This window comes from Halopseudomonas sp. T1L2, assembly GCF_055397385.1.
The window spans coordinates 57,672-111,458 of sequence record NZ_AP040865.1; the positions used below are offsets into that span (position 1 = coordinate 57,672).

A 53,787-nucleotide genomic window follows, 5' to 3' on the forward strand; every position below is an offset into this window, starting at 1 on the left:
GCAGGTGGCCGGCGGCGACATGACAGTGCAGGTCGAGGTCGACAGCAAGGATGAGCTCGGTGCCCTGGCTGCCGACTTCAACAACACCGTGCAGCGAGTGCGCGAGCTTATCCGGCAGGTCAGCGATACCTCCGGTCAGGTGCAGGAACAATCCAGTCAGGTTGAGCACATCGCCAGCGAAAGCAGTCAGGCGGTAGCATCGCAGCGTAGCCAGATCGAGCAGGTCGCCACGGCCATGAATGAAATGGCGGCGACTTCGCAGGAGGTGGCGCGCAGTGCCGCTCTGGCGGTCAACAATGCCGAGCAGGTCAATACGGAAACCCTGAATGGGCGCCGCATGGTCGAATCATCGGTCGACGGTATTGAAAAGCTGGCAGGGGAAATCGAAAACTCGGTACGGGTCATCAATCAACTGGCAGACGACAGTTCCTCGATCAGCCGGGTGCTCGACGTGATCAAGGGCGTCGCCGAACAGACCAATCTGCTGGCGCTGAACGCGGCTATCGAGGCGGCCAGGGCCGGGGAGCAGGGTCGCGGTTTTGCTGTCGTAGCCGATGAGGTGCGGACCCTGGCCCGCCGGACCCAGCAGTCCACCGAAGAGATCGAGCAGATGATCGCCCGATTGCAGGAAGGGGTTGCAGCCGCGGTCAAGGCCATGGGCAGCAGTCATGGCATGACGGCTGCCACTGTGGAATCTTCGCTGCAGGTGCAGCAGGGGCTCGACAGCATCCTCAAGGCGGTGACCCAGATCGTCGATCAAAGCCAGCAGATCGCCGCCGCCGCCGAGCAGCAGACAGTGGTCAGCCATGATATTGACCAGAACATCGTGCAGATCAATCAGGCAGGTGAGCGGACAGCGCAGGGTGCACAGCGAGCCGAGGAAGCCAGTGGCCGCCTCGGTCACCTGGTGCAGTCGCTGCAGAGCATTATCAGCGCCTTCAAGGTGTGATGAGTCTGGGCGATTGAGCAGTGCGCCTGCTCAATCGTCCGGCGCCGCCGATCAAGCCTCCGGCTTGGGTTTGGCAGCCCAAAGCACCTCTGCGGTTCCTTCAAGCAGCGCGATGGTTCGTGCAGCCACAAACAGCAGATCGGACAGACGATTGAGGTAGATCGCCGACTGGTTGTTGACCTCTTCTTCCATGGCCAGTGTCAGATAGTGACGCTCGGCACGCCGGCAAACGCTGCGTGTCAGGTGAGCCTGGGCAACCAGCACCGAGCCACCCGGCAAAATGAAATTTTTCAGTGGTTCCAACTCAGCATTGAATTGATCGATCAATTGCTCCAGCGCGGTTACGTCGGCGGCTTCGATCAGGTCGTGTCCGGGGATGGCCAGCTCCCCGCCGAGGTCAAACAGACGATGCTGGATCGGGCTCAGGGCCTGTTTCAGTGGCGCGAGGCGGTCGCTGTCCATCTGGCAGAGCAGCAGTCCAAGCTGGCTGTTCAGCTCGTCTACGTCACCCATTGCCTCAACGCGTGGATGATCCTTGCGGATACGTTGACCGTTGGCAAGTCCGGTATCGCCGGCATCACCGGTGCGGGTATAGAGTTTGCTCAGGCGGTAGCCCATGAGGTGCTGTCTCCTTTGAAAGCTGGCGCCTAGTCTAGCGGCAGACGGCGTGTCAGTCAGCCGGCAGTTGATGCCGGCGCAGGGCGTCCTGAGCGCTCAGCAGCAACCGCTCGAGGGCGGGCGTCGACAGCCCGGCACTCTGCGCGGCGCGGCATGCATAACCGAGGAAGTAACTCAGCTCCGTGCGTCGACGTGCGTGCAGGTCCTGGCGTGTGGACGAGCTGTTGTTGGCCGTGGCCAGAATGACCGCATGCACCTGCTCGGCGAGGTTGGCGTCGACGCCGTGAGAGGCAAGCACCTGCTGCAATTCGGCGATGCATTGCCCAAGCCACTCGCCTGCGCGCTCGGGCACTTCGCCATTGCGGCAGTCGTAAATCAGGGTAAAGGGATTGATGGCGCAGTTCACCGCCAGCTTGCGCCACAGCACCGGTAGAATGTCATGCTGCCAGGTGGTCGAGATGCTGGATGGGAGGTCGTTCAGCCAGTCAGGGGGAGCTGTTCCAGGGCGAAGCGGGCCGACGGTGTTATGGCCGCGACCGGCCCAGATCAACTCATGCTCACTTGGTCGCCAGGCGCCATCTGTGACGCTGACACAGTAAATTCGGCAGTCCGTAAAGGCATCGGCGATTGCCTGTTGGGAGCCCAGGCCGTTTTGCAGCAGAAAAAGCGCGGCACCCGGCTGCAGGCGCGGGCGCAGCGATTCGACTGCAGCCAAAGCGGCATGCGCCTTGGTTGCCACAATCAGATTCTCGATCGGTGCCGGGGTGTCGGGCGTCTCGGTGGCAAGTGACAAGGTGTGCTTTGCAGCGCCATCATCAAACACCAGCCGGTTACCGTTGCTGTTCCACTGTCTTAGCTGGCTTTCGTTCCGCACAATCAGGCGGTAGTCGATACCTGCCTGCTGCAGGCGGGCCGCCCACAGCAACCCCAGGCTTCCGGCGCCGAGAATATGCAGCATCCGAGTACGTCAGCCGAGTTTGGCTTCGGTGATCAGATTGGTTTCGTAGGCTTCGCCCAGATGGCTTTCCACCTGCTCAAGCAGCGCCTCGGCGTCCGGCAGCGCCTGACGGTTGGTGAGCGTACATAGCACCATCCCGGCACGGATCGACAGGTAACCCTCGCTGGTTTTGAACGCCTTCAGATTCAGGCCGTCGTGCAGACGGCGGAAACTGGCCGGCTTGAGGTCTGCGGCCTCATCGGCAATGGTGACAATGGCGAAGGCGTTTTCATCAACCCGTGCAACGACGTCCGTAGGCCGCACCAGTTGCTGCAGGCGGCGCGCGGTTCCACGCAGCACTTCCTGTTGTACGGCAGGGCCGAAGCGCTCGGTAAGGGTTGGCAGGTTCTGGACACCGAGCAGAACCAGGCAGCAGGCACCACCGCGCGAATCCACGTTGCGCAATACGTCGGCCAGGCGCTGGATCAGGTACCGACGGTTGCCGATCGCGGTCAGCCGGTCTACCAGGTTGTGTTCCTCGAGCTGGGCGTTGTTGGTAGCCAGCAGTCGGTTCTCGTCCAGCAGGCGGTTGATCAGCTGCGATGTGCGATCGGCAGCGTAGATGCGTGGCAGCAGCTGTTCGTTCATGGATGATTTGCTGATGAAGTCATCGACACCGCGATCGAAGGCCTCCCCCAGCACATTATCGCCCTCGCGTGCTGTCAGCAGTACCACATAGGTGTAGTGATCGGATTGCTCGTCTGTCTGACGAATGCGGGTGGTCAGCTCAAGGCCGTCCATTTCCGGCATCAGCCAGTCGGCGACCATCACGCTGGCTGGCTGTTCCTCGTGCATGCGCAGGGCATCCATCGCGGAGCTGGCAAAGCGAATATTGGAGTAGCCGGCCTGACTCAGTGTGTGACCGATGACAGCACTGCTGAACTTGGTGTCATCGACTACCAGAATGCTGAGTTGCGGATTCGGCATGTAGGTGCTCCCTGCTGGACGTGGGCCGGTCTGGGTATAATGCCATGAGGTTATACCGTCGTTTTGTAATGAACATCATAATTTTGGGTTTTTCTGTGAGGTAGCACAATGCCATCTTTTGATGTCGTGTCCGAACTGGACAAGCATGAAGTAACCAATGCGGTCGATAACGCCAAGAAAGAGCTGGAGCGGCGTTACGATCTTCGCGGCAAGTGCGAGATCGATTTCAACGACAAGCAGAAGACGATCGCCCTGAGTGCCGATTCCGAGTTCCAGCTGGAGCAGGTGATCGGCATTCTCGAGCTCAGTCTGACCAAGCGCAAGATCGATATTCGCTGTCTGGATGCGGGTGAGCCATTTGCGTCCGGCAAGCTGGTCAAGCAGGATGTCACCTTCAAAGAGGGTATCGACAAGGAACTTGCCAAAAAAATTGTTGCCCTGATCAAGGATTCCAAGCTCAAGGTGCAGGCCGCGATTCAGGGCGATCAGGTACGGGTAACAGGCAAGAAACGTGACGATTTGCAGGATGTCATGGCGCTGTTGCGCGGGGCTGAACTGGAGATGCCGCTGCAGTACAACAACTTCCGCGACTGACCGAGGTCGTGAATTTATCGCCGAGAAAAGGAGGCAGGAATGGATGAGGTCATGAACACGCTGCGAGGGCTTGAGGAGGCCTGGTTACCGCTGTTGATCGAATACGGCAGCAAGCTAGCGCTGGCGCTGTTGACGCTGCTGGTTGGCTGGTGGCTGATTGGTCGTCTGATGAAGGCGATGAACGGGGTCATGCGCAAGCGCAACGTCGAGCCAACACTGCACGGGTTCATCGGCTCGCTGGCCTCTATCGCGCTCAAGGTACTGCTGCTGATCAGCGTCGCCGGCATGGTGGGTATCGAGACAACGTCGTTTATCGCGGTGCTGGGTGCAGCCGGTCTGGCGGTAGGTCTGGCCCTGCAGGGCAGTCTGGCCAATTTCGCCGGCGGTGCCCTTATTCTGTTTCTGCGCCCGTTCCGTGCCGGTGAATACATTGAGGCGCAGGGCGTCTCGGGCACGGTTGATAGCATCCAGATCTTCAATACGGTGCTGAAAACGCCCGACAACAAGACCGTGATCGTGCCCAATGGCAGCCTGTCCAACGGCAATATCATCAACTATTCCCGTCAGGCGACCCGCCGTGTCGATCTGAATATCGGTATTGATTACAGCGATGACCTCAAGTTGGCCAAGGACATCCTGATGGGCCTGGCCCAGGGTGACAGCCGTGTGCTGAAGGATCCGGAGCCGGTGGTCTGGCTGGTGTCGCTCGGCGACAACTCGGTCAACCTGTCACTGCGCATGTGGACCAAGACCGACGACTACTGGGGCGTGTTTTTCGAGCTGCAGGAAAAGGCCAAGCTGGAGTTTGATGCGGCCGGTATCAGCATTCCGTTCCCGCAGCGCACGGTGCATCTGGTTCAGCAGTCAACCTGAACCGCTGCAGGTTTATGTGAGTTCATCAAACCCGGCGCAAGCCGGGTTTTTTGTGCCCTTCAATCGATACCGGGGCGGCGCAGGCGGTCCGGGTGGGCAAACCGCAGCAGCGCAATGGCCAAGATGATGGCGGGCAGGCCGGTCATTGCGGTGACCATGAAGAAGCTCACCCAGCCCAGATTGGCTGCCAGTACCCCGGTGAAACCGGCAGCAAACTGGCCCGGCAGGGTCATCAGGGAGCTGAACAGGGCGTACTGGGTGGCGGTATAGGCGGTGTTGGTCAGGCTCGACAGATAGGCAATAAACACCGAGATGGCGAGCCCACCGGTGATGTTGTCGGCAATAATGGCGACGATCAGCCCATCGGGCTGCGGCCCGATGAAGGCCAGCCAGGCAAAGATCAGGTTGGTCGCTGGCGCCATGAACGCGGTCAGAATGAGGATCGGAGCAATGCCGAAACGGGCCACCATCAGGCCGCCCAGCGCAGCCCCGGCCAAGGTCATGGCCAATCCGAAGGCGGCGGCGATATTGGCGATCTGCTCCTTGCTGAAGCCGATGTCGAGATAGAAGGGATTGGCCATGGTGCCCATGAAAATGTCGCTGATCCGGAAGGTTGCGATAAACAGCAGAATGATGAAGGCAACCCGGCCGTAACGCTCAAAGAACTCGGTGAATGGGGCAATAAAGGCGTTGAAGACCCAGCCGGACAGCTGCAGTCGCCAGCCACTGTGCACCGACTGGCTCAGGTGCTGGGTCAGGCGGGCTTCCTGCGCTCGGGTCGCATCGGTTATTTCTACGCTTGGTTCGGCAATGACAAGCGTGGTCACTACGCCAATCAGCATCATGCCGGCCATCAGGCCGTAGGCCAGGCTCCAGTCCTGCAGGGCGGCGATGTGCAGGGCTCCGGCGCCGGCGGCGAGGATGGCTACCCGGTAACCGGTGACGTAGGTGGCAGCCATGGCGGCCTGGCGGTGCTTGGCTTCGGCTTCGACCCGGTAGGCGTCGATGGCGACATCCTGGGTGGCCGAACCAAAAGCGGCCAGTACCGCCCAGAGCGCGACCCATTCCAGATGCTCCAGCGGATTACTCATCGACATGCCAAGCAATGCGCCGGCAATCACCAGTTGTGCGAGCAGCATCCAGCTGCGCCTGCGTCCGAGCAGTCGGGTGAGTATCGGGACCGGCAATCGGTCGATCAGTGGCGCCCACAGGACCTTGATCGAGTGCGCCATACCTACCCAGCTGAGAAAGCCAATGGACGCCAGTTCGACGCCGATATCGCGCAGCCAGGCGCTGAACGTACCACCCACCAGCAGCAGGGGAAGGCCGGCAGAAAACCCCAGAAACAGCATGCCGATGACACGTGGCTTGAGGTAAACGCGCAGGCCTTCGGCTGGCAGGGGAGTGGTACTGGAGTCGGAGGGGCTGGAACTCATGCTTGTCCTTGTGATGGCGCGGGGGGCTCTGGCCAGCCATAGTGTCGCAGATTCACGCGACCATTGCGTACCAGTATGCCTTCGGCAGCCAGCCGTTCGCGTTGTTCCCGGCCGCTTGGAGTGTCCGCTCCGAGTGACAGCTTTCCTTGGCTGTTGAGAACGCGGTGCCAGGGCAGGTGGGTGCCTTCTGGCAGCTGTCCAAGCCAGCGCCCGACCAGGCGCGCGCCTCGGCCGAGTCCGGCCAGCTCGGCAATACGGCCGTAGCTGGTAACGCGGCCAGGCGGAATACTGGCCAGTACCTGAAAAAAGGCGGCCTTGCGCTCGTCGTCGGCTGGCGTGTTGAACGCTGGCGCTATTCGCCGGTCTTTCATGGATAATTGCCCGTTTAACCTGATGTCTGCCGGATGCTGATCGATGCCGTTGTTCCGTGTTGTCCTGTTGTGCTGTCTTAGCGTGCTGTCCTGGCGCAGTGTCGCCGATACCTTGTGGCTCGACAATGGTGATCGTCTGACTGGCAAGGTCGCCTTTCTGGAGGGCGGCAAGCTGGTGCTGGAGACTGATTTTGCCGGCACGCTGTCGATCGATGTAGCGCGTATCACTACCTTCAACAGTGACGAGCCGGTGCTGGTCAAACTGCGCGACGGCATTCAGCACACCGTGCAGCTGGCAGAGTCTGAGCGCGACGGTCAGGTGCTGTTGCGGGTGCCGAATCGGCGGCCCATCGCGACCGATATCCGTGCCATTCGTCAGCTCCTGGTGCCCCGGCCTCTGGTGCAGGATTCGGTATGGGAAGGCGACGCCAGCGCTGCGCTCGACATCAAGGATACGTCGGGTAACGAGAAACGAGACATCGATATTGATGTCACCTCCCGCCTGCGCCATGGACGCTGGCGTCATGACTGGGCGCTGGACTACGACCGCGATTACAGCAACGACGTCAAAACCAGTCACACCCTTGACGCCTCCTACGATCTCAACCGCTTCATTACCGATCAATGGTTCTGGGCCAACAGCGTGCAGTACAAGCGCGACCATATCAACGAGATAGCCAGGCAGCGCCAGTTCGGTATGGGCCCTGGTTATGAGTGGTGGAACACGGCGCTGGGGCGGTTTGAAACGTCCGTGCGCCTGGACCGGGCGTGGCTCAAGGAGCGCGATGGCAGTCGTGCACGCTATGACGCTCTTGGTCTGCAGTGGGATTATCGGCGGTTTCTGCTGGGCAAGCGGTTTGAGCTGTTCCATTCGGCGGAAACGCAGGTTCCGGACGACCCCAAGGTGCGTTACCTGATGGATGCTGATCTGGGCATACGCTATCGGCTGACCAGCTGGGCGTCACTGAGCCTGAAGGGTGAGTTGGACTATCTCAATACAACCGACGACAGCGGCTATCGGGATACCCGCTATACCTTGGGGCTGGGTGTGGGTTGGTAGCGCAGGAGGGCGGTTCAAGCATGAACTGGCGGTGCGTGGCCGCCAGTTCGCAGGCGACGGTTAGATGCGCAGACCGCCGTCCAGCTCGAGGATGCGACCGGTGAAGTAGTCGTTCTCGAACAGGTAGGCCGCCGAGTGAGCGATTTCCGCCGGCTTGCCCATGCGCTTGAGCGGAATGCCGGAAGTCATTTTCTCCAGCGCTTCCGGCTTCATGCTGCCGGTCATCTCGGTTTCGATAAAGCCCGGAGCAATACCGGCAACGCGGATACCGTAACGTGACAGCTCTTTCGCCCAGGTAACGGTCATGGCAGCCACACCGGCCTTGGCGGCCGAGTAGTTGGACTGACCAATGTTGCCGGCGCGGGAGATGGACGAGATATTGATGATCAGGCCCTTGGTGCCCAGTTCGATCATCTTGGCGGCCACTTCGCGGGTACCCAGGAACACGCCGGTCAGGTTGACGTCGATAACCGACTGCCACTGCGCCAGACTCATTTTCTGAATCTGACCGTCTTTGGCTTTCAGCAGCAGACCGTCGCGCAGAATGCCGGCGTTGTTGATCAGGCCGTGGATGGCACCGAAGTCGTCCGCTACCTGGTTGACCATGTGGCTGACTTGTTCTTCGTTGGCCACGTTGCAGATGTACGAGCGGGCATCGCCGCCGGCTGCCTTGCACGCGGCAACGGCAGCGTCCAGCGCTTCCTGGTTGAGGTCAACCAGTGCCAGTTTGGCGCCCTTGGCTGCCAGGAACTCGCCCATGGCACGGCCCAGGCCCTGTCCGCCGCCGGTGATGATGATAACGCTGTCTTGCAATTGCATCGGGCTCTCCTCGCAAAAGGGGTGATAGATTTGAGGTGCGCAAGCATGCACCAGATTGCCGATATTTTGAATACCCTGCATGGCTCTTCAGTCACTTTCTGACCTTCCTGGCGACATGTTGTTGCCGTTAGTCGCCATCCCGGTTGAAAGCTGCTGTTGTCGTACCCATATATCCCTGACCTGCTCAATACGAGGTGCGTATGCCCCTGTTTCGATTCTTTCTCCTGCTGCTGCCGTTGCTTGAACTGGCCACCCTGATCCTGCTGGGCCAGCGCATCGGTGTCGGCTACACCCTGCTTTGGGTGCTTGGCTCCGGTGTGCTGGGTCTGGTGCTGATCCAGCGCCAGGGCTGGTCCATGCTGCAGCAGCTGCAGATCCGCATGGCCGAAAACCGCTCGCCCTTTGCCGTGTTGAAGACCGGCATGTGGTGGTTGCTTGCGGGGGTACTGTTGATGATCCCTGGCCTGATCACCGATGCGCTGGCGCTGCCTTGCCTGGTGCTGGCATTGGTATCACGCGGCAAGCCGGGTCCGGGCGAACCGGGCGGCCCGAACGTGTGGCGGCGCGGCAGCACCACCATTATCGAAGGGGAATGGCGTCCGGACGATCCAGATCAGGTTTCACCGGATCGCCGCATCGACCGCGAGTAAAAAAATTGTGTACTTGCCTCTTGAAATGGCAATACCAAGCCCCATCTAGGTGACACCGGTTTGGCAGGCTCCGCGCAAGCGCGGAGCCTCGAACAGCGACGAGCCGTCAGGCTCGTCCTTCGGATTCGCATTGCGGGTCCGGATTACAACGTGAAAGCGCCGGGTTTCCGGCATTGAAGATCAATTATTGGGAGACACACAACGATGAAAATTCGTCCGTTACACGATCGCGTAGTCGTTCGTCGCAGCGAAGAAGAAACCAAGACCGCTGGTGGTATCGTTCTGCCCGGCTCGGCTGCCGAGAAGCCGAACACCGGGGTTATCGTTGCTGTAGGTACCGGGCGTCTGCAGGACAACGGCGAAGTGCGTCCGCTGGCCGTCAAAGAAGGCGACAAGGTTGTTTTCGGTCCTTACTCCGGCAACAACACCATCAAGATCGATGGTGAAGACCTGCTGATCATGAGCGAATCCGAAATCTACGGTGTACTGGAAGGCTGATCAGCCACCCTCACACCCCTTAACGAATTCATTTGAAGGAAAGCAAACATGGCTGCAAAAGAAGTTAAATTCGGTATTTCCGGTCGCAACAAGATGCTGGACGGCGTGAACACGCTGGCCAATGCGGTTAAAGCTACCCTGGGTCCGAAGGGCCGTAACGTGCTGATCGAGCGCAGCTTCGGCGCGCCGCTGATCACCAAGGACGGCGTTTCCGTTGCCAAGGAAATCGAGCTGAAAGACAAGTTTGAAAACATGGGCGCGCAACTGGTCAAAGACGTTGCTTCCCGTGCCAACGATGACGCTGGTGACGGTACCACCACTGCTACCGTACTGGCTCAAGCCATCGTTACCGAAGGTCTGAAGGCTGTTGCTGCCGGCATGAACCCGATGGATCTGAAGCGTGGTATCGACAAGGCTACTGCTGCCATCGTTGCCGAGCTGAAGAACCTGGCCAAGCCCTGTGCCGACTCCAAGGCCATCGCCCAGGTAGGCACCATCTCCGCCAACTCTGACGAGTCCGTCGGCAACATCATTGCCGAAGCCATGGACCGCGTTGGTAAAGAAGGCGTCATCACCGTTGAGGAAGGTTCCGGTCTGGAAAACGAACTGTCTGTTGTTGAAGGCATGCAGTTTGACCGCGGCTACCTGTCTCCCTATTTCGTCAACAAGCCGGAAACCATGTCCGCTGATCTGGACAACCCGTACATCCTGCTGGTTGACAAGAAAATCTCCAACATCCGCGAGCTGCTGCCGGTTCTGGAAGCCGTTGCCAAGGCTGGTCGTCCGCTGATGATCGTTGCCGAGGACGTTGAAGGCGAAGCGCTGGCGACTCTGGTTGTCAACAACATGCGCGGGATCGTCAAGGTTGCTGCGGTCAAGGCACCGGGCTTCGGCGATCGTCGCAAGGCCATGCTGCAGGATATCGCTATCCTGACCGGTGGCACCGTGATCAGCGAAGAAGTTGGCCTGAGCCTGGAAACCGCTACTCTGGAGCACCTGGGTCAAGCCAAGAGCGTTCAGATCAACAAGGACAACTCCACCATCGTTGATGGCGCTGGCGCCAAGGCTGATATCGAAGCCCGCGTTAACCAGATCCGCAAGCAGGTCGAGGAAACTACCTCCGATTACGATCGCGAGAAGCTGCAGGAGCGTCTGGCCAAGCTGGCTGGCGGCGTAGCAGTGATCAAGGTTGGTGCTGCGACCGAAGTGGAAATGAAAGAGAAGAAGCACCGCGTTGAAGACGCGCTGCACGCTACCCGCGCTGCTGTTGAAGAAGGTGTGGTACCTGGCGGCGGTGTTGCCCTGGTTCGCACCCTGGCGGCTATCGAGGGTCTGGCTGGCGACAACGAAGACCAGAACGTCGGTATCAAGCTGCTGCGCCGCGCTGTTGAAGCACCGCTGCGCCAGATCGTCACCAACGCTGGTGAAGAAGCTGCTGTTGTTCTGGAGCGCGTCAAGGCCGGCGAAGGTAACTTCGGTTACAACGCTGCGACTGGCGAGTACGGCGACATGATCGACATGGGCATCCTGGACCCGGCCAAGGTAACCCGCAGCGCGCTGCAGGCTGCTTCCTCGGTCGCCAGCCTGATGATCACCACCGAGGCCATGATTGCCGAGCTGCCGGAAGAGAAGCCGGCCATGCCCGACATGAGCGGCATGGGTGGCATGGGTGGTATGGGCGGAATGATGTAATCAGCCTCCCGGCTAATCCGAAACCCGGCTCGAGAGAGCCGGGTTTTTTTATGTCTCAGCGCAGCGCCATGAGTAGTGCGGATCAGGCGCAGCGTATCCGCCGTTGTGCTCACGAACACCCTTGCTTCCGCCTGCTCCGGGCCTGGCGCCGATGGGGTGGAGACGCCGCAGGCTTACTTCACCGCGTTGCAGTAACCTGTTACTCCGTTACCCGGCTGGGCAGGCGCGCTTGCCTTGTAAGAGATTTCCTACAATGTGTGTGAGACTTCGCCGTTACAGGCTGTGGGCGGAACGAGTTTTTATCCGTGCTAAAAACAGTAAATATATGAAATTTAAGGATTTTATTGTTGGTGATATGCCTGTTGTGCTTGCTGGAGGGGGGGTTGCGGGCGATGCCGCATTCGTTAAACTTCACCCAAGCGCAAAGGATGGTGCTACTCGGCAGGGAGCTGAGTCAGGGATTTTCAGGATGATGAAGCCAGGATGGCTGGACACGGAAAGCACATATGGAATAAAGAGTGGGCGGGCTATCCCGCCCCTTTTTTTGCCTGAAATTTGACTCCAAACTCTCAGCCTCACAAGCCGCAAGCCCCACAAGCCTCATAAGCCGCAAGCTGCAAGCTGCAAGCTCCAAGCCTCAAGCCAAACCAGAACCAAAACCCAAGCTAAAGCCTAAGCCGGAAGAACAGGCCCACACTGGTGCGCTTGTAGCTTGTAGCTTGTAGCTTGTAGCTTGTAGCTTGTAGCTTCAGGCTTGCAGCAATAAAAAAACCGGCACATGGCCGGTTTTTTTTGCATAGCAGCTAGCTGCTTAGCGCTCCAGATATTGCAGCTTGTCCGGTACGCCATCCCACTCTTCGGCGTCGGGCAGTGCGTCTTTCTTCTCGGTGATGTTCGGCCACACTTCTGCCAGATCGGCGTTCAGTTCGGTGAACTCCTGCATATCCTCCGGTACTTCGTCTTCCGAGAAGATGGCATTGGCCGGGCATTCGGGCTCGCAGAGGGCGCAGTCGATGCACTCGTCCGGGTGAATGACCAGGAAGTTCGGGCCTTCGTAGAAGCAATCGACCGGGCAGACCTCAACGCAATCGGTGTATTTGCACTTGATGCAGTTGTCGGTAACAACAAAGGTCATGGTGAGGTCTCCATTGAATCAGGCTGGCAAAATCTGGCGCGTAGTCTAGCAGTTTTTTTCCGGCGGTACAGAGCGCCGCCGGGTTTTGCGCAGATTAAAGCGTAGTTCCATCACGTTTGATGCAAATGAATATCATTTGCTGAATTTACGCCCACTCGCGTTTGAGCTTGTACAGCAGGTCCAGCGCCTGGCGCGGGCTGAGATCGTCCGGATCCAGTGCCTTGATCTGTTCGATCAGAGGGTGAGGTGCGCTGGCGAACAGATCGGTCTGGAACGGTTGCTCAGTGTCGCCTGCGGGCTTGCTGCCGTGCTGCTCCAGGCTCTGCTGCTCCAGTTGGGCGAGGTGTTCGCGGGCGCGCAGGATGACCGGACGCGGTACACCGGCAAGCTGGGCGACTTGCAGGCCGTAGCTCTGGCTGGCAGGGCCGGGCTGGACGTTATGCAGGAATACGATGCGTTCATTATGTTCGGTGGCGTTCAGGTGCACGTTGGCCACGCCTTCGTCGGTGTCGGCCATGCCGGTCAGCTCGAAGTAGTGCGTGGCAAACAGGGTGAAGGCGCGAACCTTGGCCAGATACTCGGCAGCAGACCAGGCCAGTGACAGGCCGTCGAAGGTGCTGGTGCCGCGGCCGACTTCGTCCATCAGCACCAGACTGGCGCTGGTGGCGTTGTTGAGGATGTTGGCGGTTTCGCTCATTTCGACCATGAAGGTTGAGCGGCCGCCGGCCAGATCGTCACTGGAACCGATGCGGGTGAAGATGCGGTCGACGCAGGACAGCTCGACGCCTGCCGCCGGTACAAAGCTGCCGATATGGGCCAGCAGCACGATCAGCGCGGTCTGGCGCATGTAGGTGGATTTACCGCCCATGTTGGGGCCGGTAATCACCAGCATGCGGGTGTCGATGTCCAGGTCCAGATCGTTGGCCACGAAGGGCGTTTCCAGCACCTGCTCGACGACCGGATGACGGCCCTGACTGATCTTCAACTGGCTGCCCTCGATAAAGCGCGGGCGACTGTAATCGAGACTGCCGGCCCGTTCGGCGAGGGTGCAGAGCACATCAATTTCGGCCAGGCTGGCGGCAGTGGTCTGCAGTGCGGCAAGGTCCTCGTTGAGACGGTCGATCAGCTCGTCGTACAGTTGCTTTTCACGAGCCAGCGCGCGGCTGCGGGCCGACAGCGCCTTGTCTTCAAAGGCTTTCAGTTCCGGGGTAATGAAGCGCTCGGCGCCCTTCAGGGTCTGGCGGCGAATGTAATCTGCCGGCGCCTGATCGGCCTGGCTGCGCGACAGTTCGATAAAGTAGCCGTGTACCCGGTTGTAGCCGACCTTGAGGGTGCTCAGCCCGGTACGCTCGCGCTCGCGGGTTTCCAGATCAATCAGATACTGGCCTGCGTTCTCGCTGATGTTCTGCAGCTCATCCAGCTCGGCGTCGAAACCGGGCTTGATCACGCCGCCGTCGCGCAGCACCGCGGGCGGGTTGTCGATCACGGCGCGTTCCAGCAGCTCGGCCAGCTCCGGGTAGGTGCGTACCTGCTCGGCCAGATTGCGCAGATGCGGTGTTTCCAGCGCCTGCATGCAATCCTGCAGTGCGGGCAGGGCGGCCAGCGCGTCGCGCAGGCGTGCCAGATCGCGCGGCCGCGCAGAGCGCAGGGCAACCCGGGCAAGGATGCGCTCGATGTCGCCGATGCCCTTGAGCTGCGGCTGAAGGTCGAGGTAGAACTGCTGGTCGAGCAGGGCGCTGATGCTGTCCTGGCGCGCACCCAGGACCTTGAGGTCCCGCAGGGGGCGATTCAGCCACCGCGCCATCAGGCGGCTGCCCATGGCCGTTGCAGTATGGTCGAGTACGTCGAGCAGGGTGTTGTCGCGGCCACCGGACAGGTTCTGGTCGATTTCCAGATTACGGCGGCTGGCGCTGTCGATAATCACGCTGTCTTCAAAACGCTCCTGAGCGATGCTGCGGATGTGCGGCAGGGCGGTGCGCTGGGTTTCCTTGGCATAGCTCAGCAGCGCACCGGCAGCGCCGAGGCCGAGGGTCAGGTCCTGACAGTCGAAGCCGACCAGATCCTTGGTGCCGAATTGCTGGGTGAGGGCCTTGAAGGCGCTGTCCTGATCGAACTCCCAGGGGGCGCGACGACGCACGGCGCGGCGGCGCTCGATTGGCGTGTTGCTTTCCCAGTCATCGGGAATCAACAGCTCGGCCGGTGCCAGACGTTCCAGCTCCCCGAGCAGAGTTTCCCAGCCGCGCAGTTCCATGACCACAAAGCGGCCACTGTTGATGTCGAGCGTAGCCAGGCCAAAGCCGCGCTCGGCGCCCACCAGCGCGGCCAGCAGGTTGTCGCGACGCTCATCGAGCAGCGCTTCATCGCTGACCGTGCCGGGGGTAATGATGCGGGCAACCTGGCGCTCGACCGGGCCCTTGCTGGTGGCCGGATCGCCAACCTGCTCACAGATGACAACCGACTCGCCCAGCTTGACCAGCTTGGCCAGATAGCCCTCGGCGGCATGGAACGGGATGCCGGCCATCGGAATCGGTTGGCCGCCGGACTGGCCCCGTGCGGTCAGGGTGATATCGAGCAGACGGGCGGCTTTTTTCGCGTCGTCGTAGAACAGTTCGTAAAAGTCACCCATGCGGTAGAACAGGAGCTGTTCGGGATGCTGCTGCTTGATGCTGAAGTACTGCTGCATCATCGGCGTGTGGGCGGAGGATTCGGTTTTGCTCTTTTTCATCAATGACTCGAAATATGCGGCAAAGGCGGTGTCACCGGGCGCGATGGATGCGCTGAGGGCGGTGGCTGAGACGCCGTTTCAGGTTGGCGCAAAGGGTATCACGTCGCTGGTGGCTGCTGCAGTGCTGCCGGCGACTCCGGCAGCAGGAACCCGAGGCGGCTGAATGTGGTCGCAGGGTATTCGCAGGCAGCGCGCCAACTGGCATGCTGTTGCCTGATATCCGTTCGTACAGGAGTGAACCATGTCGCATTATGACCCGCTGATCGACTCTGCCGCTGCGAGGCTTGGCAAAGTGTTGGAACAGCAGGGGCTGCAGGTCAGCACCGCTGAGTCCTGCACGGGCGGAGGGATTGCCGAGGCAATAACCCGGGTGGCTGGCAGTTCGCGCTGGTTCGAGACCGGCTTCGTCACCTACGCCAACGCCAGCAAAAGCCGTTGGCTTGGGGTGAACGCAGAGGTTATCGAGGCTCATGGCGCGGTCAGCGAGCCGGTGGTCAGAGCGATGGCGTCCGGAGCCAGGGAGGCTGCCGGGGCGGCAATGGCGGTTGCGGTCAGCGGTATTGCCGGCCCTGATGGCGGCAGTGCAGAGAAGCCGGTCGGGACCGTCTGGTTTGGCTGGGCCCTGGCCGACGGCAGCGTCGTCAGCGAGTGCAAGCGCTTCCAGGGCGGACGCCGAGAGGTGCGCGCCCAGACGGTGCTGCACGCTCTGGAACGGCTGGTCAAAGAGGCGCACAAGCAGCCTGCGAACCGGTTGTCAGTCTGAGTGAAATCGGGGGTAGGCGGGCCATTTTTTCTGTGGAATAATACTGACCAAATATACAGTAGTTGATCGGTCGGTCGCCGCGGTGCCCGCCCCAAGCCAAGAGGATGCGAAATGGACGAGAACAAAAAGAAGGCGCTGTCGGCTGCCTTGAGCCAGATTGAACGTCAGTTTGGCAAGGGCGCGGTAATGCGCATGGGTGATCACGAGCGCCAGGCCATTCCGGCCATCTCTACCGGCTCGCTCGGTCTGGATATCGCCCTCGGTATCGGCGGCCTGCCCAAGGGCCGTATTGTTGAAATCTACGGGCCGGAGTCCTCCGGTAAAACCACGCTGACCCTGTCGGTTATTGCCCAGGCGCAGAAGCACGGTGCAACCTGCGCCTTCGTTGATGCCGAGCACGCGCTGGACCCGGAGTATGCCGGCAAGCTGGGTGTCAACGTGGATGACCTGCTGGTGTCGCAGCCCGATACCGGTGAGCAGGCACTGGAAATCACCGACATGCTGGTGCGTTCCAATGCGGTGGACGTGATCATCGTCGACTCGGTGGCAGCGCTGGTGCCCAAGGCCGAAATCGAAGGCGAAATGGGTGATCACCACGTCGGTGTGCAGGCCCGTCTGATGTCCCAGGCGCTGCGCAAGATCACCGGTAACATCAAGAACGCCAACTGCCTGGTGATCTTCATCAACCAGATCCGCATGAAGATTGGCGTCATGTTCGGCAATCCGGAAACCACCACCGGTGGTAACGCGCTCAAGTTCTACTCTTCTGTGCGTCTGGACATTCGCCGTACCGGCGCGGTCAAGGAAGGCGACGAGGTTGTCGGCAGCGAGACCCGCGTCAAAGTCGTGAAAAACAAGGTGGCTCCGCCGTTCCGTCAGGCTGAATTCCAGATTCTGTACGGTACCGGCATCTACCACAACGCCGAGATCATCGATCTGGGCGTGCAGATTGGTCTGGTTGAGAAATCCGGCGCCTGGTACAGCTATCAGGGCAACAAGATCGGTCAGGGCAAGGCCAATGCAGCCAAGTTCCTGCAGGATAACCAGCAGATCGCGGATGAAATCGAGAAGGCCATCCGTGACCAGTTGCTGGCCAAGCCGGGCAAGGCCAAGGCGGAGGCTGAAGCCGATGCCGAGCTGGAAGGCTAAGAGCCTGGTTTGATGCGCCCGCGTACCGCGCTGGACAGTCCGGCAGCGATCCGTCGCTCCGCGATGGACCTGCTGGCGCGGCGTGAGCACAGCTACAGCGAGTTGTTGCGCAAGCTGCGCCAGCGAGGTGCGGCAACCGATGCGGCAGAGATTGAGCTGGACCGTCTGGTCGAAGATGGCCTGCTCAGCGATGCGCGTTTCTGTGAAGCCTATCTGTATGCTCGCAGCCAGCGCGGCTACGGGCCTGCTCGTCTGAAAGAAGAGCTGCGCCAGCGCGGTGTGGCCGAGGCGCTGGTTGAACGGACCCTTGCAGAGTTTGATCAGGACTGGACGGCACTGGCTCAGCGGGTGTTTGCCAAGCGCTTTCCGGAAGGCCGGGCGTCAGACCCGGCCGAGCGCAGCAAACAGCTTCGGTTTATGCAGTACCGGGGCTTTGGTAGTTTTCAGGCTGATTGACGAAGTCGATCAGTGTCCTCAGACCTCCCTGGTCTCGTTCGTTGAAGTCAAAGCACAGACGGGTAAGCTCGCCCAGCTCCGGCTCATCGCTCTCCTGATCGCAGACACCCTGCTGCACAAAACCGCCTGATTTGCAGATATGGCCGAACCGGTCGTCCAGTTGGGCGAGTGCCTGCGCGGTCAGTGGTCGGTTCAGGCGCAGCATGTACTGGTCGTCTACACGTCGAGACGAGTGATAGTTGCTGTAGAAGTCGAGCACCACCTGCATTGCCTGTGCGGGGGATGAACAGGGTGTCAGCAGGTTGATGTCGTCAGGCTTGATGTAGTGATTGTCGATCAGCTGGCTGCGAACGAACTGTAAAAAGGCCTGCCAGTACTGCCCGTCAGGCTGGTCCAGCAGGATGATGGGCACCATCGGGCTCTTGCCGGTCTGCACCAGCGTCAGCACCTCGAGCGCTTCATCCAGTGTGCCGAATCCGCCTGGACAGAGAATCAGCGCGTCCGCTTCCTTGACGAAGAACAGCTTGCGCAGGAAGAAGAACCCGAATGACAGGTCGTGGCTGGTACCATGCACTATGTTATTGGAGCGTTGCTCGAAGGGCAGGGTGATATTGAAGCCCAGGCTGTGATCCAGGCCGGCGCCCTCGTGGGTGGCGGTCATGATGCCGCCGCCGGCACCGGTGATGGCCATGTAATCGTTGGCGGCTAGCTCTTCGCCCATGGCTCTGGCAAGCGCATACAGGGGATGATCAATCGGGGTTCGCGCCGAGCCGAAAACGGTTACCTTGCGGCGACGCTTGAAGATTTCCATGCGCGAAAAGGCCTGCTCCATTTCGCGAATGGTGTGCAGCATGATCTTCGCGTCCCAGCGGTTACGATCCGCCTGGGCCATGCGAATCACGTCGAGCAGCATGTCCCGGTAGAGCGGTGCGTTTTCGCTTTCGGCGGCGCAGAGTTGAATGAGTTCGTCGACCTTGGCCGGGATCTCGCTGCTGCCGGTTTGCCAGTGACGGCTGAGATAGTCCGCCGGGTCGTTGTCTTGCATCGGGCGGGGCCTCACAGGGTCTGGCAGTGGTCGGCAATAAAGCTCTGGGTCAGCACCGGTTGGGCACTCTCCTTGAGCACGAAGTGATAGGTCAGCGTTGCGCCCATGTCGAGCAGACGGCGAAAACGCAGGTCTGTGCAGACGCTCGATTGCAGCTGGCTACGGATAAGCAGCGGGTCTTCCTGCATGCGCTGGGCGTATTCCGGGTCTACCGCCAGACGGTTGATCAGTTCATCGCCCTTGGCGCTGAAGCCCAAGTCGGTGATGTTGCTGTTGATTTCTCGCGGGGTGTTTTCGCTGCTCTGGGCGGCAACCTGTTGCAGGGTTTCCGTCAGGCGAATATCACGCAGCGAGGCTGCCTGAATGGGGGCCGCCAGGCTGGTGGCGAGAAGCAGGGGTAACCAGCGCATTATATTTCTCCAGATCAGATCATCTTGGTGCTGCGACTTCCCTTTCAGACCACGACCCCGGCAACTGGTTCGCAGCGGTTAGCGCGCGGCATGTGCGTCCTTCGACGGCAGCGAATCGGGTAGAATGCTGGCATTGTGATGCAGTAGCTGTCCAGCCTGAGGAAATGAGGATGTCGGAAAAGCCCGGCCATGCGGTCAATCGTCTGCGCGATGAGGCGGTGGCGCGATCCACCCGCCCATTCAAGGCCCGCGGGGCTCGGGTGCAGCGTTGCCCAGGCTGCCAGCTGGCGCGCTGGGCATGTATCTGTGCCGAGCGTCCGCAGCTGGATTGCGCCATCAGCTTCTGTCTGATCATGCATGCCTATGAGCCGCTCAAGCCGACCAACACCGGCCGCCTGATTGCGGACTGCCTGCCGGACACCCATGCCTTTGAGTGGGCGCGGACGGAGGTTGATCCCGCGTTGCTGGCCTTGCTGGCCGACCCGCAGTATCAGCCCTATGTGGTCTTCCCCGGCGAATATGCGCAGCCGGGCCAGCAGGTCTGCGCCGCAATTGAGCCTGAGCCTGGCCGTCGCCCGTTGCTGATCATTCTGGATGCGACCTGGACCCAGGCGCGCAAGATGTTTCGCAAGAGCCCTTATTTGGCCGATCTGCCGATACTGAGTCTGCACACTGAGCGGCTGTCGCGCTACCGGCTGCGTCGTTCCAGCCGCGACGATCATCTATGCACCGTCGAAGTAGCTGCCGCCTGTCTGGCGTTGGCCGCAGAGGAGGTTGCCGCCCGTCAGCTCGATGACTATTTCGATCTGTTCAGCCGGGGCTATATGGATTCCTGCCGCCGCCGGCCTCAGTGATGGCCGGCGGGTTCCTGCTGCACCGCCACGGTCGCCTGCCTGCGTCGATCCAGGTAGATCGGCACCAGCTGGGCGGTGAGCATGCCCGCCAGCATCAATGCGCAACCCAGCAGCCCGCGGGGAGTCAGGGTTTCTCCCAAGATCAGCCAGCCGGCGAGGGCGGCGAACACCGCTTCCAGACTCAGGATAATGGCCGCGTGCGAAGTGATCGCATCCTTTTGTGCGACGACTTGCAGGGTAAACGCCACACCAACGGCGAGAATACCGCCATAGAGGATGGCCGGCAGGGCGTCATGGATGGCCGCAAAGCTGATGGGCTCAAAAACCAGCGCCAGGCTCAGGCTGACGACTGCGCAAACCAGAAACTGGATAAACGACACCAGAATGGGGTCGTAGCGGCTGGCCAGAGCGCCGACCAGCAGCACATGCACGGCCCAGAAGCAAGCCCCGACCAGTTGCAGCCAGTCACCGGGGGCAACGGTAAATTCGGCGGTCACGCTCAGCAGCATCATCCCGACCAGAGCCATCACGGCGCCGGCCCAGGTGCCGCGGTGGGTGCGCATGCCGATAAACAGACCAAACACCGGGACCAGAATAACGTACAGTCCGGTGATGAATCCCGAGTTGGTCACGGTGGTGAACATCAGACCAATCTGCTGCAGGTTGATACCCAGCGTCAGTACCGCGCCCAGCGCAATACTGCCCAGCAGCATCGGTTTGCTCAGTCGTTCGGGGGTGTCGGGTTTGGCGGGCTTGCGCAACAGCCAGATCAGCGGCATTACGGTTACGGCACCGAGCAGAAAACGCAGGCCGGTGTAAAGGAAGGGACCAATATGATCCATGCCCAGGCGCTGGGCCACAAAGGTACTACCCCAGATCAGGGCAGTGATCAGCATCAGGACATCGGCACGGTAATGGCGCAGGTTCATGCTATCAAGCTCGGCAGACAAAACCGCCATTATCCCCGCGACCGCGGAACTGCTGCCAGATACAGCTGCCTGCGCAGACTGTACCGGTACAACATGGCATTGACTGAAACGCCTGTGACTGGCAGTCTCAGCGTGCTTGTCTCAGCCAATAACAAAAATGACTGCCAGGACGCCTAGCATGGGTCTCACCTATGACATCTTGATTGCCGATGATCACCCCCTGTTTCGCAGTGCGCTGCGTCAGGCCCTTCGCGATGGGCTGGGCGAGACCGTCAGCCTGAGCGAGGTAGGCAGCATCAGCGAGCTGCAACAGCGTCTGGCCGAACGAGCCGACTGGGATCTTGTACTGCTGGACCTCAACATGCCCGGCGCCTACGGCTTCTCCGGGCTGGCTCAGATGCGTGGCCAGTATCCGCAAATTCCTGTGATCCTCATTTCAGCCCAGGAAGAACCGACGATTGCGCGCCGTGCGCGTGATTTCGGTGCCAGCGGGTTTATCCCCAAGTCCGCCAGTCTCGAAGCCATCCAGGCTGCGGTGCAGTCTGTGCTCGATGGCAGCGTGTGCTGGCCGCCGGGTATCGACAATCCGCCCGGCATGAGCGACGAGCAGCAGCAGATCAGCGAGCGGGTCGCCAGCCTCACCCCGCAACAGTTTCGCGTGCTGACCATGGTCTGTGATGGCCTGCTGAACAAGCAGATCGCCTACGAGCTGGACGTGTCCGAGGCCACCGTCAAGGCCCACGTCACCGCCATCTTCCGCAAACTCAACGTCCGTACCCGCACCCAGGCTGCGCTTGTGCTGCAGCAGATGGAACTGGCCAGCTAGAGCGTCGCCGAATGCCGGCTACGACGGAAGTCGGCTGGGCAAAGCCGTTTGGCACTGTCAGACTGAAGGTTGTGACACTGTTGCGGGTTGAGCGCGCCTCATGATGCTTTCCGGTGGGCTGGTAGCCTTCATATTTCTGCTGTACATGGCCTTGCTGTTCGTCATTGCCTTTTGGGGTGATCGCAACGCGAGTGTGCTCAAGCCGCGCCTGAGGGTCTGGGTCTACAGCCTGTCGCTGGCCGTCTGGTGTACCAGCTGGACCTTTTTTGGTTCGGTCGGCATGGCGACCGACCAGCTCTGGGGCTTTTTGCCCATCTACCTGGGGCCGTTGCTGCTGTTTCTGTTTGGCTGGCGCCTTTATGCGCGCATGATTGCGATCAGCAAGCAGGAAAATATTACCTCCATCGCCGATTTTATCGCCTCGCGCTACGGCAAGTCGCAAAGCCTGGGTGTTGTCGTCTCGCTGCTGTGCCTGGTTGCCGTGCTGCCGTATATCGCGCTGCAACTCAAGGGGATCGTGCTGGGCTACAGCCTGCTTACCGGCGGCGGAACCGAAGCGGCAACGCCATTGAATGCGTTCGGCGCGGAAGATACCGCGCTGGCCGTCACCCTGGTTCTGGCATTGTTTACCGTGCTGTTCGGGACCCGCAGCCTGGATGTGACGGAGCACCACCGAGGCATGATGCTGGCGATTGCCTTTGAGGCGCTGGTCAAGCTGCTGGCGTTTCTGGCGGTCGGGCTGTTTGTGGTGTTCGGGCTGTTCGGCGGCGCAGCAGACCTGATAACTCAGGCGCGCGCCGAGCCGGTGCTGGAGAGCTACTGGCAGCGCGATACGCCGGTCATCGGCATTCTGCTGCAAACCTCCATCGCGATTTTCGCCTTCATCTGCCTGCCCCGACAGTTCCAGGTCGCTGTGGTGGAAAACAGCGAGCCGGGTGATCTGCGTCTGGCACGCTGGGTTTTTCCGGTTTACCTGCTGCTGGCCGGCCTCTTTGTGGTGCCCATCGCTTTGGCTGGTCAGATGCTGCTTGGCGACGGCATGTCGCCCGATTCCTACGTCATCAGTCTGCCGTTACTACAGGGCAATCCGGTGTTGGCCATGGCTGCCTTCCTGGGTGGTGCCTCGGCGGCATCCGGCATGGTGATCGTGGCGGCGATCGCGCTCAGCACCATGGTCTCGAACGATGTGGTATTGCCGATCCTGTTGCGCAACCGCGTCGGCGCCGAGCATTCCTACGAGCGTTTTCGTGGCTGGTTGCTGAACGTCCGGCGCACCAGCATTCTGATTATTCTGCTGCTGGCCTATGTGGTTTACCGCTTGATCGGCAGCGAGACCAGTCTGGCCAGCATCGGCCAGGTCGCGTTTGCCGCTATCGGCCAGTTGGCGCCGGCGATGTTTGGCGCGCTGTTCTGGAAGCAGGCCAACCGCACCGGCGTGCTGGCGGGGCTGCTGGTCGGGATCGTGCTGTGGCTGTATCTGCTGGTGTTGCCGCTGGTTGGGGCCGGCTTGCATTGGCATACCGACCAGCTGCCGATGATCGAAGTGGTGCGGACCGCCGCCGCGAGCTGGGGCGTGGATGCGCTGACGCTGGCCAGCGTGGTGTCACTGGTATGCAACTTCCTGGTCTTCGTTGCCGGCTCGCTGTTTAGCCGGACGCGTGTGCTGGAACACTGGCAGGCCAGCCGCTTTGTCAGCCAGGACAGCGAGCCCTGGATTGACGGGCCCGGCAAGGTGCTGCTGCGGGTGCGGGTCGACGACCTGCTGGAGCTGGCCTCGCGTTTTGTTGGGGAGGAGCGCGCCGAGGCGGCCTTCAATCATTATGCCCAGCGCCAGGGTGGCAGCCTGCATGGCAGCCAGACTGCAGACTCCGGCTGGATTACCCTGACCGAGCGCCTGCTGGCCGGCGTACTGGGCGCTTCGTCGGCGCGGCTGGTGGTGAAGGCAGCGATTGAAGGGCGCGACATGCAGTTTGACGATGTGGTGCGCATCGTTGATGAAGCCTCCGAGGTGCTGCAGTTCAACCGGGGCCTGCTGCAGGGCGCGATCGAGAACATCAGTCAGGGGATCAGCGTGGTTGATAAATCCCTGCGGCTGGTGGCCTGGAATCGCCGTTATCTGGAAATGTTCCAGTATCCGGAAGGGTTGATTGCCATCGGTCGTCCGATTGCCGACATCATTCTGCACAATGCCCGGCGCGGGTTGTGCGGGCCCGGTGACCCGCAACTGCACGTCGACAAGCGCATCGCCTGGATGCAGCAGGGTACGCCGCATCGCTCCGAACGCATGTTCCCTGACGGCAGCGTCATCGAGATCATCGGCAACCCGATGCCCGGTGGCGGCTTCGTCATGAGCTTCACCGACATCTCCGCCTTCCGCGAAGCCGAGCGGGCGTTGCAGGAAGCGAACGAGAGTCTGGAGCGGCGGGTGGACGAGCGCACCCGCGAGCTGTCCCAGCTCAACCAGGCACTGCTGCAGGCGCAGGCCCAGACCGAGCGGGCCAGTCAGTCCAAGAGTCGATTCCTGACCGCCGTCAGCCATGACCTGATGCAGCCGCTCAATGCCGCGCGTCTGTTCTCCGCCTCGCTGGCCCATCAGTCCGACATGCCGCCGGAGGTGGAAGAGCTGGTGCGCCATCTGGACAGCTCGCTGGCGTCCGCCGAGGAGCTGATTTCCGATCTGCTCGATATTTCCCGTCTCGAAGCCGGGCGCATCGTGCCGGAGCTGGGTGATTTTGCCCTCAGTGAGCTGTTTGACCCGCTGCGCATCGAGTTCAGTGCGCTGGCGGTCGAGCAGGGTATTGATCTGCGCATTCACAGCAGCCGGCTGCGGGTGCGCAGCGACATGCGCCTGCTGCGCCGGGTGCTGCAGAACTTCCTGACCAACGCCTTCCGCTATGCCAGTGCTGCGCGGGTGGTGCTGGGTGTGCGCCATCTGCACGGCGCGGTACGGATTGAGGTCTGGGACCAGGGGCCGGGCATTCCGCAGGACAAATTGCAGCTGATCTTTGAAGAGTTTCAGCGACTCGACAGTCACCGTACCCAGGCCGAAAAGGGGCTGGGCCTGGGGTTGGCCATTGCCGACGGTCTGTGCCGGGTACTCGGGCACGAGCTGAGCGTGCGTTCCTGGCCGGGGCACGGCAGTGTGTTCAGCGTTACCGTGCCGCTGGCGAGCATGCCGCGGGCAGTGCGCAGTCGGACGGCCAAGCCCGAGCTGCCACCGCAGTTCGACGGCGCGCCGGTACTGTGTATCGACAATGAGAGCAGCATTCTGGCCGGCATGCAGAGCCTGCTCGGGCGCTGGCAGTGCCGCGTCGCAGTCGCGCGCGACCGGCAGGAAGTTCGGCAATTGCTCGATCAGGGCTTCGTCCCGGAGCTGGTGCTGGTTGATTACCACCTCGATGATGGCGATACCGGCACTCAGCTGATGCTGTGGCTGCGTGACTTGCTTGATGCCGACTTGCCGGGGGTAGTGATCAGTGCCGATGGCCGTCAGGATGTGCTCAGTGAAATCTCGCTGGCAGGCCTGTCGTATCTGCCCAAGCCGGTCAAGCCGGCGGCGCTGCGGGCGCTGATCAGCAGGCACATTGCACTTGCCTAGCATGCGACCGTAACAGTTTGCCGGATGTTGTTTTCTAGCTGTATCTGTCCTGTCGCCCGGCGGCGGGCTAGGCTGCACATCTATATATTCTGATACTGCCCGGCCCGTCTTTACGCCCATGTCTGCCAAAACCAGTGCGCTGCTCTGCGGCGCGCGCGATACCGTTCCCATGCTGATCGGCGCGACGCCGTTCGGTGTCATTTTCGGCACGCTGGCTGTTGCCAGCGGCCTCTCGCTGCCTGCCACCCTGCTGATGTCGGCGCTGGTCTTCGCCGGCTCAGCCCAGTTTATTGCCGTGAGCCTGATCGCCAGCGGCGCCGGGCTGGTTGTGCTGCTGCTGACGACCTTTATCGTCAATCTGCGGCATGCGCTCTACAGCGCCAGCCTGATGAGCCATGTCAGTCACCTGTCCCAGCGCTGGAAGATTCCGCTGGCGTTCTGGTTGACCGACGAGAGTTTTGCCGTGGTCCAGCGGCACTATCTGGATCCGCAGATCCCGCTGGAGAACAAGCACTGGTACTACCTCGGCTCGTGTCTGGCGATGTACGGCAACTGGTTCCTGTGCACGCTGGTGGGGGCTTTGCTGGGCAACGCGCTGCCCGGTATGGCCGGCTGGGGCCTGGACTTTGCCATGGTCGCGACCTTCACCGGGATCGTCGTGCCGCTGCTGCGCACCCGGCCCATGCTGCTGGCCGCCGTCGTGGCAGGGCTGGTGGCGCTGGTTGCCTACGATCTGCCGTGGAAGCTGGGCTTGATGCTGGCAGCGCTTTGCGGCGTCAGCGCCGGCGTGCTGGCCGAACGCTGGAGCGCGGCAGCCTCCGTACGGGAGGTGGGCAATGAGTCAGTTTGAAGCGGTTCTGCTGCTGGGCATGGGCGTGATCACCTTCGCCATTCGCTACACCCTGTTTGCGGTGGGTCATCGGGTGCGCTTCAGTCCGCTGGTGCAGCAGGCGCTTGGCTATGTGCCGGTCGCGGTCCTGACGGCGATCATTGTTCCGGCTGTCGTCATGCCCGACGGCAACAGCCTGCAGCTGACGCTGGACAACGCCTACCTGGTCGGTGGCGTGGTCGCCGTGCTGATTGCTGCGTTCAGTCGCAACCTGCTGCTGACCATCTTCGGCAGCATGCTGGTGTTCTTCCTCTGGCGTTGGTGGCTGGCGGGCTGACTACCACAGCGAGGCGCGACGGCTGCTGAGGGCGACCAGCATCAGCGCCAGCGCGGCGCAGGAAATGATGCTGGCAAAGCCCAGCACCGTCGGCGCGAAGCCGATCATGTCGCTGACAAAGCCAACGCCCAGCACCACCGACGCCATGGTCAGGTAGGCCATCAGGTAAAACGCCGAGTTGATCCCGCCGCGCTGATCGGCCGGTGCGCTGTTGCTGATCGAGGCAATACCCACCACGCCGGTCGCGCCCGCGCCGCTGGCCGTTGCCAGTGTGGCGAGGGTAAACATCCAGGGCGAGCTGTAGACCACGGCCGCAGCCATCACGCCGAGACCGATGATCAGTGTGGACGGGCCAACCAGCAGCAGGCGATCCAGTGGCTGACGCTTGCAGGCAAACTGGCTTACCCCGGCCATCAGCTGCCAGCCGGCGGCGAACAGGCCGGCCTTGGTGCGATCATCGATGCCGACCAGCTTGGTCGCCAGTGAGGGGCCGAGCGAGGCATACAGGCTGCCGGTGGACCAGGCCAGACAGATCGCCGCGGCAGCGAAGATAAACGCTCCGAGCATCTCCCGCGGCACCTTGATAGTGGTCGGCCGCCAGGCGCGCCAGCGAAAGTCCGGGTGGCGCTGGCCGATATCGGCCGGCCAGGGGGCGAGCAGCAGCAGGGCGACCGTCAGGCCACCAAGGGCCAGGGTTACCGCAAACGGCCAGGTCAGCGCTGCATCGCCCAGCCCGAGCATCAGCGAGCTGACGGTCGGGCCGGCAAAGGCGCCAAGGGTAAAGAACAGCGCCGACAGGGTGGCGGCGCGGGTCCAGTTGCCGTCCGGTTCCAGTTCGACCAGTGCGGCCGAGGAGGCGCCGGTCACGATCCCGGTGCCGATACCGGTCAGCACCCGGGCGATACCCAGCCCATAGATATCGCGCGCCAGGATAAACATTACCGCACCGGCCAGAATGAACAGCAGCCCCGGCACCATCATCTGGCGACGACCAATCTTGTCCGACAGTGAGCCCAGGGTTAGCAGGGTGGTCACCACCCCGAGGACATAGATCGAGAAGACAGCGGTCAGCGCCGTGGAGGAAAAGCCCATCTTCGCCTGCCAGACGGCGTACAGCGGGGTGGGCACGTTGCTCGCGAAGATGGTGGTGAAAATCGCCATCAGGGCAGCGATCATCGCCACACGGCGACTCGACGCGGCGCTGCTGGCTGGCGATTGACCTGACATGTTCACGCTCCCCCGGGGACAAAGAGCGAGATTATCGCAAAATCAGCGCCCCAGCGGACAGCCAGTGCGGCCATCACCGTTGCTGATGGGGTGCCGGTTCGGTGAGTGAGCGCGACAACTCCGCAATCGACAGCGGCGTTCTGGCGTCCAGTGCCCGCTCTGCCATCAGGCGCAGCGCCGCCGCATCCGGTCGCCGCTGCGGCCATTGCTCCACCTCGCTGATCAACGCAGTCTCGCCGGTGGCGGGGTCCACGGTGGCCAGGGCAAAACGGAACGGATGGTAGCCACTCATGCCAAGGCGCAGATCGGTCGCCACCCACTGCCCGTCAATCAGGTCGTAGCGCAGGCGGTCACCGGTAAACCAGCGCAGACGCTGGTCCTGCGGTGATTCGAGCAGTGCCTGTCGGGCCTCGCTGGCGCGGGTCGGCAGCTTGATCAGGGTCAGCGGTTCATGGTCCAGCCAGCCGACCAGCCCTTCGTAGTAGTTGTCGCCGTCGACCGCCATAACCCGCCAGAGCAGGGTGTTGAATGGGGTCGGCGTACTGAAGGTCGCCTGGGGCTGGATACCCTGCTGTGCCAGTGCGGCTTGCAGGTGATGGTCGGCCATCTGCTTGCCGATCAGCGTGCTGCCGAGATACAGCGAACTGAGCAGCAGCCCGGCGTATTGCCAGCGCAGGCCGCTGCGGCCCAGCCCGATCACCAGCCCTGCCAGCATCGCCAGCAGCAAGGGCAGGGTGTAGAGCGGGTCAATGATGAAAATACTGGAAATCGCCACCGGCGGCATCGGCAGCGGCCAGAACAGCTGGGTACCGTAGGTGGTGAAACTGTCGAGTAGCGGATGGGTGCAGAGCACCAAAGCCAGGGTGGCGAACAGCCTGCCGCTGCTGTAGCCCGCGTCCGGCCAGCGTTTGCGTATCAGCCAGGTGAGCAGCGCGGCGAGTGTTGCCAGCACGAACAGGGAGTGGCTGAACCCGCGATGGTAGGTCATGTCGGCGACCGCATCGCCGTAGTCGATCAGCACGTCCAGATCGGGCACCGTACCCAGTGCTGCGCCGTAGATCAGCGCCTTGCGGCCCTGCCAGCGGCCGAGCATTGCGCCCTGGATCGAGGCGCCGAGAACGATCTGGGTAACTGAATCCATGGAAAGACTCCGCAGGGTGAGATGCACAGCCTACTGCATCTCGTTGCCCCGCGCAGTCCTGTCACGTTTCCCGATTTTTCAGCTCAGGTCGTGCTGACGATCCAGCTCGATGCACTGATCCAGCAATTCCAGGTAGGCCTTGCGGCTCTTGACCTTGGTCTGGCGGAAGGCAGTCATATTCAGCGCAGCCAGCTCCCGGGCCTTGGCCATGGCTGCCGCTTCCAGCTCCTCGGCCGCGACCACCTTGTCGAGGAAGCCGGCAATGACGGCTTCTTCCGGGCTGAACATTTCGGCGTTGATCACCGCACGGCCAAAGGCGGCTGGCGTCAGGCGGGCACGCGCCAGTTCGATGCCGGCGTGGTGCATGGTCATGCCGATGGCGGTTTCGTTCAGGCCAATCTTGAACGGACCCTCAACGCCCAGTCGGTAATCGGACGACAGCAGCAGGAACGCGCCCTTGGCAATTGCGTGGCCGGTGCACACGGCAACAATCGGGAAGGGGTGAGACAGCATGCGGCGTGACAGGGTTGAACCGGACGCCACCAGCGCCTTGGCCGCATCCGGGCCAGAGGTCATGACTTTCAGATCGTAGCCGCCGGAGAAAATGCCCGGCTTGCCGCTCAGCACCACCACGGCGCGGTCCTTTTCCGCCTGATCCAGCGCAGCGTTAATCGCAGCGATCATGTCGGGCGACAGGGCGTTCACCTTGCCATTATCCAGGCTCAGGTGGGCAACGCCGTCAGCGAAACGATAGGAGACCAGCTCGCTCATCAGAAAGTCCTCACATAGAAAGTCATACGGCATCAGCGCCGCAGCGTAAAGCAGGCAGTTTACCAACTAATTCATGACTGGCGAGTCCGCCAAAGCCGGAGTCACGAGTGGTTGAAAACAATGGAAAAAGGGTTTGCCAAAGCGCCCGTGTTTCGATACATTAGCGCGCCTCGGTAGCAGGGTAACCCGCACGCCGAGATCCGGAGAGGTGTCCGAGTGGCTGAAGGAGCACGCCTGGAAAGTGTGTATACGTTAATAGCGTATCGAGGGTTCGAATCCCTCTCTCTCCGCCAGACAAACGAAAAAGCCCCAGCGCAAGCTGGGGCTTTTTCGTTTGTGCGGTGAACAGACGGACGAGAACCCTCACGGTTCGACCGGAGCCAGCAACGCTGGCGCAGGAACGTCGGAGCGCAGCGACGACGGCCCGAGGCTGGTTCAGCCGAGGGCGAGGCGCAAAGCGCCGAGTAATCCCCCCCTAGCAGACAACGAAGGACCTTGGCGCAAGCTGGGGCTTTTTCGTTTGTGCGGTGAACAGACGGACGAGAACCCTCACGGTTCGACCGGAGCCAGCAGCGCTGGCGCAGGAACGTCGGAGCGCAGCGACGACGGCCCGAGGTGGGTCCAGCCGAGGGCGAGGCGCAAAGCGCTGAATAATCCATCTGTCTCAGCCAGCCAAGCAACGACCTACAACCCTGAGAGCTCAGCTTGTTCGCCGGTACCACCTGACAGGCGAGGCGAGCAATCTCAAACCCGCCATCCTCCGCAGCGCCGAAATTCCCGCCTGCATACTCGGTAATCAATCCAGTCAACGCAGATTTCGTTGCATCGAGTGCGTTGCGAGTCGCAGTGCACGCATGTCTGCATCAATATGTTGTTTTCCGTCCCGTCCCGCTGCTGCCGCTCCCACTCCCGAGCCTCGGAGCGCCATAAACCGCTGCATGTCCTGTAACTCCGGATTTGTAATACTCCTCACGAAATGATTTGTATCAACTAAGGTTTGTCTTGGTGGTGATACGTTCAAGCACATCGCCATGCAGATGGCTGACTGTTTCACAGGTTTTGTAGATGGAGTTGCCCTTGCCTGTGCGTCTTTGCAGGGGTGAACACGGATAAGGCTTCATTCCTCTGGAGGTGTCCAATGGACAGCGCACCTGATCGTGAGAAAGACAAGGGCCAGGATATGGCCTCCCGCTTCCCTACTGCGTATTCGATTCTGTTCCTGCTGATCATTCTGATGGCCGGTCTCACCTGGATCATGCCGGCGGGCAAGTTTGACCGCGAGATGAACGAGGCGGTTGGGCGTGAGGTGGCGGTTGCCGGCACTTACCATGAAGTTGAGCCGAATCCGCAGGGCATCGTCGAGGTGATGCTGGCGCCCGGCGCGGGTTTCTATGATCCGGACAGTTATGCGGCCAACGCGATTGATGTGGCGCTGTTCGTGCTGTTTCTGGGCGGCTTTCTCGGTGTGGTGAACGCCACGGGCGCCATTGATACGGGCATCCGGTCGGCGATGGTGCATCTGAAGGGTCACGAGATCTGGATGATTCCGATACTCATGAGCCTGTTTGCCATCGGTGGCACGACCTATGGCATGGCTGAGGAGACGCTGGCGTTCTATGCCTTGCTGATACCCGTGATGATGGCGGCGGGGTATGACTCGGTTACCGGTGTGGCGATCATTCTGATCGGGGCCGGCATTGGTGTGCTTGGCTCGACAATCAACCCGTTCGCGACGGTGATTGCGGCCAATGCGGCGGGTATTCCGTTTACCGACGGGATTATCCCCCGGTTCGTGATTCTGCTGGGCGGGCTGGTGATCTGCATCGCTTACGTGATGGTGTATGCCCATCGCGTTAAACAGGACCCGTCCAGGTCGGCGGTGGCCAAGCAGCTTGAGGAGCACAAGGCCTTTTTCCTCAAGCGTCAGGCTGAGGAGGAGCATAGTGATCACCTGACCGGCATTCAGTCGGTGGTGCTGGTGCTGTTTGCACTGACCTTCGCGGTGATGATCTGGGGCGTTTCATCCCAGGGCTGGTGGATGGCGCAGATGGGCGCGCTGTTCCTCGGGTCTGCAATCGTGATCGGCGTGATTGCACGTCTGGGCGAGAAGGGTCTGACCAGTCACTTTGTCGACGGTGCCAGAGAGTTGCTGGGTGTGGCACTGGTTGTCGGGTTGGCGCGCGGGATTGTGGTGATCATGGAAAACGGCCTGATCGCAGACACCATGCTGCACAGCGCAGCACAGGCGCTGGACGGCATGGGCGGCTTGGCCTTTATCAATCTGATGTTCTGGATCGAGGCGGCGATGAGTTTTCTGGTGCCGTCATCTTCGGGGCTGGCTGTGCTCTCCATGCCGATTCTCGCGCCTCTGGCTGATTTCGCCGGGGTCGGACGTGACCTTGTGGTCACTGCCTATCAGTCGGCCAACGGTCTGGTGAACTTCATCAACCCGACCTTTGCGGTGGTGGTTGGCGGGCTGGCCATCGGCCGGGTGTCCTACGACCGCTGGCTGGCTTTCGTCTGGCCGCTGCTGGTTATTCTGGTGCTGTTCATCACTGCCGTTCTGAGTATTTCCGTTCTGCTGTGAGCGTTTGGCTAATGCAATAGGGAGAAAGGATATGTCTGTTCAAGAGCTGGGCGTTCACTCCGAAACAGGGCGGTTGCGTCAGGTGGTTGTTTGCCGGCCGGGGCTGGCGCATCGGCGACTCACGCCCGGCAATTGCCAGGAGTTGCTGTTCGATGACGTCTTTTGGGTAAAGCAGGCGCAGAAGGATCACGATGTATTTACCCAGCTGATGCGCGACGAAGGCGTGGAGGTGCTGGACGTCAACACCCTGCTGGCCGAAACCCTCGATAACGCCGAGGCGCGCAGCTGGGTGCTGGATCACCGGATTACCGCCAATCAGGTCGGAGTAGGCGCAAAATCCGAACTGGTCAGCTGGATGACAGAGATTCCGAGTGAGCTGCTGGCCAGGCATCTGCTTGGCGGCCTGACCGTTGAGGAGCTGCCCTTTGAGCCTGCGGGGCTGTTCGGCAGTTACATCGGCCATCACGGATTTGTGTTGCCGCCACTGCCGAACGCGCTCTTCACCCGTGACAACAGCGCCTGGATCTACGACGGTGTGGTGGTCAACCCGATGTTCTGGAATGCCCGCCGCCCTGAGACGCTGCTGAATACGGCGATTTACAAGTTCCACCCAAACTTTGCCGGTCGTACCAAGATTCACTGGGGCGACCCGACGGTCGACCACGGGCTGGCGACCCTCGAAGGGGGCGACATCATGCCGGTTGGCAGCAAGACTGTGCTGGTCGGAATGGGGGAGCGTTCCTCGCCCCAGGCCGTCGGCCAGCTGGCGCAGGCCCTGTTTGCCGGGGAGGTGGTCGAGCGCGTGCTGGCGTTTCGCATCCCCAAATCCCGCTCGGCGATGCACCTGGATACCGTGTTCACCCTGTGCGGCGGCGACGTGGTGACCACCTTCAAGGAAGTGGCGGATGAGCTGGTGTGCTACGACATTCGCCCGGGAGACGCCCTGGGGGCGCTGGATTTTCGTATGGATCCGCGTCCGATCTTCGAGATCGTGGCCGAGGTGCTTGGCTTCAGCAAGCTGCATGTCGTGCCCACCGGTGGTGATACCGAGGAGGAGCGGGCCCGTGAGCAATGGAACGATGGCAATAACGTGGTGGCGCTTCGCCCCGGCGTGGTCATCGCCTATGACCGCAATGACGATACCAATGCCGAACTGAAGGCAGCCGGCATCGAGGTGCTGGAGATACCGGGGGCCGAACTCGGGCGCGGTCGGGGTGGCGGCCACTGCATGAGCTGCCCAACGGCGCGCGATCCGGTTTGAACAGGACAGGAGACCACAGACCATGGCATTCAATCTGAAAAATCGCAGCTTTCTGACGCTGCGCGACTACACGCCGAAAGAAATCGCCTTTCTGCTCAAACTGGCGGCCGACCTCAAGGCGGCAAAGTACGCCGGCACCGAACGCCCGGTTCTGCAGGGCAAGGATATTGCGCTTATTTTCGAGAAAAGCTCCACCCGAACCCGTGTCGGTTTTGAAGTGGCCGCGTACGATCAGGGCGCCAGAGTGACCTATCTCGGGCCGTCCGGGAACCACATCGGTCACAAGGAAACGGTAAAGGACACCGCGCGCGTGCTTGGCCGAATCTACGACGCCATCGAGTACCGGGGTTTTGGCCAGGAGGTGGTGGAAACGCTGGCTGCCTACGCCGGTGTGCCGGTGTATAACGGGCTGACTGACGAGTTTCACCCGACCCAGATTCTGGCTGACTTTCTGACCATGCAGGAGCATGTCGACAAGCCGTTGCATCAGGTTGCCTATGCCTTTCTCGGTGACGCGGGCAACAACATGGGCGACAGCCTGCTGATTGGTGGCGCCAAGATGGGCATGGATGTGCGTCTCTGCGCCCCGCGTGCCTGCTGGCCGGAGGAGAGCATTCAGCGTGAGGCCCGGGAGATAGCGGAGCAGACAGGCGCGCGGGTGACCCTGACCGAAAGCGTGGACGAGGCGGTGCGGGGTGTGGATTTTGTCTATACCGATGTCTGGGTCTCCATGGGCGAAGCCAAAGAGAAGTGGGCAGAGCGTATCAAGCTGCTCAAGCCCTATCAGGTCACCCGCGAGGTGATGGAGAAGACCGGTAATCCGCGCGCCTGCTTTATGCATTGCCTGCCCGCCTTTCATAACGCGGAAACCACTGTCGGCGCTGAGATCCAGCGCGAATTCGGTCTCGATTGCATGGAGGTGACGGAGGAGGTATTCGAGAGCCCGGCATCCATCGTGTTCGATCAGGCGGAAAACCGAATGCACACCATCAAGGCGGTTCTGGTCGCCACCCTCGGAGGCTAGCATGCTGATCGTCGTCGCCCTGGGTGGCAATGCTCTGCTTAAGCGCGGGGAGGCCATGACTGCCGAAACTCAGCGGGCCAATGTGAGCACGGCTGCTGCCGCGCTGGCGGAACTGGTCAGTGAGGGGCATCAACTGGTGATTACCCATGGCAATGGGCCGCAGGTCGGCCTGCTGGCCCTGCAGGGCGCAGCCTACCGCCCCGATGGCGCCGACCCGCTGGATGTACTGGGCGCCGAGACCGAAGGCATGATCGGCTACATGATCGAGCAGGAGCTGGAAAATGCCATCGACCATCAGAAGCCGGTCGCAACGCTGCTGACCCAGGTGGTGGTGGATCTGGCTGACCCGGCGTTTCAAAAGCCGACCAAGTTTGTCGGGCCGGTATACGACAAAGCCGAGGCCGAACGCAGGGCGGCGGCTGCCAACTGGTCGATTGCGCAGGATGGTGACAAGTGGCGCCGCGTGGTGCCATCGCCGGCGCCGCTTGAGATTCCCGACCTGTCGGTGCTGAAAATCCTGCTGCGCAACGAGGTGATTGTCATCTGTGCGGGCGGCGGTGGTATTCCGGTGGTGCGCCGGCCCGACGGCAGCCTTGTTGGCGTGGAGGCGGTGATTGACAAGGATGCGGCCAGTGCCTTGCTTGCAGAACAGATTGGTGCCGATGCACTGCTTTTGCTGACCGATGTTGATGCGATCTATCGCGATTTCGGTACTCCGCAGGCCCGGCGGGTGAGTGCGCTGAGCGTAGCTGACCTCGACGGCATCAGCCTGCCGGCGGGCTCGATGTTGCCGAAGGCCAAGGCTGCCGCGCAGTTTGCCGGCACCGGCAAGATCGCCGCCATTGGCCGGCTGGAGGATGCCTCTGGTATTTTGCGCGGCAGCGCGGGGACGCGGATCGGCTGACCCATCTCGCCTGAGCTCGAGGCAATTTCTCCGCTACTCACCTTCAAGTGGCGGCAAGACCGTGTGGCAGCAGCCACGCTGCACGGCTCGTTGGCATGTCCCCCGCTTCAGCCTGCTTCTGGGCGTTGCCGAAAATATCGATTGCCATCATTGCAGTGCCTTTGCTTCAATCCAGATGGCATATCGATATCAATTTTAATCAGGAGCTTTACATGGATGTTTGTCTTCCGACGCGTGTCGCTTCCAGAATAAAAGCGGCGTCCTGCTTCGCAGCGGCAGCGTGTTTGGCCGGATGCCTCGGTGGCGGTGGCGGTGGCGGGTCAGTCGAGCAAACCGATCCGCTGGTGGCCGAGACCCGGCTCGGAGACTTTCGCGGCGTGAGTGAAAACGCGATGCGCGTGTTCAGGGGTATTCGTTACGGAAACGCGCAGCGGTTTGCCGCGCCGACAATGGCTCAGGAGCATGAGGGGGTCATCGAACTGGGCGATTTCGCTGATGCCTGCGCGCAGCCGAACACCACATTCGGTAACCCCAGCGCCAGTGAAGACTGCCTGTACCTGAACGTCTATGCTCCAGCCGAGCCCGGCGAATATCCGGTCATTATCTGGATTCACGGTGGGGCATTGCTGGGCGGTGACGGTGGGCCGGACTGGGAGCCCGAACGTCTGGTTGAGCGAGGTGTCGCGGTTGTAACGATTAACTACCGGCTCGGCACTTTGGGGTTCCTGCCTCATACCGAGCTGGGAGACAGTAACTTTGGTTTCCAGGATCAGCAGCTGGCGATGCGCTGGGTGCAAGAGAATATCAGCGCCTTTGGCGGTGATCCGGACAACGTAACAATCTTCGGGGAATCCGCGGGCGGACACAGCGTGTTGAGCCATATTGTCTCGCCAGCTGCGGCGGGCCTGTTTCATCGGGCTATCGTGCACAGTGGTTCCTACAATGGCAATCAGATGCCCCTCAAGCTCGCTTCCGAGCCCCTCAATGAGCCGGACGCCGAGCCAGCCTATGACGGCGAAACCCGCTTTGGCCAGCCTATTGCCGAACGTGTTCGTGAAAAGCGCCCTGACGTCTGTGGTGATGACGTTTCATTGCTCGAGTGTCTTCGTGCCGTTGATCTGGACACGTTATTCGATGCGCAGACTGAAATATTGTTCGAACGGCGTATAGAAGGCTTTGTGCCTGTCTTCGATCCAGATAGCACCACCCTTCCTTGGTCAATCAATCAGGGGTTGGCGTCTGGTGACTTCAACAAAGTCCCCGTGCTGATGGGCAGTAATCTGGATGAGGGTGATCTGTTTATGCTGATCTCTGCCGGCAGTGGCTGGACTGGCGGGTTGCCTGCCAGCTACTACGCGGTAGTGGCCAACCTCATCAAGGAGAATAGCCAGCTGGACAGCGAGGCCATCGCTGATCAGTATCTGCAGCGTGCCAGAGCCCTGATTGCGGCGGATCCGATCAGGCAGGCTGAATTGCAAGAGAGACCGCTTGGGGTGCAGTTTGTTTATGACTACACCTATGCGTATTCGCTTATCGTCACTGACTGGCGTTTCAATTGTCCCAACGACGCCCAGTGGTCGCAGCTTCAGGAAGAAGTGGATACCTATGGCTACTGGTTCTCCGATCGCGGCGCAGACGCCATCTACCGGGCCATTCGTCTGGAGGCCGGGGTTGCCATTCCCGATGTGTTTCCCCTCGGCGCTTCACACGCATTTGAATTGCCCTATCTGCTGAACAGTCAGGCAAAATTCGATCTTGGGGTGCCGTCGCCGGGGCAGCAGGCATTGTCAGATCAGATGCTTGATTATTGGGCAACCTTTGCTGCGTATGGCGATCCGAACAGCACCGAAGGTGGTGCTGAGGCCATCGAATGGCCCCGTTATACAGAGGATGGCAACATCCTGCGCCTGGACGCGCCAGTGATCGATGCGGTGCCGGTATCGGATTTCAGGACGCAGCATAACTGTGCTTTCTGGGCGGAACCTCCGCAGCGTTGAGGCTCTTTCCCGTCCTCGCCAGAGCGAACGGGGGCGGCTGAAGGGCGTCGGCTGGCCGGTGTTTAATGGCTGATTGGCGCCGCAGGTTTGCGCTGGATCACGTCTGCGATGGCTGGTGCCTGCAGCGCTGTACTCGGGCGCTAGCATGAATAAACGGTAAACAGGCCGGCTCGGGATGAGCGGTGAGAGAACAGGGAGCGTTGCATGCGAGCAGATCAGGAGGATCGTCCGCGTCGTTCGGGCGGGGCGGGCGCGTCGATTGGCCGGGTGGCGAGCCGGCTGTTGTGGATCGGGGTGGTATTGTTGCTGGTGCATGTTGGCCGCCCGGACTGGTTGCCCGCGGTGCGTGACCAGCTCGTCGCCGCGCTGTCGCCGGTGCCGGTAACGCCTACTCCCGAGGAGGCTCCCGCCACACCGGCCATCGCCGAGACGCCGCCGCTGGCAGACTCGCAGACCACGGCGGGCCAGCAGATTGCCCCGGTCGTCCGGGTTGAGGCATCCGGCGGGCGCCAGACGTCCTTCAGTGACGACAACTATGCGCCCCGGCAACTGGTGAACGTGATGGAGTCGCGTCATGTTCGCCAGTATGCGCAGTCACAGCCACGACGCATTGAACAGCCGCGTCAGCGTGGTCTGAATGGCACGGGGACTGCCACCTTCTTCTGGGAGGATGCCCGTGGTCAGCGCAGCCGCTGGCAAACCGCTTACAGCTATCGCAACAGCCTGATCGACACGGCCAGTTTCTGCAGCAACTATCGCCGCGGCTCCATTGACTACCGCACCTGCCGCAAGGGCGCCAAGGCCTGGCTGGGGGAGCGTTGCGGCAATGGCAACCGGGTGGCCGGGGAGCGGCAACGCATGTACTGCCATGCCCATAGCGGGTTCGGGCTGTGATCGCGGTGCGTTATTCACCCGGTTTGTTGGCTGATATTTCAGGAGCCCCGTTGGGCTGGCGGCGCCTTGCTTTTTGCTGGTCAAGGATTTAGCTTCTGGATCCGAAGCTAAATCACTGGTCGGGACGACCGACCCGTCATGTCCCAGCAAGAGGCGAGAATAAAGTGAAAACACGCATTACAGAACTGTTCGGCATTCAGCACCCGATCCTCCAGGGCGGCATGCACTGGGTGGGTTTTGCCGAACTGGCGGCTGCCGTTTCCAACGCGGGTGGTCTGGGCACCATCACCGGTCTGACCCAGAAGACCCCGGCCGATCTGGCCAACGAAATCGCCAAGTGCCGGGAACTGACCAGCAAGCCGTTCGCCGTCAACCTGACCTTCCTGCCGACCGTCAATGCGCCGGACTACCCGGGCTACATCGATGCCATCGTCAAGGGCGGCGTCAAGATCGTTGAAACCGCAGGCCGCAGCCCGCAGGAATACATGCCGTTGCTGAAAGACGCCGGCATCAAGGTCATCCACAAGTGCACCTCGGTTCGCCACTCGCTCAAAGCCCAGTCCATCGGCTGCGATGCGGTCTCGGTTGACGGCTTCGAGTGTGGCGGTCACCCGGGTGAAGACGATATCCCGAACATGATCCTGCTGCCGCGCGCTGCCGACGAGCTGGAAATCCCGTTTGTTGCTTCCGGCGGTATGGCTGACGGCCGCTCGCTGGTTTCGGCCATGGCGCTGGGCGCTGAAGGCATGAACATGGGTACCCGGTTCATCGCCACCAAGGAAGCGCCGGTTCACGAGAACGTCAAGCAGGCGATTGTCGCGGCTTCCGAGCTGGACACCCGTCTGGTCATGCGCCCGCTGCGCAACACCGAGCGCGTTCTCAACAACGCGGCTGTTGAGCGTATCGTCGAGAAAGAGAAGGCACTGGGCGACAAGCTGACCTTCGCCGATATCATCGATGAAGTTGCCGGTGTCTATCCACGCATCATGCAGAACGGTGAGATGGATCTGGGCGCCTGGTCCTGCGGTATGGTGGCCGGCCTGATTCATGACATTCCGAGCTGTGAAGACCTGATCGAACGCATCATGAAGCAGGCCGAAGACATCATTCGCGCCCGTCTGGTGTCGATGCTGTAATCGGATTGCCGCCTGGCATTGTGCCGGGCGGCGTCCCTGTCAGGACGTTGCTATGCCGACCACCCACATCGACTGCAGTGTTGTGAAAACCGCCGAGATCATCGGCGAGTGGTGGTCGCTGCTTATTCTGCGCAATGCCTTTCATGGCATGCGTACCTTCGATGCTTTCCAGCGCCAGCTGGACATCTCCAGCAGCGTGCTCAGCGCCCGGTTGAAAAAGCTCACCGAGGCTGGCGTGCTGCAAAAAGTGCCATCGGCGGCTGACGGGCGCTCGTTCGAGTACCGTCTGACGCCCGCTGGCATGGACCTCTATCCGATCATTATTGGCCTGATGCAGTGGGGCGAGAAGTGGCGGCCCAACGGCAAGGGTGACCGCATGTTGCTGCTGGAAAAGGCGAGCGGTCAGCCCATTCGGGGAGCGGAGGTATTATCGGCCGATGGTCGCCCGCTCAAGGCCTGGGAGGTCGAAGTGCAGGCCGGGCCCGGCGCTGATGACTATGTGCGTCAGTTGGTCGGCGAGGCCTGACTGGCGCACGATTTCGCCTGTTCGGGGTGGGCATCGGCGTTTACTTGGGTATCATTTGCCAACGCTCCGCGTGCTGCGCAGCCACCTCACAGTCACAGGGATGGTTAATCAATGAAAGCTACCTCACTGCTTGCGCTGGGTCTGACCGGTGCTCTTCTCTCCGCGCCTCTGCAGGCGGTTACCGAGTACGACAAGAAAGGCGACCTGCGTACCCAGATCACCCAGTGGATCAATCAGGCGCTCAACGGTGATGCCCAAGCCCAGCGGGAACTGGCGCAGCGTTACTACGATGGCGAAGGCGTCGAGCAGGATTATGCCAAGGCCTTCGAGCTCTACAGCGAAGCGGCTGCCCAGGGGGATGCCGAGGCCCAGTTCTCGGTAGCCTACATGTACGACATGGGTGAGGGCGTCGAGCTGGATGACCTCAAGGCCATCGAGTACTACACCCTGGCCGCCGAGCAGGGCAACGCGGCTGCCCAGTTCAACCTGGCGCTGATGTACGACGAGGGCGAGGGTGTGCCGGTGGATGACCTCGCCGCCATTGAGTGGTACCTGCGCGCGGCAGAGCAGGGCCACGCCGACGCGCAATACAATCTGGCACTCATGTACGACGAAGGTGAAGGTGTGCCGGTCAATGACAGCAAGGCCGCCGAGTATTACCTGATGGCGGCGCAGCAGGGACACGCCGATGCCCAGTACAACCTGGCGCTGCTGTACGACCTGGGCGAGGGTGTGCCGCTGGATGACCGCGAGGCCATTCGCTGGTACACCGCTGCGGCCGAGCAGGGTGATGCCGCCGCGCAATACAACCTGGCGATCATGTACGACGAGGGCGAAGGCGTGCCGGTGGATGATCGCCGTGCTATCGGGTGGTACCGCAAGGCCGCCGAGCAGGGGCACAAGGATGCCCAGTACAATCTGGCGCTGATGTACGACGAGGGTGAAGGCACCAAGGTGGACGATGCCGAGGCCATCAACTGGTATACCTTCGCCGCCGAGCAGGGGCATGCCAAGGCCCAGTACAACCTGGCGCTGATGTACGACGAAGGGGAAGGCACCGCCGAGGACAATCAGGCGGCGATCAAGTGGTACACGGCCGCGGCTGAGCAGGGCGAGCGTAATGCCCAGTACAACCTGGCGATCATGTACGACGAGGGTGAAGGCACCCCGGAAGACAATGCGCAGGCCATCAGGTGGTACACGGCTGCCGCCAGTCAGGGTGAGGCAAGCGCCATGTTCAATCTGGCCATCATGTATATGAACGGCGAGGGCATTCGTACCAACAATGCGATGGCCTACATGCTGTTTGCACTCAGTGCCGGGCAGGGGCTTGAGGGAGCGCGGGAGGCGCGTGACGTGATGGCCCAGGAACTGAGTGCCAGCCAGCTCAAGACGGCCCGGCGTGCTGCCGCCGAATGGACGGTCGGTGAGGCGCTGCCCTCACTCTGAGCACTGTCGTTGTCTTATTCATGCCGTGAATAAGTTTTATCAGTTTGGCGGGGGTCCAATCCGGACGCAATTTGCGTACTGTATCGGTCCCCGCAGAACGGCCGGTGGGCCGCCTTTGCACACCGAACAGTCTTTGCACTTCATCTTGCTCACATTATCCGGAGGTAGCTGACATGGCTGCGTTTGAAGATATCAAGAAAGTTGGCGTTATCGGCGCTGGCACCATGGGTCGCGGCATCGTGATGAACTTCGTCAACGCCGGTTACCCGGTCACCTGGCTGGACGTCAATGGCGAGATGCTGGAGAAGGGCCTGGTCGAGATCGCCGCGGTCTACAAGCGCTCGGTTGCCCAGGAGCGTTTTGACGATGCCGAAGCGCAGGCGCGTGTTGCCCGTATCAGCACCACCCAGGACTACGCAGATCTGGCCGACATGGACCTGGTGGTTGAAGCCGTCTATGAAAACATGGATCTGAAGAAGAAGATCTTCGCCGAGCTGGACAAGGCGGTTAAGCCGTCCGCGATTCTGGCCACCAACACCTCCTATCTGGATATCGACGAAATCGCTTCCGCGACCCAGCGTCCGACCCAGGTTCTGGGTCTGCACTTCTTCAGCCCGGCGCACATCATGAAGCTGCTGGAAGTCGTTCGTGGCAAGGCTACTGCCCAGGACGTCATGGACGCTTGCCTGGCTGTTGGCAAGAAGATCGGCAAGGAAGCAGTCCTGGCCGGCAACTGCCACGGCTTTATCGGCAACCGCATGCTGGAAAAATACTCCCGCCAGTCCCGCGAAGTGGTACTGGAAGGTTCCACCCCGTGGGAAGTCGACCAGGCGCTGCAGGGCTTCGGCATGGCGATGGGCCCCTACCGCATGTACGACGTCGTGGGTGTTGACCTGGGCTGGCGTTCCCGTCAGCTGGCCGGCATCGGTCGCGGCGAGCCGATCGTGTGGCTGGACAACAAGCTGTGTGAAATGGAGCGTTTCGGTCAGAAGAGCGGCCACGGCTTCTACAAGTACGAAGCAGGCAGCCGTCAGGCGATCCACGATCCGGAAACCGACATGATGGCCCGTGAAGTGGCTGAAGAAGCCGGTTACACCGCCCGTGACGTATCTGCCGAGGAAATCGTGACCCGTTGCATCCTGGCGCTGGTCAACGAAGGTGCGCGCATTCTGGACGAAGGCTTCGCCGAATCCGCTGAAGACATCGACCGCGTTTACCGCTTTGGTTACGGCTTCCCGGCTGACCGCGTAGGTCCGATGGCGTACGCCGACAGCCTGGGTCTGGACAAGGTGCTGGCCGAAATCCGCGCGCTGGAAGCCGAGCGTGGCGAGTTCTGGAAGCCCGCTGCCGGTCTGGTCAAGCTGGCCGAAGCTGGTGGTCGCTTCACCAAGGCCTGATCGAGCTGATTAAAAAAACCGCGGCAGCTTGCGCTGTCGCGGTTTTTTTGATTTTTCACAGAGGTCGAGCGGGCTGGCGGGACAACGGCGGACACGCTGGGCGTAGGGTGGACTAAGCCGAAGGCGTGTCCACCAGAGCGGCATCAGGCAAACACAGGTGTCCGCCGATCAGGCGTCGCCTTGTTACTTGTGGCTCACCGGTATGCCGGTCACGGTCTGGCCGTTGACGGTCGCTTCCTTGAGCATGATCTGATAGTGCTGGCCGTCGGTTTCGATCTGGCTCAGGCGCACCAGCAGGTAGTTCCAGTCCTTGGCAAACCATAGAGTGGTTTCGCGGCGGGCGTCGGGCTCGCGTACCCGTTCGACCTCTACCGCATCAAACTGTCCGGCTTTGGTGGTGACCCGTTCTTCGCCAACCACTCGGAACGCGTATTCTTCCACCTCATCGCCGTCGACTACGCGGTAGGTCATGTCTGTCTTGCCGGCGGCCAGATCCGCCTGCAGCGCAAGCTGATAGGTGGTCTTGTCGAGCAGGCCGGGTTCGGTTGGCAGGCTGAACGATTCACCCTTGTAGGTGCCGGTCACCTGCGCCTGGGGCCAGTCGAAGTGCTGCAGGATTTCCTTGCCCCGGCCCAGGCCGCGACGCTCGTAGTGATACGTCAGTGGTTGAATCCGGTCGTCGGCTACCCGCAGCGTGCTTTGCTCGGTCAGCCGGGCAACAAACATGCTGGCACTGAAAGACAGGTTCCAGCTGCCGTCATCATTGGCTTGCAGGCTGTGAATGGCTTCGCCGTTGACCGGAATGTTTTTCATGTCGGCGGCGTAGCTGGCGCTGAACGGCTGCAGCTCGATAGCGCCGGCGGCACTGGCACTCAAGCCGAGGAGCAGGGCCGCGAGGGGCTTGATGAATCGATTGTGCGTTATCTTTTTAATAGTCGTGTTGGCATGCATCTGGTCTTTTCTCATCTGCCGGATTCGATGTCTTCCAGTCTTAACCCGCTGGGCGGAATGGGCGTGCCATCGAGGCATGCCTGATCCCCTTCCAGGCGCAGGCGCCCGGTTGCAAACCAGCGCGCCGCGAGCGGGTACAAAGCGTGTTCCTTTACCTGTACGCGGGACGCCAGACTGGCGGCATCGTCGTCAGGATGAACGGTTACGCGTCCCTGTATGACTACCGGACCGCCATCAAGTTCTTCGGTGACGAAATGAATACTGGCCCCGTGCTCTTCATCACCCGCATCCAGTGCCCGCTGATGGGTCTGCAGGCCCTTGTGGCGGGGCAGTAGCGAGGGGTGAATGTTGAGCAGCCTGCCACGGTAATGTGTCACAAAGTCGGCAGTGAGAATGCGCATGAAGCCGGCGAGCAGCACCATATCCGGCTGAAAGGCGTCAATTTCAGCGATCAGCGCCCGATCAAAGGCTGCCCGATCGGCAAACTCGCGGTGGTCAAGGGCACGGGTCTGGATGCCGGCGTTGCTGGCGCGTACCAGTCCATAGGCCTCGGCCTTGTTGGAAATGACTGCAACGATCTCGGCTGGCGCGTCGGCGCCGGCGAGATCGTCGATCAGTGCCTGCAGGTTGGTGCCTGACCCGGAGATCAGGACAACAATACGGCTGCGCACGATATTAGTTGCCGTGCTGCAGAACAACCGCTTCGGCGCCGTCCGCGCCGCTGGCGATACGGCCAATCACCCAGGGCTGCTCGCCAGCGTCGCGCAGGCTTTGCAGAGCGGCTTGGGCCTGTTCCGCAGCCACACAGATGACCATGCCCACGCCGCAGTTCAGCACGCGGTGCATTTCGGTTTCGTCAACGTTGCCCTGCTCCTGCAGCCAGTTGAACACGGCCGGACGCTGCCAGCTGGCCAGATCAATGATTGCCTGCGAGCCTTCCGGCAGAACGCGCGGAATGTTCTCCAGCAGGCCACCACCGGTGATGTGGGCCATGGCTTTCACGGCGCCAGTCTGCTTGATCAGTTGCAGCAGGGCCTTGACGTAGATGCGGGTCGGCGCCATCAGCAGTTCGCTCAGTGGCTTGCCGTCGAGCTGGGTGCTGTGGATGTCGATACCGGCGACTTCGATGATCTTGCGGATCAGCGAGTAACCGTTGGAGTGCGGGCCGGAAGACGGCAGGGCGATCAGGGTGTCGCCGTCGATGACCTTGCTGCCGTCGATGATGTCGGCCTTTTCGACCACACCAACGCAGAAACCGGCCAGATCGTAGTCTTCGCCTTCGTACATGCCGGGCATCTCTGCGGTTTCGCCGCCAACCAGAGCACAGCCGGCGAGTTCGCAGCCGGCGCCGATGCCGGTTACAACCTGGGCGGCAACGTCCACGTTCAACTTGCCGGTGGCGTAGTAGTCGAGGAAGAACAGCGGCTCTGCGCCACAGACCACCAGGTCATTGACGCACATGGCAACCAGGTCGATGCCGATCTGGTCATGCATGTTCAGGTCCATGGCCAGACGCAGCTTGGTGCCGACGCCGTCTGTGCCGGAAACCAGTACCGGCTGGCGGTAGCCTTCGGGAATTTCACACAGGGCGCCGAAACCACCCAGGCCGCCCATTACTTCCGGACGCGCGGTGCGCTTGGCAACGTGCTTGATACGGTCGACCAGGGCGTTACCGGCGGCGATGTCCACACCGGCGTCTTTGTAGCTGATCGAGGGTTTGGAAGGCGTCTGGCTGCTCATGAGCGGATCTCGAACTGTGAAAAAAAGGATAGGTCTCGACACGCCTTGGTTGCTGTGCGGGCAGGCGCTTTCGAATAGCGGCATAGTCTACCAAGTCATGCCCGGCAGAGCCATGCCGAACACGGTCTGCCGACGTGCTGAATGCCGCGCGCAGCGCATGCCTGCGGCAAGCCGGTTGCCGCGCTTGCAAGGCTTGTTTAATGTAGCGGGTTAAAACCTTCGCAGCGTCATGGCTGTGAGAACGCCCAGCTACCCTGACGGAAGTGTTCATGCCTCTGTTGCGCAACGCCTGTATTGGCCTTTTCTCTCTCTGTCTGCCCCTGCTGTCGCAGGCTGCAGTCGTTGAATCCTTGTACCAGGTTGATGTGCCGCCGCGCGCAGAGGCTGATCAGGCTGCCCAATTGCAGGTGGCCGCGCAGGTGATGCTGGAGCGGCTTGCCGGTGCAAACGCCAAAGTCGACAGCGGTCCGCTGGCCGAGATTCTGGCGCAGCCTGGCCAGGTGACCAGACAGATTGGCTCGCTGGGCGAGGATGGGGCGCTGCGTGTCGAGTTTGACCCGCTCCTGCTGCGCGACGCGCTGGGCAAGGCGAAGGTGCCGGTGCTGGGTCGCAATCGGCCCGGCATTCTGGTCTGGGCGGTAGAGGGCGACGCTTACAGTCAGGATTTTTTGGCTGCCTCCGGCGAAATGGGGCAGGCATTGAAGACTGCGGCCCGGTATCGGGGCGTGGTGCTGACTCAACCGCTGGCCGATCTGCAGGATCGTGCCGGTGTCAGCGAACAGGATGTGCTGGATGCCGATCAGGCGGTGCTGGCAGAGGCCAGCCAGCGTTACGCCAGCGAGGGCGTGCTGGCGCTGACAGTCGCTCGGGAGGATGACAGCTGGGCGCTGAGCTGGACCTTCTGGCTCAACGATCGCAAACTGACCGGCAAGGCTGAGAGTCCGGATCCGCTGGCCGTGGCCGACGAGCTGATGCGGGCAGTAGCCGCCGAGGTACATCAGCAGTATGCGGTGGGCGGCCTAGCCAGCGCTGCGCCGGTAGCGGGCTGGGTGCTGGAGGTCAGCGGCATCAACAGTATTGATGCCTTTGCCGATCTGCAGCGCACCTTGCAGCAGTTGGGCATGGAGACGCTGCCAAGTCTGTTGTCGGTGCAGGACGATCAGGTGCGTTTCCGCGTCGACTTTGCCGGCGACCGTGCCCAGCTTGAGCGCATGTTGATGCTGGACCAGCGCCTTGTCGAGGTTGATGCTCCCGAGGTCGAAACGGCGCCGACGGAGTCGCTGGCTGAAACGGCGCCGTCTTCAGCGGAGGCGGCAGAGCAGGGCGATACCCTGTATTATCGCTGGCGCTGAGCGCAGGTCGCGCTTGGGCGGCCTATCCAGAGGCTTTTAAGGACGACACCATGACCTCGGACTATCGCTGGTACTGGGCCGCTGGCCTCGCGGCGCTGCTGGCACTGATCTATTTTCTGCAGCCCATTCTGGCGCCTTTTCTGATTGGCATGCTGCTGGCCTACCTGGGTGACCCGCTGGTTGATCGACTGGAAGCACGCGGGTTGTCCCGCACCCTCGGCGTAGTTGTGGTCTTTGCTGTGGTGACGGGCATATTGATCGCGGCGCTGCTGATACTGATTCCCCTGCTGGGGCACCAGATCGCCACCCTGCGCTCGAATGTGCCAGCGATGATCGACTGGTTTCACAGCGCCGCCTTGCCCTGGGTTGAAGCACGGCTTGGTGTGCAGGTCTCTGACTTCAGGCTCGATAGCGTGCGCGAGAGTCTTGCCGACAATCTCGGCAAAACCGGTGGCGTGCTGGCTACGGTAATTGCGCAGGCCACCCGTTCGACCATGGCGCTGGTCACCTGGACGGCCAATCTGGTGATGATTCCGGTCGTCGGGTTTTACCTGCTGCGCGACTGGGATGTGATCGTCGCCCGGTGCCGGGAGATGTTGCCCCGTCGTCAGGAGCCGCTGATTGTCAAGCTGCTGGGAGAGTGCGACGAGGTGCTCGGCGCGTTCATTCGCGGCCAGTTGCTGGTTATGACCTGTCTGGGCGTTATCTACTGGCTTGGCCTCTGGCTGGTCGGTCTGGATCTGGCGCTGCTGATCGGGATGCTCGCCGGTCTGGCCAGTATCGTGCCCTACCTGGGCTTTTTTGTCGGTATTTGTGCGGCGCTGATCGCTGCGGTATTCCAGTTTGGTGACCTGTTCCATCTGGTCGCAGTGGTAGCGGTGTTCAGTGTCGGCCAGATGATTGAAGGGATGGTGCTGACGCCGCTGCTGGTGGGTGATCGTATTGGGTTGCACCCGGTCGCCGTTATCTTTGCCATCCTTGCCGGCGGGCAGTTGTTCGGTTTTGTCGGTATCCTGCTGGCGCTGCCGATTGCGGCGGTTGTCATGGTGCTGCTGCGCCATGCCTATCGGCACTATCGCGCCTCGGCCGCTTATGGCGAACCGTTGGCGGAAAATTATGAAGTCGACACCGTGCGTGTCGAACTGGATGAGGAAGAGCAGCGCTGATGTCTGCAGGACAACCCGTTCAACTGCCGCTGGGTATTAAACTGAGGGACGAGGCGACCTTCGCCAGCTACTACCCGGGGCCCAATGCCACCGTGCTGGCTGCAACCCGCGCGTTCGCTTCGTTGCAGTCGGCGGTGCCTGAGTGTTGCCTGTTTCTTTGGGGAACCGAGGGTACCGGTCGCACCCACTTGCTGCAGGCGGCGTGTCATGCGCTGGCAGACGAGGGCGGATTGGCCATGTATCTGCCGCTCGATGAGCTGGCTGACGAAGGTCCGCTGCTGCTGGAAGGGATGGAGTCGGTCGACTTGCTGTGTCTGGACAAGCTGGAGGCAGTGGTCGGCAGGCCTGACTGGGAAGAGGCGCTGTTCCATCTCTACAACCGCCTGCGTGAGCAGGGCGGTCGACTGCTGGTGGCTGCTGCGGCTGCACCCAGAGCGCTGGGGCTGAAGCTGCCCGATCTCGAGTCGCGACTGGGGTGGGGGCTGGTATTCCAGCTGCAGCCGCTGGACGATGAGGGCAAGCAGGAAGTGCTCAAGTTGCGTGCGGCCCAGCGCGGACTGCAACTGGGCGACGATGTTGCTCGCTACATTCTCAGTCGGGGTGCCCGCGGCATGGGTGAGCTGTTTGCCGCGCTAGAGACGCTGGATCAGGCATCGCTGCGCGATCAGCACCGTCTGACCATTCCCTTCGTCAAGCGGGAGATGGGCTGGTAGCCGCAGCTCCCGCGTATCTGCCCGGGCGGCTCCGCTCAGGTTTCCCCTCGCTCGACGCGTTGCGCCTGAAAGCTCCAGCGGATGTAGTACAGCGCCGCAACGAAATACAGCACACTGAACCCGGCCATGAACAGCCCGTAGCCCAGGCGTCCGGGCTGAAAGCAGATCAGCACGCCCTGAATGAAATACAGGTTGATGGCAAAACTGAGCCAGGCGTGGGTGCGCACGTGGCCGGTGATAATGCCGGGCAGGAAAATCAGCAGTGGCAGCAGCTGCACGCCAATGATAATCACCGGATTGGCGCCGTGCAGATCGGCCACCAGCAGGTTGTAGCCGAGCATGCCAAGCACCAGCCCGGCATAGCCGACCAGCGCGATCAGCCGGCTGACGCGGCAGCGCGGTTGCAGGTAGGCCAGCGACGGCAGGGGTTTTTTCTCTCTAGCCACCGATCTGTGCTCCTGCCGCCAACTGGCGGGTGATGCTGCCGACCCGTTTGCCGAGTGCGCGGCACAGCTGGCTTTCGTGCTGATCCAGCCGGCGTTCGCCCTGTGCGCCGGCATGGTGGCTGGCACCGTAGGGCGTGCCGCCGCCGCAGGTTTCGGTCAGCGCACTTTCGCTGTACGGCAATCCGACCAGCAGCATGCCGTGGTGCAGCAACGGCAACTGCATCGACAGCAGCGTGGCTTCCTGGCCGCCATGCAGGCTGGCGGTGGAGGTGAATACCGCAGCCGGTTTGCCGTTCAGGTTGCCGGCCAGCCACAGGCTGCTGGTGCCATCAATAAAATGCTTGAGCGGGGCAGCCATGTTGCCGAAGCGGGTCGGGCTGCCAAGAATCAGTGCCGAGCAGTGCTTGAGGTCGTCGCTGGTGCAATAGACGGCGCCATCTTCCGGCACCGGTGGCAGACTGGCTGTGGTCTCGGGCGCAACCGGCGGCACCGTGCGAACCCGCGCCTCGATACCGCTCTGCTCGACACCCTCGGCAATCAGTCGCGCCATCTCGGCGGTTGCGCCATGACGGCTGTAATACAGCACTAGAACGTACCCGGACTGGCTCATGCGAACAGCTCCAGCACGCGCTCGGGCGGGCGTCCAATAACCGCCTTGCCGTCATGGATGACGATCGGACGTTCGATCAGTTTCGGGTAGTCGACCATGGCCTGCACAAGCTGCGCTTCGCTCAGCTCGGGGTTGTCCAGATTCAGTTCCTTATATGGATCTTCGCCCTTGCGCATCAGTTCGCGGGCGCTGAGCCCCAGGCGTTCGAGCAGGTCAACCAGGGTGGCGGCGTCCGGCGGGGTTTCCAGATAGCGAACAATGTCGATCTCGGTACCACGCTGCTCGAGCAGTTCCAGTGCCTGACGGGATTTGGAACAGCGCGGATTGTGAAAGATGGTAGTGGTCATCGGGATGTGCTCCGTGTGACGGTGGCCTGAGTCAGGGTTGGGGGGTATTCTAAGCGTTAATGCCTCGGGCTGTCAGGGAGATGGAATGCCGCGCCAACTGAATCTGTTTCTGCACTTCGTTCGTTATCTGGTGCGCCGCTTTCTCGAAGACAATTGCATCAAGAATGCGGCCGCATTGACCTATACCACGTTGTTTGCCGTGGTGCCGGTCATGACGGTGGCCTACGCCATGCTGGCGGCCATTCCGGCGTTCGATCAGGTGGGCGGGCAGGTTGAGGCGTTCATCTTCAAGAATTTTTTGCCTGCCAGTGGCGAAGCGTTGCAGCGTCATTTGAGCGAGTTTTCGACCCAGGCCCGGCAGCTGACCGGTGTGGGTGTTGCGCTGTTGATGATTACCGCGTTGCTGATGCTGGTGAACATCGAAAAGGCGTTTAACGCCATTTGGCGGATTCGCCAGCCACGCCGGGGCCTGTCGAGCTTTCTGCTCTATTGGGCGGTGTTGAGTATCGGGCCGTTGTTGCTCGGTGCCGGCTTTGTCGTCAGTACCTATATCGCTTCCATCTCGCTGTTTCAGCAGGGCGCACTCTTGGGGTCGGTCTGGAGTCAGGTCCTGCTGTTGCTGCCAGTCCTGCTCAGCATCGCTGCCTTCACATTGATCTTTGTTGCGGTGCCCAATACCCGGGTGCCTCTGCGCTATGGTCTGGTCGGTGGCGTGTTTGTTGCGCTGCTGTTCGAGGCGGCCAAGGCCTGCTTTGGGGGCTACGTCAAGCTGTTCCCCGGTTATCAGCTGATTTACGGTGCCTTTGCCGCAGTGCCATTGTTTTTGCTGTGGATTTATGTCAGCTGGCTGATCATCCTGCTGGGCGCCGAGCTGGTCAGTAATCTGGGTAATGGTCATGCCTGGCGCCGCCCGGAGTATCCGTGGATGATCAATCTGCTGGTGCTGTTGCGGGTTTTTCTCATTGCCCAGCAGCGCGGGGAGCAGGTGGACCAGGCACGGGTCAACGCCGCCGGCTGGGTGATGCACGAGGAGTTGTGGCTGCAGCTGACCGATTGGCTGGAGGGTGAGCAGGTCGTGACTCGAACTCAGAATGGCAGCTTTGTACTCTGCCGGGATCCGGACACTCTGGAGCTGAACCGGCTGCTGGAGCGTATGCCGGTGCCCCCGGTTACCCATGAGGAGCTGCCAGCGGCGCTGCCGGCTGGCGAGGACTGGTATCCGGCTTTCAGTGAAGCGCTGGCGGAGGCGGATCAGGCGCGCAGGGCGCGGCTGCAGGGGAGTGTACGGCAGTGGCTGCTGGGAGACTCCCTTTCGGCCGCTGTGCCGGCCGCTGTTTCGGCGAAGAAGGAGACCACATGACACTGTGCAGATTGATGCTGTTGCTCAGCGCCGCGCTGCTGCTGAGCGGCTGTGATCGTTCGGTTGGCTGGCTTGATCATCAGGGCGTGGCGCTGGACCGGGAGCAGCTGCAGGGCCAGCGCGTGCTGGTCAATTTCTGGGCCGAGTGGTGTGCACCATGCCGGGATGAACTGCCGGAGCTAAATCGTCTGGCCGCCGAGTTGCCGCGCGGGGGGGTTATCGGCATTGATTATGATGGCGCCACTGGTGAGCAGTTGCAGGCGGTTGTCACGCGAATGGATATTCGCTTTCCGGTGCTGGGTGCCGAGTTTGCCAGTGCCTACGGTCTGCCGCGCCCACAGGTGCTGCCGACAACCTACCTGCTGGATGGCGAGGGCGCGATCCTGGCTACATTGCAGGGGCCGCAGCATTACGATGACTTGAAGCCGTTGATGGCAACCGAAGCGGGGGAGTGAGCGATGAGTGATATCTGTCTGCAGGGGCGGGTAGTGGGCAAGGTGCAGGGAGTCGGCTTTCGTCAGGCGACGGTGCGCGAGGCTTCACGTCTGGGGATCAGTGGCTGGGTGCGTAATCAGTCGGACGGCAGCGTCGCGGTGCTGCTGTGTGGTGCTGAGGATGCGCTGGAAGCGATGTCCGGCTGGCTGCAGCGCGGCCCGGCGCGCGCAGAGGTTGAGCGTGTCGAGCTGGAAGCCTGCGTCTGGCAGGACATAGCCGGCTTTGTTCAGCTCTGATTCAGTCCTTGACGTACCAGTAGCTGTACCAGTAATCGAGTACGCGGTCGGGGTAGCGGTTGCTTCCCAGACTGCCGTTGTAGCGCGCCAGCGCGCGACGCAGGTTGCCATTCTCCTTGTCCAGATAGAACTTGAGGATGGTGCAGCCGTATTGCAGATTGGTCGCCAGATCAATCAGGTTATCGTCCGGCCGACCAATCTCCGCTTTCCAGAACGGCATGACCTGCATGACGCCCTGGGCCCCAACGGACGACAGCGCATAGGGATCGAACAGGCTTTCGGCGTGCATCACGGCAATCACCAGATCCGGCTTTAGTCCGGCGCGCTTGGCAGCCTGGTGAGCCAGTCGCAGCAGTCGCAGCCGTGCCTGCTCGTCGGGGATGAAGGGGGCCATGCGGGTCGACATGTCGAGTAGCCAGACTTCGGCGTCAAAGCGATCCTGGAAACTGTCGGCACTGGCAATGGTGCGCATCAGCTCGGCGCGCAGCTCGGGGTCTACCGGTGTCGGTTCGGTCGATGCCTGGAGCTGGCTGCACGCCAGCCAGCTCAGGAAAAACAGCACCATCCCTGGGCGCATGCATTACTCCTGATGCTGCCCGCTGTTGTCGAGGGCCTGGATGAACTCGCCCTGAAGGTGCGGGTCGCCGGTGGTCAGCAGGATCAGCATATTCTCCAGCTGACTGGCTTCTTCCTTGAGTCCCAGCTCGCTTAACCGGTGAATGCGCTTGACCCACTGCTCTACGTCGTCTTCCTCAAGGTTGTCGTAGATCAGCTCCGAGGCTTCATGCAGTACCGTGCGTAACTCGCGGTCAACCAGCAGCACGGCTTCGGCGTGGACTTCTGCGCTGGCGCGCGCGTCGAACTCAATGGTGCGGAGCTGATCGAAGTCGACGGGTACGATGTCTTCATCAAGCAGGTTGAGACGGAACGTGCCTTCGCTGTCTGTCTCGCGCTGGACCTGCAGCTCACCGAGCTGGATATCCACCGTGCGGTTCGCCCAGGGCAGACTCTGGTACTGACGGTGCTGGTCCAGCAGGGTGCCACCGGCATCGTACTGGCTGACCCGGAACAGCCGGTTTTCGCTGATGCGAATGCTGCGATGCGGCGTGTCGAGTACCCGGGGCTCGCCGGTCTCGATGTGCAGGGTGTGGCTGAGCAGCTCGCGTTCGATATGGCCGGACGCGGGTTCTTGGGGTTCGTTTACGCTGCAGGCTTGCAGTGTGGCCAGCAAGGCGCTGGCCCACAGCAGGCGACTGCCGGTAAGGGCATCCAGTCGGCGCGGCATCATTTTCCCTGAATGCGCTCCAGCAGATAGTTCAGCATCTGATCGGCAGCCACGCTGGTGGCGTCCTGATCGCGACGATACTTGTACTCTAGCTGGCCTTCAGCCAGGCCGCGGTCGCTGATGACCACGCGGTGCGGAATGCCGATCAGGTCCATGTCGGCAAACTTGACGCCGGGGCTGGTTTTCTTGTCGCGGTCATCCAGCAGTACCTCAACGTCGGCGGCCTGCAGGC

The 53,787-nt window shown here is 61.3% G+C and carries 55 protein-coding genes and 1 tRNA gene (2 of these 56 running past the window's edge); 33 read left to right on the forward strand and 23 right to left on the reverse strand.

Features of this window, described 5'->3' with window-relative positions:
* Window positions 1–949: the 3' end of a methyl-accepting chemotaxis protein gene (locus ACZ5WQ_RS00275; RefSeq protein ID WP_464382876.1), read on the forward strand. It extends 1,070 nt beyond the left edge of the window; the window shows 949 of its 2,019 coding nt (coding positions 1,071–2,019); its start codon lies beyond the left edge, outside the window; the stop codon is at window positions 947–949.
* 51 nt (window positions 950–1,000) lie between these two features.
* Here ACZ5WQ_RS00275 and ACZ5WQ_RS00280 read toward each other — a convergent pair whose 3' ends face one another.
* Genes ACZ5WQ_RS00280 through ACZ5WQ_RS00290 form a run of 3 tightly spaced genes read right to left on the reverse strand, consistent with a single transcriptional unit; the run spans window position 1,001 to window position 3,491 of the window.
* Window positions 1,001–1,567 (reverse strand): cob(I)yrinic acid a,c-diamide adenosyltransferase, encoded by a 567-nt coding sequence (locus tag ACZ5WQ_RS00280; protein ID WP_088275639.1) that lies wholly within the window; start codon window positions 1,565–1,567, stop codon window positions 1,001–1,003.
* 52 nt (window positions 1,568–1,619) lie between these two features.
* Window positions 1,620–2,525: a 2-dehydropantoate 2-reductase gene (locus ACZ5WQ_RS00285; protein ID WP_464382877.1), complete on the reverse strand. Its 906-nt coding sequence runs from the start codon at window positions 2,523–2,525 to the stop codon at window positions 1,620–1,622.
* A gap of 9 nt (window positions 2,526–2,534) precedes the next feature.
* Window positions 2,535–3,491, reverse strand: coding sequence for a GGDEF domain-containing response regulator (locus tag ACZ5WQ_RS00290; RefSeq protein ID WP_228245912.1), 957 nt, complete (start codon window positions 3,489–3,491; stop codon window positions 2,535–2,537).
* Window positions 3,492–3,599: 108 nt separating this feature from the next.
* Here ACZ5WQ_RS00290 and ACZ5WQ_RS00295 point away from each other — a divergent pair, with 108 nt between their 5' ends.
* Together ACZ5WQ_RS00295 and ACZ5WQ_RS00300 are read left to right on the forward strand one after the other, a co-directional pair.
* On the forward strand, window positions 3,600–4,085 hold the full coding sequence (locus ACZ5WQ_RS00295) for a YajQ family cyclic di-GMP-binding protein (protein WP_088275636.1): 486 nt from the start codon (window positions 3,600–3,602) through the stop codon (window positions 4,083–4,085).
* A 39-nt stretch (window positions 4,086–4,124) separates the two neighbouring features.
* Window positions 4,125–4,958 carry a mechanosensitive ion channel family protein gene (locus tag ACZ5WQ_RS00300; protein WP_464382878.1) on the forward strand — a complete coding sequence of 278 codons (834 nt, stop codon included), beginning with the start codon at window positions 4,125–4,127 and terminating at the stop codon, window positions 4,956–4,958.
* Between the two features lie 59 nt (window positions 4,959–5,017).
* Here ACZ5WQ_RS00300 and ACZ5WQ_RS00305 read toward each other — a convergent pair whose 3' ends face one another.
* Window positions 5,018–6,394, reverse strand: coding sequence for an AmpG family muropeptide MFS transporter (locus ACZ5WQ_RS00305; RefSeq protein WP_285676707.1), 1,377 nt, complete (start codon window positions 6,392–6,394; stop codon window positions 5,018–5,020).
* Window positions 6,391–6,765 carry an MGMT family protein gene (locus ACZ5WQ_RS00310; protein WP_285676706.1) on the reverse strand — a complete coding sequence of 125 codons (375 nt, stop codon included), beginning with the start codon at window positions 6,763–6,765 and terminating at the stop codon, window positions 6,391–6,393. Before ACZ5WQ_RS00310 ends, ACZ5WQ_RS00305 begins: the two co-directional genes overlap by 4 nt.
* Before the next feature lie 43 nt (window positions 6,766–6,808).
* On the opposite strand from ACZ5WQ_RS00310, the gene ACZ5WQ_RS00315 reads away from it, so the two are divergent.
* A complete protein-coding gene (locus ACZ5WQ_RS00315) occupies window positions 6,809–7,825 on the forward strand; it encodes a DUF481 domain-containing protein (protein WP_464382879.1) in 1,017 nt (338 codons plus the stop codon).
* A gap of 60 nt (window positions 7,826–7,885) precedes the next feature.
* Here ACZ5WQ_RS00315 and ACZ5WQ_RS00320 read toward each other — a convergent pair whose 3' ends face one another.
* Window positions 7,886–8,644 carry an SDR family oxidoreductase gene (locus ACZ5WQ_RS00320; RefSeq protein ID WP_088275736.1) on the reverse strand — a complete coding sequence of 253 codons (759 nt, stop codon included), beginning with the start codon at window positions 8,642–8,644 and terminating at the stop codon, window positions 7,886–7,888.
* A 200-nt stretch (window positions 8,645–8,844) separates the two neighbouring features.
* Between ACZ5WQ_RS00320 and ACZ5WQ_RS00325 the strand changes: the two genes are divergently transcribed.
* The 3 genes from ACZ5WQ_RS00325 (at window position 8,845) to groL (ending at window position 11,484) form a co-directional block, all read left to right on the forward strand.
* Window positions 8,845–9,294, forward strand: coding sequence for an FxsA family protein (locus tag ACZ5WQ_RS00325; RefSeq protein ID WP_088275630.1), 450 nt, complete (start codon window positions 8,845–8,847; stop codon window positions 9,292–9,294).
* A gap of 204 nt (window positions 9,295–9,498) precedes the next feature.
* The gene (locus ACZ5WQ_RS00330; RefSeq protein WP_088275629.1) at window positions 9,499–9,792 is read left to right on the forward strand and encodes a co-chaperone GroES; all 294 of its coding nucleotides are present in this window, start codon (window positions 9,499–9,501) and stop codon (window positions 9,790–9,792) included.
* A gap of 48 nt (window positions 9,793–9,840) precedes the next feature.
* A complete protein-coding gene (groL, locus tag ACZ5WQ_RS00335) occupies window positions 9,841–11,484 on the forward strand; it encodes a chaperonin GroEL (RefSeq protein ID WP_228247326.1) in 1,644 nt (547 codons plus the stop codon).
* An 811-nt stretch (window positions 11,485–12,295) separates the two neighbouring features.
* Here groL and fdxA read toward each other — a convergent pair.
* Both fdxA and mutS read right to left on the reverse strand, forming a co-directional pair.
* Window positions 12,296–12,619: a ferredoxin FdxA gene (fdxA, locus tag ACZ5WQ_RS00340; RefSeq protein WP_088275627.1), complete on the reverse strand. Its 324-nt coding sequence runs from the start codon at window positions 12,617–12,619 to the stop codon at window positions 12,296–12,298.
* 145 nt (window positions 12,620–12,764) lie between these two features.
* Entirely contained in the window at window positions 12,765–15,344 is a 2,580-nt protein-coding gene (gene mutS, locus ACZ5WQ_RS00345) for a DNA mismatch repair protein MutS (RefSeq protein ID WP_464382880.1), read from the reverse strand.
* On the opposite strand from mutS, the gene ACZ5WQ_RS00350 reads away from it, so the two are divergent.
* The 4 genes from ACZ5WQ_RS00350 to ACZ5WQ_RS00365 all read left to right on the forward strand — a co-directional run bounded on the left by ACZ5WQ_RS00350 (window position 15,331) and on the right by ACZ5WQ_RS00365 (window position 17,712).
* Window positions 15,331–15,507 carry a hypothetical protein gene (locus ACZ5WQ_RS00350; RefSeq protein WP_228247329.1) on the forward strand — a complete coding sequence of 59 codons (177 nt, stop codon included), beginning with the start codon at window positions 15,331–15,333 and terminating at the stop codon, window positions 15,505–15,507. The genes mutS and ACZ5WQ_RS00350 overlap by 14 nt on opposite strands.
* 78 nt (window positions 15,508–15,585) lie before the next feature.
* The gene (locus ACZ5WQ_RS00355; protein ID WP_269687822.1) at window positions 15,586–16,107 is read left to right on the forward strand and encodes a CinA family protein; all 522 of its coding nucleotides are present in this window, start codon (window positions 15,586–15,588) and stop codon (window positions 16,105–16,107) included.
* Between the two features lie 111 nt (window positions 16,108–16,218).
* Complete coding sequence (gene recA / locus ACZ5WQ_RS00360; protein ID WP_088275623.1) at window positions 16,219–17,256, forward strand: recombinase RecA; 1,038 nt, start codon at window positions 16,219–16,221, stop codon at window positions 17,254–17,256.
* Window positions 17,257–17,268: 12 nt separating this feature from the next.
* Window positions 17,269–17,712 carry a regulatory protein RecX gene (locus ACZ5WQ_RS00365; RefSeq protein WP_088275622.1) on the forward strand — a complete coding sequence of 148 codons (444 nt, stop codon included), beginning with the start codon at window positions 17,269–17,271 and terminating at the stop codon, window positions 17,710–17,712.
* Here the strand turns inward: ACZ5WQ_RS00365 and ACZ5WQ_RS00370 are convergent.
* A complete protein-coding gene (locus ACZ5WQ_RS00370) occupies window positions 17,672–18,757 on the reverse strand; it encodes an LOG family protein (protein ID WP_228247331.1) in 1,086 nt (361 codons plus the stop codon). The two genes, ACZ5WQ_RS00365 and ACZ5WQ_RS00370, sit on opposite strands and share 41 nt — an antisense overlap.
* Window positions 18,758–18,768: 11 nt before the next feature.
* Window positions 18,769–19,167 carry a PA3611 family quorum-sensing-regulated virulence factor gene (locus ACZ5WQ_RS00375; RefSeq protein WP_285677883.1) on the reverse strand — a complete coding sequence of 133 codons (399 nt, stop codon included), beginning with the start codon at window positions 19,165–19,167 and terminating at the stop codon, window positions 18,769–18,771.
* Between the two features lie 170 nt (window positions 19,168–19,337).
* Between ACZ5WQ_RS00375 and ACZ5WQ_RS00380 the strand changes: the two genes are divergently transcribed.
* Window positions 19,338–20,021, forward strand: coding sequence for a tRNA-uridine aminocarboxypropyltransferase (locus tag ACZ5WQ_RS00380; RefSeq protein WP_088275619.1), 684 nt, complete (start codon window positions 19,338–19,340; stop codon window positions 20,019–20,021).
* Here the strand turns inward: ACZ5WQ_RS00380 and ACZ5WQ_RS00385 are convergent.
* On the reverse strand, window positions 20,015–20,950 hold the full coding sequence (locus tag ACZ5WQ_RS00385) for a DMT family transporter (RefSeq protein WP_464383674.1): 936 nt from the start codon (window positions 20,948–20,950) through the stop codon (window positions 20,015–20,017). The genes ACZ5WQ_RS00380 and ACZ5WQ_RS00385 overlap by 7 nt on opposite strands.
* A 178-nt stretch (window positions 20,951–21,128) precedes the next feature.
* On the opposite strand from ACZ5WQ_RS00385, the gene ACZ5WQ_RS00390 reads away from it, so the two are divergent.
* The 4 genes from ACZ5WQ_RS00390 (at window position 21,129) to ACZ5WQ_RS00405 (ending at window position 26,540) form a co-directional block, all read left to right on the forward strand.
* Complete coding sequence (locus ACZ5WQ_RS00390) at window positions 21,129–21,776, forward strand: response regulator transcription factor (protein ID WP_088275618.1); 648 nt, start codon at window positions 21,129–21,131, stop codon at window positions 21,774–21,776.
* A 100-nt stretch (window positions 21,777–21,876) separates the two neighbouring features.
* Window positions 21,877–25,374, forward strand: a complete 3,498-nt coding sequence (locus ACZ5WQ_RS00395) for a hybrid sensor histidine kinase/response regulator (RefSeq protein ID WP_464382881.1) — start codon at window positions 21,877–21,879, stop codon at window positions 25,372–25,374.
* Between the two features lie 118 nt (window positions 25,375–25,492).
* Window positions 25,493–26,224: an AzlC family ABC transporter permease gene (locus tag ACZ5WQ_RS00400; protein WP_233049205.1), complete on the forward strand. Its 732-nt coding sequence runs from the start codon at window positions 25,493–25,495 to the stop codon at window positions 26,222–26,224.
* Complete coding sequence (locus tag ACZ5WQ_RS00405) at window positions 26,211–26,540, forward strand: AzlD domain-containing protein (RefSeq protein WP_228247337.1); 330 nt, start codon at window positions 26,211–26,213, stop codon at window positions 26,538–26,540. Before ACZ5WQ_RS00400 ends, ACZ5WQ_RS00405 begins: the two co-directional genes overlap by 14 nt.
* Here the strand turns inward: ACZ5WQ_RS00405 and ACZ5WQ_RS00410 are convergent, their stop codons facing one another.
* The 3 genes from ACZ5WQ_RS00410 to ACZ5WQ_RS00420 form a co-directional block, all read right to left on the reverse strand.
* Complete coding sequence (locus ACZ5WQ_RS00410; protein WP_088275613.1) at window positions 26,541–27,767, reverse strand: MFS transporter; 1,227 nt, start codon at window positions 27,765–27,767, stop codon at window positions 26,541–26,543.
* A gap of 73 nt (window positions 27,768–27,840) precedes the next feature.
* A complete protein-coding gene (locus ACZ5WQ_RS00415) occupies window positions 27,841–28,908 on the reverse strand; it encodes a metal-dependent hydrolase (RefSeq protein WP_228247338.1) in 1,068 nt (355 codons plus the stop codon).
* 78 nt (window positions 28,909–28,986) lie between these two features.
* The gene (locus tag ACZ5WQ_RS00420) at window positions 28,987–29,679 is read right to left on the reverse strand and encodes a crotonase/enoyl-CoA hydratase family protein (RefSeq protein WP_233049207.1); all 693 of its coding nucleotides are present in this window, start codon (window positions 29,677–29,679) and stop codon (window positions 28,987–28,989) included.
* A 202-nt stretch (window positions 29,680–29,881) separates the two neighbouring features.
* On the opposite strand from ACZ5WQ_RS00420, the gene ACZ5WQ_RS00425 reads away from it, so the two are divergent.
* From ACZ5WQ_RS00425 to ACZ5WQ_RS00475, 11 genes are all read left to right on the forward strand, one after another.
* A tRNA-Ser gene (locus ACZ5WQ_RS00425) sits at window positions 29,882–29,972 on the forward strand.
* A gap of 845 nt (window positions 29,973–30,817) precedes the next feature.
* Complete coding sequence (locus ACZ5WQ_RS00430; RefSeq protein WP_464382882.1) at window positions 30,818–32,266, forward strand: YfcC family protein; 1,449 nt, start codon at window positions 30,818–30,820, stop codon at window positions 32,264–32,266.
* 31 nt (window positions 32,267–32,297) lie between these two features.
* Window positions 32,298–33,527, forward strand: coding sequence for an arginine deiminase (locus tag ACZ5WQ_RS00435; RefSeq protein ID WP_464382883.1), 1,230 nt, complete (start codon window positions 32,298–32,300; stop codon window positions 33,525–33,527).
* 22 nt (window positions 33,528–33,549) lie between these two features.
* Entirely contained in the window at window positions 33,550–34,551 is a 1,002-nt protein-coding gene (gene argF / locus ACZ5WQ_RS00440; protein ID WP_285677981.1) for an ornithine carbamoyltransferase, read from the forward strand.
* A 1-nt stretch (window position 34,552) separates the two neighbouring features.
* Window positions 34,553–35,455, forward strand: coding sequence for a carbamate kinase (gene arcC / locus ACZ5WQ_RS00445; RefSeq protein WP_464382884.1), 903 nt, complete (start codon window positions 34,553–34,555; stop codon window positions 35,453–35,455).
* 95 nt (window positions 35,456–35,550) lie between these two features.
* Window positions 35,551–37,452 (forward strand): carboxylesterase/lipase family protein, encoded by a 1,902-nt coding sequence (locus tag ACZ5WQ_RS00450; protein WP_464382885.1) that lies wholly within the window; start codon window positions 35,551–35,553, stop codon window positions 37,450–37,452.
* Between the two features lie 204 nt (window positions 37,453–37,656).
* Window positions 37,657–38,346: a hypothetical protein gene (locus ACZ5WQ_RS00455; protein WP_464382886.1), complete on the forward strand. Its 690-nt coding sequence runs from the start codon at window positions 37,657–37,659 to the stop codon at window positions 38,344–38,346.
* A gap of 164 nt (window positions 38,347–38,510) precedes the next feature.
* On the forward strand, window positions 38,511–39,482 hold the full coding sequence (locus tag ACZ5WQ_RS00460) for an NAD(P)H-dependent flavin oxidoreductase (RefSeq protein ID WP_088275597.1): 972 nt from the start codon (window positions 38,511–38,513) through the stop codon (window positions 39,480–39,482).
* Window positions 39,483–39,534: 52 nt separating this feature from the next.
* A complete protein-coding gene (locus tag ACZ5WQ_RS00465; protein ID WP_464382887.1) occupies window positions 39,535–40,008 on the forward strand; it encodes a winged helix-turn-helix transcriptional regulator in 474 nt (157 codons plus the stop codon).
* A gap of 111 nt (window positions 40,009–40,119) precedes the next feature.
* Complete coding sequence (locus ACZ5WQ_RS00470) at window positions 40,120–41,457, forward strand: tetratricopeptide repeat protein (protein ID WP_228247347.1); 1,338 nt, start codon at window positions 40,120–40,122, stop codon at window positions 41,455–41,457.
* 173 nt (window positions 41,458–41,630) lie between these two features.
* Window positions 41,631–42,854, forward strand: coding sequence for a 3-hydroxyacyl-CoA dehydrogenase (locus ACZ5WQ_RS00475; RefSeq protein WP_088275591.1), 1,224 nt, complete (start codon window positions 41,631–41,633; stop codon window positions 42,852–42,854).
* A gap of 183 nt (window positions 42,855–43,037) precedes the next feature.
* On the opposite strand, the gene ACZ5WQ_RS00480 is transcribed toward ACZ5WQ_RS00475, so the two are convergent.
* The 3 genes from ACZ5WQ_RS00480 to purM are packed head-to-tail and all read right to left on the reverse strand — an operon-like array spanning window position 43,038 to window position 45,545.
* A complete protein-coding gene (locus ACZ5WQ_RS00480; RefSeq protein ID WP_088275589.1) occupies window positions 43,038–43,805 on the reverse strand; it encodes a DUF3108 domain-containing protein in 768 nt (255 codons plus the stop codon).
* Window positions 43,806–43,816: 11 nt separating this feature from the next.
* The gene (gene purN / locus ACZ5WQ_RS00485) at window positions 43,817–44,476 is read right to left on the reverse strand and encodes a phosphoribosylglycinamide formyltransferase (RefSeq protein ID WP_464382888.1); all 660 of its coding nucleotides are present in this window, start codon (window positions 44,474–44,476) and stop codon (window positions 43,817–43,819) included.
* Between the two features lie 4 nt (window positions 44,477–44,480).
* Window positions 44,481–45,545: a phosphoribosylformylglycinamidine cyclo-ligase gene (gene purM / locus ACZ5WQ_RS00490; RefSeq protein ID WP_088275585.1), complete on the reverse strand. Its 1,065-nt coding sequence runs from the start codon at window positions 45,543–45,545 to the stop codon at window positions 44,481–44,483.
* 269 nt (window positions 45,546–45,814) lie between these two features.
* Between purM and ACZ5WQ_RS00495 the strand changes: the two genes are divergently transcribed.
* From ACZ5WQ_RS00495 to hda, 3 genes are read left to right on the forward strand one after another with little or no spacing between them, the layout of a single operon-like run.
* On the forward strand, window positions 45,815–46,897 hold the full coding sequence (locus tag ACZ5WQ_RS00495; RefSeq protein WP_228247350.1) for a DUF2066 domain-containing protein: 1,083 nt from the start codon (window positions 45,815–45,817) through the stop codon (window positions 46,895–46,897).
* 50 nt (window positions 46,898–46,947) lie between these two features.
* A complete protein-coding gene (locus ACZ5WQ_RS00500) occupies window positions 46,948–48,063 on the forward strand; it encodes an AI-2E family transporter (protein ID WP_228247351.1) in 1,116 nt (371 codons plus the stop codon).
* Window positions 48,063–48,776: a DnaA regulatory inactivator Hda gene (hda, locus tag ACZ5WQ_RS00505; protein WP_088275579.1), complete on the forward strand. Its 714-nt coding sequence runs from the start codon at window positions 48,063–48,065 to the stop codon at window positions 48,774–48,776. The genes ACZ5WQ_RS00500 and hda overlap by 1 nt, the downstream gene beginning before the upstream one ends.
* A gap of 35 nt (window positions 48,777–48,811) precedes the next feature.
* Here hda and ACZ5WQ_RS00510 read toward each other — a convergent pair whose 3' ends face one another.
* Genes ACZ5WQ_RS00510 through arsC form a run of 3 tightly spaced genes read right to left on the reverse strand, consistent with a single transcriptional unit; the run spans window position 48,812 to window position 50,179 of the window.
* Complete coding sequence (locus ACZ5WQ_RS00510) at window positions 48,812–49,222, reverse strand: DUF2069 domain-containing protein (RefSeq protein ID WP_088275577.1); 411 nt, start codon at window positions 49,220–49,222, stop codon at window positions 48,812–48,814.
* On the reverse strand, window positions 49,215–49,832 hold the full coding sequence (gene wrbA, locus ACZ5WQ_RS00515) for an NAD(P)H:quinone oxidoreductase (RefSeq protein WP_464382889.1): 618 nt from the start codon (window positions 49,830–49,832) through the stop codon (window positions 49,215–49,217). Before wrbA ends, ACZ5WQ_RS00510 begins: the two co-directional genes overlap by 8 nt.
* Complete coding sequence (gene arsC / locus ACZ5WQ_RS00520; protein WP_088275573.1) at window positions 49,829–50,179, reverse strand: arsenate reductase (glutaredoxin); 351 nt, start codon at window positions 50,177–50,179, stop codon at window positions 49,829–49,831. Before arsC ends, wrbA begins: the two co-directional genes overlap by 4 nt.
* 85 nt (window positions 50,180–50,264) lie before the next feature.
* Between arsC and ACZ5WQ_RS00525 the strand changes: the two genes are divergently transcribed.
* The 3 genes from ACZ5WQ_RS00525 to ACZ5WQ_RS00535 are packed head-to-tail and all read left to right on the forward strand — an operon-like array spanning window position 50,265 to window position 52,270.
* On the forward strand, window positions 50,265–51,539 hold the full coding sequence (locus tag ACZ5WQ_RS00525) for a YihY family inner membrane protein (protein WP_464382890.1): 1,275 nt from the start codon (window positions 50,265–50,267) through the stop codon (window positions 51,537–51,539).
* Entirely contained in the window at window positions 51,536–51,994 is a 459-nt protein-coding gene (locus ACZ5WQ_RS00530) for a TlpA family protein disulfide reductase (protein WP_335599541.1), read from the forward strand. The genes ACZ5WQ_RS00525 and ACZ5WQ_RS00530 overlap by 4 nt, the downstream gene beginning before the upstream one ends.
* Before the next feature lie 3 nt (window positions 51,995–51,997).
* Window positions 51,998–52,270 (forward strand): acylphosphatase, encoded by a 273-nt coding sequence (locus ACZ5WQ_RS00535; protein WP_088275567.1) that lies wholly within the window; start codon window positions 51,998–52,000, stop codon window positions 52,268–52,270.
* A 1-nt stretch (window position 52,271) separates the two neighbouring features.
* Here the strand turns inward: ACZ5WQ_RS00535 and ACZ5WQ_RS00540 are convergent, their stop codons facing one another.
* The 3 genes in view from ACZ5WQ_RS00540 to ACZ5WQ_RS00550 are tightly spaced (at most 3 nt apart) and all read right to left on the reverse strand, a layout consistent with a single transcriptional unit that may run on beyond the window.
* Window positions 52,272–52,847 carry a lytic transglycosylase domain-containing protein gene (locus tag ACZ5WQ_RS00540; RefSeq protein WP_464382891.1) on the reverse strand — a complete coding sequence of 192 codons (576 nt, stop codon included), beginning with the start codon at window positions 52,845–52,847 and terminating at the stop codon, window positions 52,272–52,274.
* A 3-nt stretch (window positions 52,848–52,850) separates the two neighbouring features.
* Complete coding sequence (locus tag ACZ5WQ_RS00545) at window positions 52,851–53,558, reverse strand: hypothetical protein (protein ID WP_464382892.1); 708 nt, start codon at window positions 53,556–53,558, stop codon at window positions 52,851–52,853.
* Window positions 53,555–53,787, reverse strand: the 3' portion of a protein-coding gene (locus ACZ5WQ_RS00550) for a proline--tRNA ligase (RefSeq protein WP_464382893.1). It continues 1,501 nt past the right edge of the window; the window shows 233 of its 1,734 coding nt (coding positions 1,502–1,734); its start codon lies beyond the right edge, outside the window — the gene reads right to left on this strand; its stop codon occupies window positions 53,555–53,557. Before ACZ5WQ_RS00550 ends, ACZ5WQ_RS00545 begins: the two co-directional genes overlap by 4 nt.

What these genes read in the sequence shown, in the direction of transcription:
- ACZ5WQ_RS00430 (WP_464382882.1), top strand. Translation starts at nt 30,818, where the DNA reads ATGGACAGCGCACCTGATCGTGAGAAAGACAAGGGCCAGGATATGGCC.
- ACZ5WQ_RS00390 (WP_088275618.1), top strand. Translation starts at nt 21,129, where the DNA reads ATGGGTCTCACCTATGACATCTTGATTGCCGATGATCACCCCCTGTTT.
- ACZ5WQ_RS00480 (WP_088275589.1), bottom strand. Translation starts at nt 43,805, where the DNA reads ATGCATGCCAACACGACTATTAAAAAGATAACGCACAATCGATTCATC.
- arsC (WP_088275573.1), bottom strand. Translation starts at nt 50,179, where the DNA reads ATGACCACTACCATCTTTCACAATCCGCGCTGTTCCAAATCCCGTCAG.
- ACZ5WQ_RS00385 (WP_464383674.1), bottom strand. Translation starts at nt 20,950, where the DNA reads ATGAACCTGCGCCATTACCGTGCCGATGTCCTGATGCTGATCACTGCC.
- groL (WP_228247326.1), top strand. Translation starts at nt 9,841, where the DNA reads ATGGCTGCAAAAGAAGTTAAATTCGGTATTTCCGGTCGCAACAAGATG.
- ACZ5WQ_RS00365 (WP_088275622.1), top strand. Translation starts at nt 17,269, where the DNA reads ATGCGCCCGCGTACCGCGCTGGACAGTCCGGCAGCGATCCGTCGCTCC.
- ACZ5WQ_RS00285 (WP_464382877.1), bottom strand. Translation starts at nt 2,525, where the DNA reads ATGCTGCATATTCTCGGCGCCGGAAGCCTGGGGTTGCTGTGGGCGGCC.
- ACZ5WQ_RS00300 (WP_464382878.1), top strand. Translation starts at nt 4,125, where the DNA reads ATGGATGAGGTCATGAACACGCTGCGAGGGCTTGAGGAGGCCTGGTTA.
- ACZ5WQ_RS00535 (WP_088275567.1), top strand. Translation starts at nt 51,998, where the DNA reads ATGAGTGATATCTGTCTGCAGGGGCGGGTAGTGGGCAAGGTGCAGGGA.
- ACZ5WQ_RS00475 (WP_088275591.1), top strand. Translation starts at nt 41,631, where the DNA reads ATGGCTGCGTTTGAAGATATCAAGAAAGTTGGCGTTATCGGCGCTGGC.
- ACZ5WQ_RS00420 (WP_233049207.1), bottom strand. Translation starts at nt 29,679, where the DNA reads ATGAGCGAGCTGGTCTCCTATCGTTTCGCTGACGGCGTTGCCCACCTG.
- ACZ5WQ_RS00330 (WP_088275629.1), top strand. Translation starts at nt 9,499, where the DNA reads ATGAAAATTCGTCCGTTACACGATCGCGTAGTCGTTCGTCGCAGCGAA.
- ACZ5WQ_RS00525 (WP_464382890.1), top strand. Translation starts at nt 50,265, where the DNA reads ATGCCGCGCCAACTGAATCTGTTTCTGCACTTCGTTCGTTATCTGGTG.
- arcC (WP_464382884.1), top strand. Translation starts at nt 34,553, where the DNA reads ATGCTGATCGTCGTCGCCCTGGGTGGCAATGCTCTGCTTAAGCGCGGG.
- ACZ5WQ_RS00375 (WP_285677883.1), bottom strand. Translation starts at nt 19,167, where the DNA reads ATGCGCTGGTTACCCCTGCTTCTCGCCACCAGCCTGGCGGCCCCCATT.
- wrbA (WP_464382889.1), bottom strand. Translation starts at nt 49,832, where the DNA reads ATGAGCCAGTCCGGGTACGTTCTAGTGCTGTATTACAGCCGTCATGGC.
- ACZ5WQ_RS00395 (WP_464382881.1), top strand. Translation starts at nt 21,877, where the DNA reads ATGATGCTTTCCGGTGGGCTGGTAGCCTTCATATTTCTGCTGTACATG.
- mutS (WP_464382880.1), bottom strand. Translation starts at nt 15,344, where the DNA reads ATGAAAAAGAGCAAAACCGAATCCTCCGCCCACACGCCGATGATGCAG.
- ACZ5WQ_RS00470 (WP_228247347.1), top strand. Translation starts at nt 40,120, where the DNA reads ATGAAAGCTACCTCACTGCTTGCGCTGGGTCTGACCGGTGCTCTTCTC.
- ACZ5WQ_RS00370 (WP_228247331.1), bottom strand. Translation starts at nt 18,757, where the DNA reads ATGCAAGACAACGACCCGGCGGACTATCTCAGCCGTCACTGGCAAACC.
- ACZ5WQ_RS00320 (WP_088275736.1), bottom strand. Translation starts at nt 8,644, where the DNA reads ATGCAATTGCAAGACAGCGTTATCATCATCACCGGCGGCGGACAGGGC.
- ACZ5WQ_RS00530 (WP_335599541.1), top strand. Translation starts at nt 51,536, where the DNA reads ATGACACTGTGCAGATTGATGCTGTTGCTCAGCGCCGCGCTGCTGCTG.
- recA (WP_088275623.1), top strand. Translation starts at nt 16,219, where the DNA reads ATGGACGAGAACAAAAAGAAGGCGCTGTCGGCTGCCTTGAGCCAGATT.
- ACZ5WQ_RS00415 (WP_228247338.1), bottom strand. Translation starts at nt 28,908, where the DNA reads ATGGATTCAGTTACCCAGATCGTTCTCGGCGCCTCGATCCAGGGCGCA.
- argF (WP_285677981.1), top strand. Translation starts at nt 33,550, where the DNA reads ATGGCATTCAATCTGAAAAATCGCAGCTTTCTGACGCTGCGCGACTAC.
- ACZ5WQ_RS00540 (WP_464382891.1), bottom strand. Translation starts at nt 52,847, where the DNA reads ATGCGCCCAGGGATGGTGCTGTTTTTCCTGAGCTGGCTGGCGTGCAGC.
- ACZ5WQ_RS00315 (WP_464382879.1), top strand. Translation starts at nt 6,809, where the DNA reads ATGCCGTTGTTCCGTGTTGTCCTGTTGTGCTGTCTTAGCGTGCTGTCC.
- ACZ5WQ_RS00355 (WP_269687822.1), top strand. Translation starts at nt 15,586, where the DNA reads ATGTCGCATTATGACCCGCTGATCGACTCTGCCGCTGCGAGGCTTGGC.
- ACZ5WQ_RS00495 (WP_228247350.1), top strand. Translation starts at nt 45,815, where the DNA reads ATGCCTCTGTTGCGCAACGCCTGTATTGGCCTTTTCTCTCTCTGTCTG.
- ACZ5WQ_RS00405 (WP_228247337.1), top strand. Translation starts at nt 26,211, where the DNA reads ATGAGTCAGTTTGAAGCGGTTCTGCTGCTGGGCATGGGCGTGATCACC.
- fdxA (WP_088275627.1), bottom strand. Translation starts at nt 12,619, where the DNA reads ATGACCTTTGTTGTTACCGACAACTGCATCAAGTGCAAATACACCGAT.
- ACZ5WQ_RS00290 (WP_228245912.1), bottom strand. Translation starts at nt 3,491, where the DNA reads ATGCCGAATCCGCAACTCAGCATTCTGGTAGTCGATGACACCAAGTTC.
- ACZ5WQ_RS00455 (WP_464382886.1), top strand. Translation starts at nt 37,657, where the DNA reads ATGCGAGCAGATCAGGAGGATCGTCCGCGTCGTTCGGGCGGGGCGGGC.
- ACZ5WQ_RS00450 (WP_464382885.1), top strand. Translation starts at nt 35,551, where the DNA reads ATGTCCCCCGCTTCAGCCTGCTTCTGGGCGTTGCCGAAAATATCGATT.
- ACZ5WQ_RS00295 (WP_088275636.1), top strand. Translation starts at nt 3,600, where the DNA reads ATGCCATCTTTTGATGTCGTGTCCGAACTGGACAAGCATGAAGTAACC.
- ACZ5WQ_RS00310 (WP_285676706.1), bottom strand. Translation starts at nt 6,765, where the DNA reads ATGAAAGACCGGCGAATAGCGCCAGCGTTCAACACGCCAGCCGACGAC.
- ACZ5WQ_RS00545 (WP_464382892.1), bottom strand. Translation starts at nt 53,558, where the DNA reads ATGATGCCGCGCCGACTGGATGCCCTTACCGGCAGTCGCCTGCTGTGG.
- ACZ5WQ_RS00305 (WP_285676707.1), bottom strand. Translation starts at nt 6,394, where the DNA reads ATGAGTTCCAGCCCCTCCGACTCCAGTACCACTCCCCTGCCAGCCGAA.
- ACZ5WQ_RS00325 (WP_088275630.1), top strand. Translation starts at nt 8,845, where the DNA reads ATGCCCCTGTTTCGATTCTTTCTCCTGCTGCTGCCGTTGCTTGAACTG.
- ACZ5WQ_RS00500 (WP_228247351.1), top strand. Translation starts at nt 46,948, where the DNA reads ATGACCTCGGACTATCGCTGGTACTGGGCCGCTGGCCTCGCGGCGCTG.
- hda (WP_088275579.1), top strand. Translation starts at nt 48,063, where the DNA reads ATGTCTGCAGGACAACCCGTTCAACTGCCGCTGGGTATTAAACTGAGG.
- ACZ5WQ_RS00410 (WP_088275613.1), bottom strand. Translation starts at nt 27,767, where the DNA reads ATGTCAGGTCAATCGCCAGCCAGCAGCGCCGCGTCGAGTCGCCGTGTG.
- ACZ5WQ_RS00380 (WP_088275619.1), top strand. Translation starts at nt 19,338, where the DNA reads ATGTCGGAAAAGCCCGGCCATGCGGTCAATCGTCTGCGCGATGAGGCG.
- purM (WP_088275585.1), bottom strand. Translation starts at nt 45,545, where the DNA reads ATGAGCAGCCAGACGCCTTCCAAACCCTCGATCAGCTACAAAGACGCC.
- ACZ5WQ_RS00400 (WP_233049205.1), top strand. Translation starts at nt 25,493, where the DNA reads ATGTCTGCCAAAACCAGTGCGCTGCTCTGCGGCGCGCGCGATACCGTT.
- ACZ5WQ_RS00280 (WP_088275639.1), bottom strand. Translation starts at nt 1,567, where the DNA reads ATGGGCTACCGCCTGAGCAAACTCTATACCCGCACCGGTGATGCCGGC.
- ACZ5WQ_RS00465 (WP_464382887.1), top strand. Translation starts at nt 39,535, where the DNA reads ATGCCGACCACCCACATCGACTGCAGTGTTGTGAAAACCGCCGAGATC.
- ACZ5WQ_RS00435 (WP_464382883.1), top strand. Translation starts at nt 32,298, where the DNA reads ATGTCTGTTCAAGAGCTGGGCGTTCACTCCGAAACAGGGCGGTTGCGT.